Origin of the sequence: Microcoleus sp. CAWBG640 (genome assembly GCF_020883015.1) — a bacterium.
GTDB classification, from domain to species: Bacteria; Cyanobacteriota; Cyanobacteriia; order Cyanobacteriales; family Microcoleaceae; genus Microcoleus; species Microcoleus anatoxicus.
Map to the genome: position 1 here is coordinate 115343 of NZ_JAHRFC010000007.1, position 40933 is coordinate 156275.

Below are 40933 nucleotides of genomic sequence, written 5' to 3' on the forward strand. Positions count from 1 at the left end.
CTGGCTGGTAACGCCGAACCAGAGGGTAGGCCTCCAATGTCAAAGAAAAAAGCCCCAAGGGCTAACACCATCCTCAAAAACGATATAAACCTTCATCGGTTATCATCTAAAATTTGCGTATATTAACTTAAGTATTGCATTATTTTGTGTAGAGTATATGGCACTAATTGTTCAAAAATATGGCGGAAGTTCCGTAGGAACAGTCTCACGGATTCTGGAAGTAGCCAGACGAGTTGTCAAAACCGCACAGCTAGGCAATTCCCTAGTTGTCGTCGTTTCCGCCATGGGTAAAACCACCGACGGCTTGGTAAAACTGGCTAAGGAAATTTCCGCAACGCCCAACAAGCGGGAAATGGATATGTTGCTCTCCACCGGGGAACAAGTGTCGATCGCACTTCTGAGTATGGCATTACAGGAACTCGGACAACCCGCCATCTCCCTGACAGGAGCCCAAGTCGGCATCGTCACCGAAGCCGCCCACACCCGTGCCCGGATTTTGCGCATCGATCCAACTCGCATCGAAAGCCAGCTCAACAGCGGAAAGGTGGTTGTAGTTGCAGGTTTCCAAGGCATCGCCGATGCCGAAGAACTAGAAATTACGACCCTGGGGCGAGGCGGTTCCGACACTTCCGCAGTGGCGATCGCGGCTGCATTGCGGGCCGACAGGTGCGAAATTTATACTGACGTACCCGGAATTTTGACAACAGATCCGCGCCTAGTAGCCAACGCCCAGTTGATGGATGAGATTACCTGCGACGAAATGCTGGAATTGGCGAGTTTGGGTGCAAAAGTGCTGCACCCGCGGGCGGTAGAAATTGCCAAGAATTACGGAATGCCCTTGGTAGTGCTGTCTAGTTGGAGTGATGCCCCCGGTACGCGGGTAGTGTCGCCTCCCCCCCAACCACGGCCTTTAGAGGGCTTGGAGCTCGCCAAAGCCGTGGATGCGGTGGAATTTGACCTGGATCAGGCGGGGGTGTCGTTGCTGCGTTTGCCCGATCGCCCCGGAGTAGCAGCGCGGTTATTTGGTGCGATCGCCAAGCAAAATCTCGATGTAGACTTAATTATCCAATCAATTCATGAAGGAAATACTAACGATATTGCCTTTACCGTCACGCGAAATTCTCTACAACAAGCCACCGCCGTTGCAGATGCAATTATCCCCGCCCTCGGCAAAAATTCTCGCCCAGAATTGGGAGAACCGGAAGTCAAAGCCGAAGAGCGACCCATAGCTAAAGTTAGCATTGCAGGGGCGGGAATGATCGGGCGTCCGAGGGTTGCAGCCGAAATGTTTAAGACTTTAGCGGATGCGGGAATTAACATTCAAATGATTTCCACTTCCGAGGTAAAAGTTAGTTGTACGATCGATGCTGTGGATTGCGATCGGGCAGTTGCCGAACTCTGCAAAACTTTTGATGTCTCCAACTCCCCCCTCGCCCTCAATTCCACATCTCCAAAACCGGCCGCCGTCAGGGCTGTAGCCCTAGATTCCAACCAAGCACGTCTAGCAATTCGTCATTTGCCCGATCGCCCCGGAGTAGCAGCAAAACTCTTTGGATTGTTAGCCGAGGAAAACATCAGCGTAGACACCATCATTCAGTCCCAGCGCTGCCACAATATCGACGGCATATTAACTCGCGACATTGCATTTACCGTAGCACAAATCGATGCAGAATCTGCTAAAATAGTCCTCGAAAAAGCCGCCCCAGAATTGGGATGGGGCGAAGTTTCCGTCGATACACAAATTGCCAAAGTTAGCGTAGTCGGTTCCGGGATGATCGCCCATCCAGGAGTAGCAGCAAAAATGTTTGAAGCGCTTTCCCGGCACCAAATCAACATTCAAATGATTGCGACTTCCGAGATTAAAATTAGCTGCGTGGTGGATGAAGAACAAGGCGTAACAGCTTTGCGCGCAATTCACACAGCCTTTGAACTTGCCGGCACCGAAAAAATCCAAGTTCCAGCGTAATTAATATCCTTGACCGTTCCATGGTCATGATTTAACCTTACTAGAACACTCTTGACACAGAGTCCGAAAATATATATCTGAATACAGGACGATTTTTATTTGATTAATTTAAAAAAAATCGCCCTTTTTTTTTAGGGTTAAACACTTGACTTCGAGGATTTAATTAAGTATAATCTAATAATGGGAGTGTTGACGGAATTTTTATTTTTGTCACCACTTCCATTATCTAAAATATACCACAAGAAATCAACCAAAGTCAATACATAATCCTTCTTTTTTATGGCCGAGGAGTTATATCAATTCTGGTTGTATCGGAATGATTTAACCACGAAGGCGCGAAGGACGCGAAGGAAGAGAAGAGAGAGTTTAATGATTCCCGATGTCAACGGATTTGGTATGAAACCACCGTAGCAGAGAACAAGGCTTCAATCACCGAGTACAAGTTTAGTTATCTATCATCTACTAGGTAGTGAAGAAAACATCAGCAGTCACATAGCTAGCATCAATGTCAAAGACGATCGCCAAATAATCCGAATTAACCTTAATCGCCACAGAAGCCGCTGGCATCCCACCATCAATCTGTAATAACACAGGCTCAAAAGATAATTCAGCATAGGCAATGTCTCCACTCAAACCAATTGCATCACCCTGAGAAAAATCCATAATTACATCAGCCCGCTCGATGGATGCGATCGCCTGATTTTTGGCAAACATAAACGCATCATTGCCAATACCACCAATGAGTATATCTTGACCAAAATCCCCAATTAATACGTCATCATCAGCACCGCCATTGAGAATATCATCTCCCTTGCCACCCTGCAAAACATCATTACCATCTCCTCCCATTAAGGTGTCATTATCATTGTTACCACTGACAAAATCTTTGCCAAAACCGCCATCGAGAAAATCAGAACCTTTCCCGCCCAGCAAAATATCATTGCCGCCAACTCCGGCTAGGGTATCTGCTCCTTGATTACCATTAATCAAATCGTCATTTTCTGTAGCTGTGAGCAAGTCATTACCCGATAAAGCGCTAATTCCTGTCTTAGCTGCTACTTCTGGAATCACAGTATCAGATCCGTCTGTTAGGAGGCAAAACCCTTCTCCCCGTAAATTTTCAGGGATTCCTGTTGCTTCACCACTATCGGTGGTATTGGGGAGAGAGGTTTGGATGGAAACTATGGGTGCTGGTATGGGAGTCGTTACAGGTTTTGGGGTTGGTACGGGTGTTGGTGTGGGTGTTGGTGCGATCGCAGGAATCGGAGTCGCTACGGGCGTTGGCGTTGGTACGGGTGTTGGTGTGGGTGTTGGTGCGATCGCAGGAATCGGAGTCGCTACGGGCGTTGGCGTTGGTACGGGTGTTGGTGTGGGTGTTGGTGCTAGTGCTGGTGTTGGCGTGGATGTGTTAATTATCTTCTCGATCTGACTCCGATCAACGAAATTTAATGGCAGAGTAATTTCAGTGGGCGTGGTTGAGAGGGTAAGGGGTAGTGTAGGAATTGATACCGGAGTTGTCGCCGGAGTGGGAGTTGTTACCGGAGTCGGAGTTGTCGCCGGAGTGGGAGTTGTTACCGGAGTCGGAGTTGTCGCCGGAGTTGGCGTTGTCGCCGGAGTCGGAGTTGTTACCGGAGTTGGCGTTGTCGCCGGAGTCGGAGTTGTTACCGGAGTTGGCGTTGTTACCGGAGTGGGAGTTGTCGCCGGAGTTGGCGTTGTTACCGGAGTGGGAGTTGTTACCGGAGTTGGCGTTGTTACCGGAGTTGGCGTTGTTACCGGAGTGGGAGTTGTTACTGGAGTGGGAGTTGTTACTGGAGTTGGCGTTGTTACCGGAGTGGGAGTTGTTACCGGAGTGGGAGTTGTTACCGGAGTGGGAGTTGTCGCCGGAGTGGGAGTTGTTACTGGAGTGGGAGTTGTTACTGGAGTTGGCGTTGTTACCGGAGTGGGAGTTGTTACCGGAGTGGGAGTTGTCGCCGGAGTGGGAGTTGTTACCGGAGTTGGCGTTGTTACCGGAGTGGGAGTTGGCGTCGGAGTTGGAGTACCCTCATTGATGAGCACTGTCAAGCTTTTGCTCAATTCATTCGCCACAACCAGATCGAGTTTACCATCACCATTGAAGTCAGCAGCCGCAAGTGAGGAGGGACGAGATCCTACTGGAATTTCTGGCTGTTTGGTAAACTTACCAGCATCAGAGTTTAGCAGCACTGAGATGTTATTGCTACCTTGGTTGGCGATCGCCAAATCAGCCAAACCATCGTTATTAAAGTCACCACTGGCGATCGAACTTGGAGAATTACCAACAGTAATATCTGGCTGTTTGGTGAAACTGCTACCCTGAGAATTCAACAAAACTGAAATGCTGTTGCTGGCTGTATTTGCGATCGCCAGATCGGGAAAACCATCGTTATTAAAGTCACCAGTGGCGATCGCCCTTGGTGAATTCCCAACAACTATATCTGGCAATTTTGTCAAATTACCACCACCAGCATTCAGCAACAAAGTCACATTATTGCTATCTTCGTTGGCGATCGCCAAATCGATTTTACCATCAACATTAAAGTCAATCGCCGTCATCGCCACAGGATTAGTACCAACAGGAATGGCTGGCTGCAAAATAAAGCTAAAACCACGGTTTAGCATCAAAGCGGCCACATTCTGCTTCCCATTGACGACAGCAAAATCTAGTTTACTATCCCCATCAAAATCCGCCGCGATCGCCGCGTCAGGAAAAGGCAGATTACCAAAGCTAAAGGTCGGAAAATTAATGAATCCTAATTTGCTATTTAATAGTAATGATATGCTACTATCTCCGCTATTTGCTACCAAGAGTTCTGCTCTATTATCTCCATTAATAAAATCGGCTGCTAAAACTATAGTGGGTGCGATTCCCACATTTTTGTCCAGTTTGAAATCAAAGTTTCCAGAGCCAGCATTAGCAAACAATGAGATGCTATTGCTGCCTAAATTCGGTACAACTAAGTCGGGTTTGCCATCTCGATCGAAGTCTGTCACCGTCAGTGAGAGTGGGTTCGTATTTACCGATACATCTTTACGGGAGAAGTTCAAAGTGCTACCCCTCTAATTTTTATTAGTGTATAAAATTTTATGACTATTTTACAGGAGTTTTGCGGTAAGTCAATCGATTTGGGATGTTCCCCGTCAGTCAGGCTGGGAGAGGCTGTGTTAGGATCAAATTAGCGATCGGCTAAAAGGAATTTAATCTTATGACTATAGCGAAGGAACAGATTACTGATAGCAGTAACACTAAGGGATTATCAAATTTCCGCATCACCGTTGAACGTCTTATCGAACTTTTAGACTTAGAAGAAGAGGATGAGTACGGGGTTTTGAGACCAACTGAGTATGCTTTCAGGACAGCGATGAAATTAGTTGTTGAGGCTTATGATACCATGGGAAACAGTTTTCCTAAATGCTCTACTGGTACTGATGACCAAGGTAGTATTACCCTAGACTGGACAAGCTTAGAACCAGAGCGTACAGTCCGTCTATTTTGTCCATTCAGTGCGGAGCAACCTGTTGATATCTATCACCATGCAAAAAATGAAAATGCAGTTGAAGATATCGTTTCATCATCAACATTAGTTTACTGGTTGCAGTGGTTTAACAAAATATGATAGAACAATCTTCAGGGAGTGCGTCAGAGTTTGAAGAATTACTAGATAATATAGTTGTTTACCGAGCTCTCAGAAAAGGATGGATAAATGGGGATAGATTGATAGTCAAATCGGATGCCTACTATTTGCGCCAACGTATAAAGGAACAGGGTATTTCTGTCAATTTTTCTATTGAGCAATCTTTGAGTGCATTGAAAAACTGTGAAGGAGTTGCTAGCCTTAATGTAGGTGACATTCGAGAACTAGGTCTCAATGTAGTACGTGATTCCTTATCTCATGGTAGTATTATAGGCTTGCCCTATCGTGAGGATAACCGTCCACAAGCTGATGAGCTTGCAATTTTGTTGGCCAGAAAGTCTCAAATTGTATGGCAATCTTGATCGAGATAGTGAAACAATTTGTCAGATTAAGTAATAATGCTAGCTATAGTCATGACTTCTCCAAGAAGTCGCGAGTCTGAGTGTATTTGTGGATCATCATACAATAAATTTTGACTTAATATTTCTTTGGCGATCGCCTCCACCACCGGCACGCAAACCGAATTCCCAATTTGCTTGTAACTTTCCCCCGCACTGGGATAACTCTTAAAATCTTCAGGAAAACCCATCAGACGGTAACATTCCTTCAAAGTCAACTTTCTCACCATATCTTGCTCAGGAAAATAGATAAAAAACCTGCCCGATGTTTCTTGCGAAGGAATTGTCGGATGCACGCCATCTACCGAATAAATACGATTAGGCTGTCGGTGAACCCTCGATAAATGTTCTGTATTTGGCCTCACGCCAGTTTTCCAAGTACCTTTATTTCTGTAACCTACAAATAAAAGTCCTGAATCTTGCTTTCTGGGATATTCAATTAAAGTATACTCCGATTTATCCAATATTTCAAAATCTCCTGTCTCATCTAGAAATTCCCTGAGTTTGGGAGGAAACTTGGTTTTAATTCGAGAAAAATTGAATTCTTTACCCTTAGTCGCCATAATGAATATTCTTTCGCGATGCTGAGCAATGCCAAAGTCTTTAGCATTCAGAATTTGATAATTTACGCTGTACCCCAACTCTCTCAGACTCGCAATAATTACTTTTAGGGTATTTCCCTTGTCGTGATGGATTAAATGCTTGACATTTTCCAGAACAACTACTTGAGGTTGTTTTACTTTGATAATTTTACAAATCTCGAAAAATAACGTACCTCTAGTATCTTCAAAACCCAGCTTTTTGCCACAGATACTAAAAGGTTGACAGGGAAACCCCGCGACTAAAACATCAAAGTCTGCTAAATCGGTAGGATTGATGTTACTGATATCCGCAAAAGGTACTTCCCCAAAATTTTCTGCGTACACTTGCCGACATTTGCTGTTGATTTCGCAGGAAAAAACACATTCAAACCCAGCTTTTTCAAAACCTTGTCGAAAACCTCCTATCCCCGAAAATAAATCTATAAATTTCATCTATAATTTAATACAAAATCTTAATCAATCCCATAATAACACATTTTGTTTTTCTCTCTTCTTCCACTCTGCGTTCTCTGCGCTCTCTGTGGTTCATAATACTAATTAGAACAAAAACCCAGCGCCGGACAGGGCAAACCGTAAGTCCCTACAGATATCGCGTAGAATGCCGATCGCCCAAAAACTCCCAAACTTGTCCCGCAGCCGACTAAACTAGAAATAGCAGGAAAAATTACAGCCATTATCTACTGCCTTTCCCCAACCATGAGTCAAACATTGGAAAACCTCACCGCCATCGATGACAAGCTATCCAAACGCCACATCGACCTCGATCCAGGCGGCTACTTCATCATCTACCTCGATCGCACAACCAGCCTAATTTGTGCAAAACATTTCACCAACATCATCGACGACAGAGGCCTCGCCGTCGATCCCGAAACCGGTAAACCCATCCCCGCCCGCGGCAAAGTAGAACGCACTCTGTCTACACTTTTTACCGGCAGAACCGCCAAAGAACTTTGCGTCAAAATCCTGGAAGAAACCCGCCCCAATCCAGTGACAATGTTAGATCACGCGGCTTATTTGGGACGGGAATTTGTACGGGCAGAAATGGCCCTATTGAGCGATCGAGAATACGTTCAAGATTAGTGCGACAGTGCCATAATTTATTCACAAAATGGCAACCGATCAGATTTAGCAGTATCCGATCATGAAAAACCTTGATACCAGAAATAAGTCACCATCGGAATCACTGTCGCCAACACCAACAACACCACCACAATAACTGTGGCATTACCTTGGTCTGTTTCTTCAGCTTTCTTAAAGGTGCCTTCGACTTGAATGTTGTCCACAACTTCAGGCGCCCCCGGATCGGGTTCACCGGACAAAACAGTAGCAATGCGCGAACTGGCATCAGTCAATGCCTCATTGTATTTGTTACCCTCCCGCAGAGGCACTTGCACGGTTTCCCCAGCCACACTCTGGGCAATTTCATCGGTTAGCAGGGATTTCACCCCTTCCCCCGTGCGAATTGCCGCAGTGTTGGTAACAGTGTCGAGAACGAGTAAAATTTGATTAGTCTGGTCATCTGTGGCGGGAAACCACTGTTCAAATAGTTGTTTGGTGAAAGTGGCCGTAGTTTCGCCGTAGTCTAAGCGGTGGATGGTGACAAACCGGACTTGTTTCCCTGTTTGTTGTTCCAAGTTGTCGAGCACGTTGCTAATCGTGGTTTCGCTGTTGCGGCTGAGTACATCGCCTTTGTCGAATACCCAAGTACGATCGCCAGCCGACAACATCGGCATTTCGTAGACACCAGTCGCCAATGCCGGCAAGACAGCCATCTGGGATAGGATCAGGGCGATCGCGATCGCCCCAGCCAAAGGTGGGAAATGTTTTTTCCAACTCAAGAATTTCTTGAAAATTCCGATCATGAGGTTCAGGGTAAAAGTGCCTTTTTTCCAAAAATACTATACAAACCCCCTGAAAAGTCATTTTATCAATGGCAATATTGAGAATTAGCTCAGCAATTGAACCCCCCACCCGATTGTTTTAGGATCGTCACTATGGAACCAGCAGACACTTATAAAGGTTGGATTATTCAGTCTCAGAAAGTATTCTACGTCGAGGTTTGGGATAGCCGCGGCAACCGCCACGTCGCTGTCCAAAATGCCAAAACTGAGGAGGAAGCTTTGGAATTAGCCAAAAAGTGGATTGACAAATATGAGTCAAAACCCGGCAGGATGGTGATGGATGAACCCTATCCCTTCGGAGAGGCGATCGATATGCCATTTTAACTCATAACAATTAATCACTGACAAAAGCCAGCATTTTACTACTGAATTCCGCGCAATTTCTGGGTATTTTCTACTAAGCTGCGAGCAAATTGGTCGAACCTTTCATCCAACTTTTCATCCAACAATTTACCCTCTGGACTAAAAGCCTTCCAAGCTTGTCCTGATCGCAATTTGTTCAGGAATCACCCAAGCGTGAACCCATCTCAAAATCACCCGCAAATCATTCAGCGCATTGCTGTTAACTTGCCCTCCCAAAACGGCGATCGAACCTACCACTTTTCCATCTAAATGCTCAAAACTCATTAAATCCAGGGCATTCTTCAATACACCGCTGAGGCTGCCGTGGTACTCCGGTGTTGCCAAAATTAAACCGTCGGCCGCCTTAACCGAATTCTGTATTTTTGCCACATCGGGGTATTGATGATAATCATTCTCTCCAGTACAAAAAGGCAGATTGAGCGATCGCAAATCCCACACTTCCACCTCTGCACCCAGAGCCTGCGCCCGCTGTGCTGCTATATCCAGCGCCATCTGGCTGTAAGAACCAGCCCGCAAGCTTCCGCCAATTCCAACTATTTTTACCATAATTAGGTTAAGAGCTAAATAAAGCGTACTCATTATGAGTATGATTAATTTAACAAGCTGGATGCTTGATTGTCAACAGAAGGTGGCACAACCAGTGATGGGGACCCCGCCCTCTTGTTAAAATAGATAAACGCAGCAAACGAAGAGCAGTCAATCTTGGCAGTCTTCAACCTTGGTAGTCTTCAACTTTGGGCAAAGCAATATGAAAAATTCTTGGAAACACGCATGGCTGGGGCATCTAGCCGCCAAACAAGACAAGTCGAGGCAGAGTCCTAAAACATCAATTCCTGGACGGCATCTTTGGCGCATCCTGGGCAGTTTGGTGCTTTCTCAAGGAATATTGCTCTCGACACCGGTGTTTGCCGATACCACGCCAAACACCATGAGTTACAGCAAACTGATCGATAGCATAGACAAAGGACAAGTCAGCAAAATCGAAATAGATGAAATCCAAAGAACGGCCAAAGTTAAGCTAAAAGACCAAAAACCAACAGATACAGCCCAAGTTGTTACCCTGTTCGACTACAACAACCGGGAACTTTACTCGCAAATCCGCGCCAAAAAAATCGACTTTGAAGTCAAACAAACCGCAGATAACACTGCCGCCGTCAGTTTAGTCATAAACTTGCTAGTAATTTTCGCAGTGCTGGCAGTGCTGATGGCAATCCTGCGTAGATCGACCCAATCCCAAGGAAATGCCATGAACTTCGGCAAATCCAGAGCCCGTTTCCAAATGGAAGCCAAAACCGGCGTGATGTTCGACGACGTAGCAGGCATCGAAGAAGCCAAGGAAGAACTTCAAGAAGTCGTCACATTCCTCAAAAAACCCGAACGATTCAACGCCATCGGTGCCAAAATTCCCAGAGGAGTTTTGTTAATCGGGCCTCCCGGAACAGGTAAAACCATGTTGGCAAAAGCCATCGCCGGGGAAGCAGGGGTGCCCTTCTTTTCGATTTCCGGTTCCGAATTTGTCGAAATGTTCGTGGGTGTCGGCGCCTCCCGCGTCCGCGACTTGTTCCGCAAAGCTAAAGAAAATTCCCCTTGCATCGTCTTCATCGACGAAATAGATGCCGTAGGCAGGCAACGGGGGGCGGGCATAGGTGGCGGCAACGACGAACGGGAACAAACTCTCAATCAGTTGCTGACAGAAATGGACGGCTTTGAGGGTAACAGTGGCGTGATTATCATTGCCGCTACCAACCGCCCGGATGTCCTGGATACTGCCTTGTTGCGGCCTGGTAGGTTCGATCGCCAAGTAACGGTAGATTTACCAAGCTACAAAGGGCGCTTGGGGATTTTGCAAGTTCACGCCCGCAACAAAAAACTTGACGCAGAAGTGACGCTAGAAACGATCGCCCGTCGTACTCCCGGCTTTTCCGGCGCCGACTTAGCCAATTTGCTCAACGAAGCGGCAATTCTCACAGCCAGACGGCGCAAAGATACGATCGCTAATTTAGAAATTAACGACGCGATCGACCGGATCACGATCGGACTCACCCTCAATCCTCTTCTTGATAGCAAGAAAAAGTGGATGACAGCATACCACGAAGTCGGACACGCCCTAGTAGCAACAATGCTCAAAAATGCTGACCCGGTAGAAAAGGTGACAATCATTCCTCGTTCCGGCGGCATCGAAGGGTTTACTAGCTTTTCGCTAGACGACGAAATGATTGACAGCGAAGGTTTGAGGAGTCGATCGCTGATGTTAAACCGGATTACAGTAGCTTTGGGGGGACGGGCGGCGGAGGCAGAAATCTACGGCGATGACGAAATCGACACCGGTGCCGGTAGTGATATCCAAAAAGTTAGCAGTCTGGCTAGAGAGATGGTAACGCTTTATGGAATGTCCGATTTGGGGCCTGTGGCTTTGGAAAGTCCTAGCAATCAGGTGTTTATGGGCGGGGAATGGGGTTCGCGATCGCAATATTCCGAAGAAATTGCCGACAAAATCGATCAACAAATTCGGAAGATTGCCTTTGACTGCTACGCAGAAGCCCGCCGGATTATCAGCGAAAATCGTCCTTTGGTCGATCGACTTGTCGAAGCACTTTTGGATTTAGAAACCATCGATGGTGATGAATTCCGCCAAATTGTCGATCGATACACCAAATCGGCGAAAAAACAATTGGCACCGAGATAAAGCCAAAATGAGGAGACGGCAATGCCGTGTCCCTACAATTACTCGTTACCAGGCCAAGAGCCTGGTAACGCAGATCTAGAGGCTCTGCCTCCATTTTCCTGATAGATAAGGACGAGGCAGAGCCTCTAGACATTGGTTCCCAGGCTCTGGCCTGGGAACCAGTTAAACCGAGATAAGCAATACGGAGACGGCAATGCCGTGTCCCTACAATATTTTTTGGGTAGGGACACGGCACTGCCGTCTCCTCTATCTCATTCCTAATTTAAGACTGTTGCGCGTACATTTCCCGGAGCACCAAAGCCGGATCTACCCAACGCCCGCTGTACTTCAGTCCCCAGTGTAGATGAGGGCCAGAAGTGCGGCCCGTCATCCCGACTCTCGCAATTCGTGCACCAGCCGGCACTGTTTGACCTTGCCAAATTTGTAAGCCTTCGCGATCGGTATAATAACGTCCGCCGTTAGCAGTTTCTACTCTGCCTCTGAGGTGACAATAGATATGTTCCCAATTGCCCGATCGCACCACAATACCAGTACCACACCTACCGTCTTCCCAAACTTCCGCAATTTGACCACCCCACCAATTGCGAATATAACTGCCTTCAGGGGCTGCCATGTCCAAACCGTAATGAAAATCGCCGCCGCGGGGACCGAAGGGAGAAGTGTAGTCTTGAAATTTCTCCACAGGAAAAGAAGCTTCTTGCCACAAATTACCTGTGGCTACTTTGCTCGGTAAAGCTGACTGAGCTTTGACCAACTGCTGCTGTAAATAAGGGCTAATCAAAACAATGCCGATCGAAAGTACCAGCAGCAGCATCTGTCTGAGACGAAAAAAGCGTTGTACTGTCAGCGGGCCTCTAGAGTCTTGCAGGATTTTTTTCACGGCTCAAAGTAAGAATTTATGGGCGAGTGTATGTTGTCTATGTTGTCAATTCGCTGCCAGATAGCGTGTGAGCTCTACCCGCTGGGCGAATCAGTTTATCAACGTGTATCTTACTTCATGCAGAACCAGTGTCAAGGCTTCCGGCTAAATGTCGGGGGTGGCGCAACCATAATTTTGCTGCATAATTCCTGCTACCGTTGAATTCGATCGACTCTTTGTTTGACACTATACTTGTCCGGGGATTTTGGATGAACTCTAAAATCTCATATTTACAGTTGACACCCAGCAATGCTTACTGAAATTTTTCCCTTTAGTTTTGCCATAGACGCAACTGCGATCGCCGGTGCGTCTTTATGGTCTTTGGCCCTGTATTGGGGTCTATCACCCCTGACAGCATGGGTGATTCTGCAACTCAACCGCTGGATGAATTTTGCCGAAAGATCCCTTTATACCTCGGAAGTGGAGTTTGAGAAGACTCGCCAAAGTAGAGAAGCTCAAAATGCCTTTTACGCTTCGCTGTTGAGTATTGTGCCTTTTTTAATTGTCGGGGGACTTTGCAATTGGGGCGTAGAATTGTCTCTCGGTACAGGTTGGGCCGTATCTATGGGTACGATCGCCTGTATTGGAGGCGCAGTTTACGAACTCGGACGCCGAGATGGTGAGGATTCTTAGGGAATTTTAGATTTTAGATTTTGGATTTTGGACAAGACTTACGCGCGGGTGGTCAGAAACCGGGTTTTTGCGACAATATTTCGTTGTCACCCGCAGATTCACTAAAAAACCCGGTTTCTTTTGTCGAAGCGCGTAAGTCCTGTACGATCTCTTAAAAATATCGCATGATCCGTTGCAAATAAAGTGCATGAAACTTAATCCAGAATTAACATTATTAAATCAAGCCCGCGCCACTTTCCAAAAAATTTGGGGATATGCAGATTTTCGACCACCCCAAGCAGAAATTGTCACCAGTTTATTAACCGGAAAAGATACACTAATAATTATGCCCACAGGTGGTGGAAAATCTATCTGTTTTCAACTGCCAGCTTTGTTACAAACAGGCTTAACTCTCGTAGTGTCGCCGCTGGTAGCGCTGATGGAAAATCAAGTGCAAGAATTGCGCGATCGCCATCTCCCCGCCGCCCTCATCCACAGTCAATTGCCAAGACATCAGCAGAGGCAAACTATGCAATCTCTGCAACAAAATAAATTGAGATTGCTGTACCTATCTCCCGAAACCTTGCTCAGCAAATCAGTCTGGGAAATCATCAGTCAGCCACAAATACAAATCAATGGTTTAATATTAGATGAAGCTCACTGTTTAGTCCAGTGGGGCGAGACATTTCGACCAGCTTATCGGCGTTTGGGTGCAGTGCGATCGGCTTTGTTGAAAACTAAGCCGGAAGGAAGTAAAATTGCGATCGCTGCTTTCACCGCTACAGCCAACCCCGAAGCACAAAAAATCATCAAAAATGTCTTGCAATTGCAAAAACCACAATCATTTCTACTAAGTCCCTATCGTTCTAACTTACACCTGCAAGTCCAAACAGTTTGGACTCCGAGGGGACGCAAACAGCAGTTATTAAATTTTATTAAATCTCGACCAAAAGAAGCAGGTTTAGTGTATGTTCGGACTAGAAAAGATAGCGAAAAATTGGCAGATTTGCTGGAAGAATCAGGCTATCAAACAGCAGCATATCACGCAGGCTTAAGTCCAGAAGAACGGCGACAAATTGAAACAGCTTGGCTGAACAATCAGCTTAAATTCGTGGTTTGTACCTCAGCATTTGGGATGGGAATTAACAAGCCAGATGTGCGGTGGGTTGTACATTTTCAAGCACCTTTGCTATTATCAGAATACATTCAAGAAATTGGTAGAGGCGGACGGGACGGCAAATCGGCGATCGCCCTGACGTTAATTAGCGAACCGACGGGCTGGTTATACCCCGAAGATAAACAAAGAAAGGAGTTTTTTGAGGATAAATTGCGATCGCAATATCGAGAAGCGCAGCAATTAGCTAAAAACCTGCCCGTTCAAGGTAATGTAGATGCAGTTTCGCGCGAATTTCCCGAAAGTGCGATCGCCCTTTCAATTCTCCACAGCAACGGACAATTAAAATGGGAAAATCCCTTTAATTATGTCATCAATAAATCGGCACAGCAAAAAGGCGACAAATCAAATTTTACCGCGGCTGAGGAAATGGCAAACTACCTGAAACATCGACAGTGTAGATGGCAATTCTTGTTGCAAGCTTTTGGTTTTGCAAATGAGGCGAAATCTATGCGTTGCGGGCACTGTGATAATTGTAAGTAGATGAGTGGAAAAATACATAAGTATGTGTCATTCTTAGTCCGCGGAGGCGGACTTTGTTTTTGTAGAAGCGATTTCAATCGCCGAATTATCTTGCTATGTCCGAATTAATTTACGAAGAAGAACGACGATTTTGGGGTAGGGAAACGGCACTGCCGTGTCCTCCGTGGCCTACGCCATCCCACGAAAGAAACCGGGTTTTTTCGCGAATCTGCGTGTCGCAACGAATATTTTCATAAAAACCCGGTTTCTGGGGACTCGTCACAGCCAAAGAAACCGGGTTTTTCGGAGTTTCTGCGCTGTCACGAAGTATTTTCGTAAAAACCCGGTTTCTGGCTACCCGTGCGTAAGTCCTGATTAATTATTCAACTGGTTAGTTCTTGAATTAATTGATTTGGAGTTACAATTCGAGGAGTAGTAACCGGAAAGTCTCGCGGGTTGCGGGTGACAATGGCATCAATTTGATTGATTACAGCAGTGCTGTACTGAATCGCATCTTCAAAATCCTTGAAGTTGGAAGCCAATGCCATTGAAATAACAGAGTTATCTACTGTTGCTACTTGACAAAATGTTGCTAACTGCCGCAAAAACTCAAGGGTTGAATCTCGACCTTTAGCTTTACGGATAATGTAGTAAAGGTCACTAAAAGTAGAACCTGAAATATAGCCTTCTACTTCTCCTTGTTCAACTAACGACAAAACCTGTTCACTTTCTCCAAAAAATGGCTGTCTTTCAAGGGCGATATCTAAGATGATGTTGGTATCTAGCAGGATTTTTACAGATTGTATTTCTCCTTTAAAGCTTCCCATCTAGCTTCCTCTGCATCGAAGTCAGGTAATACAGGTTGAGTATTTTCAAACCAGGCTTGCAAAGCCTTGATTTTAGTTGTAACTTTTCTTTTAGGCTTAGCTTCCTGAGACTGGATTAGCGGATCTGGAGAATTGACCACCGGATCGGCTAGGTGCAAGACAATGATTTCCACATCTCCCGGCGGCATATTCACGGGTTCGACAACTACCAAGTTGCCAGTTGCATCGATTTTACCTCTAAGTTTGTATGCTTGCATGGTAATCTCCGATAAATATGTTTCTATTATAGGACATAATAACCCCCTTCATTACCACTCCGCTTCAACATCTGGACTCTTGAAATATCTAGCTAAAACCTTCTCAATCACAATATATTAAGTTATAATTATACAATAACTTACCAATCATAACCAAAGAAACTAAATGATAGAAATAGATACCAAACAAATATACATAGTTGAAAATACAGGGGAATTTAATCCAAATAATGTTAATCCGCGATTAGATATTTGGCTGGCAAACCAGATTCCAGATTTATCCCGATCGCGCATCCAAAGCCTCATATCACAAGGGAACGTCAAAGTCAATGACGAAACTTGCACATCGAAAAAAATATCAGTAAAAACAGGCGATCGCATTCACCTCACTTTACCGGATACCCAGCCCACATCCTTACAAGCCGAATCAATTCCCCTCGATATTCTCTACGAAGACGACAGCTTAATTATCATCAACAAACCAGCCGGATTAGTCGTCCATCCCGCCGCCGGACATCCAGATGGCACCTTAGTAAATGCCCTACTAGCCCACTGTCCCCTAGCAGCAATCGGTGGAGTTCAAAGGCCTGGAATTGTGCACAGATTGGACAAAGATACCACAGGGGCGATCGCGATCGCCAAAACTGACATCGCCCACCAACACCTGCAAGCCCAACTCAAAACCAAAACCGCCCGCCGCGAATATCTAGGCATAGTTTATGGCATTCCTAACGCCGAAACAGGTACGATCGACTTACCAATCGGTCGGCATCCCACAGACCGCAAAAAAATGGGTGTAGTACCCGTAGAAAAAGGTGGTCGCCCCGCAATTACTCACTGGCAAATCAAAGAAAGAATTGGTAACTATAGTCTAATTCACTATCAATTAGAAACAGGTCGCACCCATCAAATTCGCGTCCATACAGCCGAGATCAAACATCCGATTATCGGCGATCCGATGTACAGTTCTAACCGTTCTATAGGGGTGAATTTAACCGGACAAGCCCTCCACGCATGGCGGCTGCAATTGCAGCATCCCATCTCAGGAGAATTAATTGAGGCGATCGCACCTTTACCGGACCAATTCAATACTCTACTCAGAATACTGCGACTGCGAGCTCCGACTTGATATATAGCAATCCTAAAATCATTGGTGAATTTCTTACTCCCGGACCTTAGTAAAGTGCGGGTTGGGGTGGGGTAAAATTATTTACGACTCCTGCAAGGATTGATATATAGCAATCCTAAATCATTGGTGAATTTCTTACTCCCGGACCTTACTAAGGGGAGGGTTGGGGTGGGGTAAAAATATTTACGACTCCTGCAAGGATTGAGATAGCAGATGTTAATCTTATCAAATCCCCTCTATTACCAAGGGTTGCCAATCAGAGTAAAAGCAGCCCAAAAATAAGGATGAGAAAGCAGTCGATCGCCCCGCATAGCAATGTCGGGCGGCAAAGCGATCGCTTCATTATGGGCGATCGCCCGCAACATCCCATCTTGAATCCGCACCCGCCCCCGCAACATCTCCAATTGCGCCCGTCGCAAAGCATCAGCTTTCGTAATCAAATTACCCCCACTTCTGGGTAGCCGCAACTGTCGATAAAACTCCGTCATCAGCCCCAAAGTCCCATCATCGCTGACTTCCCACAAACTCGCCAACGCCGATTTAGCACCACTAGCCACCGCCAAACCCGCAAACCCCAACTCCGCCTCTTCATCGCCCAAAGCCGTACTACAGGCGCTCAAAACTAACAAATTTACCGCCGGTTCATTCCACCGCAACTGTCGCATTTGATTGATGCGCAACTTAGCATCCCATAACTGAATATAAGAATTTTTTGGTTCCCCCGGCAAAAATTCGCTGTGAGTTGCTAAGTGAATTATCCCAAAAGGTCGATTTTGTCGCTGAGATTGCAAATTACGTAGAGTAAAATCTTGATTCAAAAAAGATTGTCCTCGATCGGGTGGCACGATGGACTCCAACTCCACAGGCACCGCAGGTAATGGGGCTTTATCTTCAAACACCGAAGCCCCCATGGCCAAAATTTCATCATCAGCAATATTATCATAACCAATATCAGTCAAACTCAAACTCGGTATCACGCTCAGGCTGTATTGTTCAACTAAGAATTGTTTACCATCGTGCAAGGCTGCAAAGGGAACACTTCGCAACCCAGCAGCGGGAATTATCATCAAATTATCAATCTTTAAACCTGTGATTTCTGAGGCTAAGGGCGCGATTAACCAGTTATAAAGTTTTTGAGCAGTATCCAAATAACTAACACTATTTCTGCGTCGAGGATTAGTAATTTCCGTTTGAAATGCGTCCGCCAATTGCAATACCTGCCACCTAGTCGCTTTGGGGATTAAAAACCGCTGGGGTTGAGCATTAGCTGTTACTAACACTAACTCCAAAATCTCTCCTTTAGGAAGATCGGCAACTGCTTTGGTTTTTGGGTTCAACCTCTCCCCCAACTGTTCTCCTAAAAAGCGATCGGAGTCACCATCGGTTTCATCTGTTTTTGGTGTCCGCTTTTCTGTGACAGGTAATAAATTAGATAAATCCTGACTAGCTACTAAAACACCACCATTTTCTTTGGTAGCTTTGGCGTCATCACTACTGACCCAATTCATATAAATAATTGCCGATTTCACCCCTGTAATCGCCTCATTTTTACGAAGAATTTCGTAAATCACCGACATATTAGTAATCGGCTTTCTCGGAGATAAATCCAAATATTTTTCATATTCCCGCGTAAATGTTCGCTCAAAGGCTAAAACTCCAGCCCCGGCAGAATTTGAGCGGTTAGAAGAAGTGGAATAGGTGGAACTCACGGGAGAATTTTTAACCGTGGACGGCCGCAATTCTACTTGTAAAGATGGAGGAATAGATGGATTAGTAATCGGATTTATAGGGGCTGGATTTACGACAGTCACAGGTTGGGTAATTATTTCGGGAATTGGTTCAACTGGAACGGGGATTGGTTGGGGAATGGGTATAGGAGTCGGTGACGCACCGTTGGTGATGAGGGAAATCTGATTTAAAAAACTTCCCTGAGTGTAAGTTTCCAAAAAAGAAAGAGTAGGCAAAATTGCATTTTCCGCCCCAGCATTAATGCTTCCCCGCGTACCATTTTCCCCATCGCTACCAATCACAAAAGGTCGATCGCTACCACCGGAATGTCGAATCACGATCGCCCCGCGATTCCCACCTCCGGCAGTAGAAATACTGGAAATATTGCCTGAAATATCATTAAACACATTGTTCGATCGAAACAAACCCTTGGTAGTGATATCAACATTGCCACCACTCCCTACGTTACCGCTTTGAGCGTTGACAAAACCCAATTGAATATTACCGATCGCATTTAGAGACACATTGCCGCCACTTCCCACACTGCCGGCGGCGCTGACATCAAAAGCAGAAATAGCCGCTGTCGAGGTGAGAGAAATATTGCCGCCGATCGCCCCTGAAGCATTCAAAGCACCCGCCGTTAAAGCACCCGCATTGCTTTTAAGGACGATCGCCCCACCAGTGCCCCCAGACACCCCTGAATCGATCGCACCCACCGTCAAACTATTTCCCTTAACCCGAATATTCCCGCCGTTAGACAGAATATTAGCAGTCCGAACCTCACGAGTTGCTTGCAAGTTCACCGCACCACCATCCGTCCTCAAATTACCCTCTAGGAGGACATTTTCCGCATTGATATCAGCTCCAGAAGTAGCTGTCGTACTCCCCCGCAGGGTAGCAGAATTGCGCGCGTTGACCTGGAAATTGCCCGTGGTAATTGTCCCATTCCCCGTCACCGCAGCAGCATCAGCCCTGAGAAGGCCCAAGCTTTGAGTTTGCCCGATCACGCTGCCAAAAGTAACGTTGCCACCAGCTAGCAAGGCCAAATTAGGGGCTGTATCCATCGCACTGTCGAGACTATTGGCAAAAGTGATATTACCAGCAGTGGTGGTAATGGTGGCGTTGCGACTGAGGGTGACGGGACTGTTGAAAGTGATGTCACCGCTGGATGTAGCGATGTTAGCGCCGATCGCCGTTTGAGCCGCCTCGAAAGTCACAGAAGCGCCACCGGTGGCTGTCAAGGGGTTTTGAATATCGATGGATATTCCTTGAAGGGTGAGGGGGCTGGGGATGGTGGTGGGCCCGACGATGGCGATCGAACTGGTGTTTTCCCGCCCGATGGCGATCGAGCGAAAATCCCCCGCCAAAGCACCGATATCCCCTGCCGTCAAGTCCAAAATGCCCAAAATATCACCCGTACCGCCGATCCGAATTGCTCGATCGTCATCGGGTTGCAAGCGAATTGTCCCCCCCGCACTGCTGACGGAACCGCGATCGCCTCTCAAATCAATGCCGCTAGCGGTGAGAGCGATATTGCCGCCCTTAGCATTGAGTCCACCCACAGAGATGCTGCTAGCAAAAATATTGATGTTACCGCCTTGAGTCTCGATCGAATCCTTGGGGTCATTGACAAAAAACACTCCACCTGCATTAAATGTCACGCTGTCTCCCGTTCTTGCTTGGAGTCCCAGTCTGTTGTCCGCCAAGTCTTGGAGGATGATATTGTTGGTTGCCTCTAGAACCACATTGCTGCCGGCACTCATCTGTTCTAGCTGCACTTCGGAGATGGTGGTTGAACTCGATTCTGTGGCGGTGTCGAGTTCCCCGCCCATCGATGGCGCGCTGGTTTCGCCCTTACCGTTGACGATGGTAATATTTGCCGGATCGAGCCTAATGGTGCCGATCGCACCGTTAGGCGCGCGGGTATCGACCTGTCCTTGGAAAATCAAAGAACTTTTGCCGGAAACTTCCACTTCTCCACCGTTACCGCCGACACTACCGCCACGGGCAGTAATATTGCCAAAGAAGCGAGTGATGTTGTCGGCCCAAATTACCGCTAGGCCACCATTGCCACGGTCGATCGCGTTTAGTGCGAGGCTAGAGTCGGGACTAACGTAAGTTACCAAGGCATTGGGTATGGGTGCTTGCCCCAGGACGCCACCTCCCACACGCACCACACCTCCACCCTCGATGCCGGAAGCATTGATAGTCGCACCGAACAAGCCTACTTTTTCCCCTAAAATATTGACACTGCCGCCTCTGGTGCCTGCAGGCGCAAACACATTGACTGAACCGGAGACGATCGTACTTGCGCCATTTACCCCCACTGTTGTGCCACCTGTGAGCACCAATTGACCTTCTGCATTAGTCGTTAAACCTGTGGCTGACATAACACCTGGCCCTGTCAGCAACTGTGGCAAAGCTACCGGGGCGATCGGGTTGTTTTCTGACTGCAAAGCCGGAGTAATTTCTAAACTTAATAAATTGCCCGCTTGACTAATCTGAACAGCATTGCTTCCCGGCACAGCCGCCACAGTAATTTGACCACCAGGAGCCGATAATTGTCCTGTATTAATCACCGTGCCTCCGAGCAAAGTTAAACTTTGTCCGTTGCCAACTACCAGGTTTCCAGCATTGACAATGGCACCAATTTGTGAATTATTAAAATTAAATTGAGTCGGATTTCCCACCAAGGATTGGTAATCATTGATGCCCGTGCTATTAAACCAACTCTCGCCAAAACCAATCCCTGTAGCCGTGGTTGCCAAAAAAGACCCCGGCACGTTTAATCTAGCATTTTGACCGAAGATAATACCTGCGGGATTCATCAGGAATAAATTTGAATTGCCACCGCTCACGGAGATGAGACCATTAATCAAAGAAACATCGCCACCAGTGATTCTACCTAAAATATTTTGAATCTTGGGATTGGTGAGAAAATTGGCAATTTGACCTTCGCTTAAATTAAATTGGCTGAAACTGTGAAACAGATTTGTGCCGTTTCCTGATAGTTTGCCACCGCTAATATTCCAGCGATTTTGCTCGGCATTCACCACCGTATTAGTGCCGTCAGGTGCTGGCACCACAGGTTGCGATTTCACTGCTAGGGGTAGCAGTGAAATCGCTAAACTCAGAATTATAGCAGAGCGAATATAAGTCATTCGATTTGAAATTTTAAATTGGGAATTTTAGATGTGAAATTGAACAGTTCGGTCAGCCTAGGGTGCATCTCATTTTTGCAAATATATTCCTAGGGGCGAAGCATGACCGCAGTAAATCTCTGGCGATTGCTAATAAATTGTCTGCGGTCATGCTTCGCCCTTACCAAATTTATATCCACCCTCCGCATAAAACTCAAATTCCAATTTAACTATTCCCCTATTCCCCATTCCCCATTCTATAAAGTTAGTGTCTTGACAAAATGCCCCCTAAGTCATAGAATTATAAAAAACTTTGAGCGATTCCCCAAAACCACCTAATAATCTGGATTTTGTGATGAATTTAAAAACCGACTATTTATTATTTGAGAGACCAACCATGTCAACCACACAAACTCAAGATTCCCCATTTTTAACAGAAGAAATAGTCGCTCAAATATTTGCGGATGGGGAACTGACTCGTGCTCACAGACAGCAGATTAAGTCCATGCTTTTAGATGAATCCATCGACGAACATCAATTAATTCTCATCGAAAGAGTGATGGCCGGCGTAGTCCAAGGACTGCTTGATGTACTTTATTAATTAATATATATTCATCAAGATACCATTTGTCTGTTGAGTAAACTACAGATTTCCGGTAGGGACTTAGATAAAGCCTAAGTCCCTACTCCTGTGTACTTGATTTCCACCTACAGAAAACTACTATTACTTGAACTTTCAGAAATCATCTGAGTCGTCAGTGGTGCTCTCATCGCGACGCACAAGCTCCGAAGGAGGCCGGTCGTTACTCCAAGCCCACCACACACCATCGCACTGACAGCGATAAAATTCCTGCCACTTGCGACGGTTGAATTCGGTGTATACTGGCGATCGACGATTAATCCATACCTCCTGCGCCTCCGTGCAGCTAGCACCGCATTTAGGACAGCAGAATTGATGAGCGTGAACTGCTGCCGCAGTCCATTCGGGAGGAATTGGAGCAAAAGCTTCCATGTGTTCGAGTTTAGATTAAACTGCTGGTAATTAAGGCAAATCAAGGGTTGCGAAAGCTCCGCAGAACTCGTACAGTTAATTTTTTTGACATTTGCCCTCAAATGAAGAGTATAACTGATTTGATATAAGGCATCAGCCGATATTCTCAGATATTTCAAGGACTAGGGTCATGTCTATTTACAACTTTATCTCGTTTCTGGGCATTTTTGGCTTATGCGCGATCGCCTGGATTTTTTCCGAAAACCGCAAACCTCAGTATATACCGTGGCGGGTAATCATCTGGGGTATTGGGCTGCAATTACTCTTGGGGTTTTTAGTGTTCCTATTTCCCCCAACTCGTATCGCCCTAGAGTGGTTTACTAGCTTACTTGATGGCGTATTTACCGCTGCTGATGCGGGGGCGAGATTTGTATTCGGCAAAAACATTGTACCCATACCAGGCCAAGAACCTCCAGTTAATTTAGGATATATTTTTGCCTTTCGAGCTTTGCCAACAGTGGTATTTTTTTCAGGTCTGATGGCTTTGCTTTATAACATCGGTGTTATTCAAATTATAACCGAAGTTTTCGCCAAAATTTTTTATATGACAATGCGTTTGAGTGGCGCAGAAGCACTCAGCGGTGCTGCCAATATTTTCGTAGGCATTGAAGCAGCAATTGTGGTCAAGCCTTACTTGCCGAAAATGACTCGATCGGAACTTTGTGCCATCCTATCTTGCTGTTTTGGGACTGCTGCTTCGTCAACATTAGCAATTTACGTCAGTTTCCTCAAGCCAGTTTTTCCAAATATTTTAGGGCATTTAGTTTCAGCTTCAATTATTGCCATTCCAGCTTGTTTTGTCCTCTCCAAAATATTAGTCCCGGAAACCGAAGTACCCCTGACAATGGGTGGTATTCCCCAGGAAAACTCAAAACCTAAAGGTCGAGAATTTGTGGGAGAAGAAATTGATGACTTAGACGGCGCAATTCCCCAACAAGAAACCGTTGGCGGAGAACCAATCGAACGAGTTAGCCCTTTGGATGCGGCCATCATCGGTGCCTTGGATGGGGTAAAGATGGCAGTGGCGATCGCCGCTGTTTTAATATTAATCTTAGGTTTAGTTTCCTTAGTCAATCAATTCTTTGGCTGGCTGGCTATCTTGCCAAACCCGATTGGTGGCTTTTTTAAAATAGTAACCTTGGCCAACATCATGGGATTCTTATTTTATCCCCTGACGCTGTTAACCGGAGTTCCCCTTGAGGATTCTTGGCAAGCATCTATAATTATCGGCCGCCGACTTTTGGAAACAGCAATTCCACCTTATCAAACTTTAGCAGAAGTGGCTGGGAAAGGACTGGTGAGCGATCGCACAGTATTGATTGTCAGTTACGCCCTTTCCGGCTTCGCCCACCTCGCCTCTGTCGGCATATTTGTCGGTGGCACAATCGCCCTAATTCCCTCCAGGCGCAAAGACATTTCCGAACTTGGTTGGAAAGCATTATTTGTCGGAACTTTAGCCACCATGATGATTGCTTGTATCGCTGGCTTATTTGACACAGGAGATGCCAGCATTTTAGGTACTAAAACACCTACTGCTGCACCATTAACAGCCCCTGCTTCTGACAAACCAGCGGCAACTTCCAAGCCCTCAGTTGCCCCAAAAATTGCCAACCCAAAGCCTTCGCCCAAGAGTGAAAAAGCAACTCCCAAAGCTCAAAAATCTCCCTCTCCCGACTCCAAGAAAAACCCTTAATATAGTAACCGTTGCATCGGAATGATTTAACCACAGAGAACACAGAGAACACAGAGAGAAATTAATAATTCCGATGAACAGAGGAATTGATATCAAGCCCCTCTCCCCCATCTCTTTCTTCCTGATTCCTGACTTTCCCCCCTAGGGGGGGTGACTTCTTCCTTCTTCCTTCTTCCTTCTTCCTTCTTCCTTCTATTATGAATCCCGAACCAGAAATTCGCCGCCTGTTAGATGTGATGCCAGCCTCCGGCCGCATGATGTGTAAAATCATTAATAAGCCACAGCAATCAAAGGTAATAGACTGTCAATTTCCTTTACCTTGGAATCGCAATCGACCAATTTATATTAATTTTGATCTGTGGAAGTTGCTGTCTAAGCCGCAGCGAGATTTACTAATATTACGCAATGTCAGTTTTCTGGGAAATGTTCAGTGGTTTAAAGTCGATATTTATCAAGGGGCAGCTCTGGCGGGAGTTGTCGGAACAGTGGTAGAATTATTGCAGGGAGATGCGATCGGCACTGCGATCGCCGGCGGTTTGACGGGACTTGCTGTAACTCGAATTTGGCGGGACAACCGGAGTTCCCAAGTAGAGTTAGAGGCTGACGAAGCGGCGATTAAAGTAGCTCTCCGGCGCGGTTACAGCGAAGAAGAGGCCGCCAGACATTTACTATCGGCGATCGAGGCTGTAGCTCAAATAGAAGGTTCTGGGTTGGATTTTAATGCTTTGATTCGGTGTCAGAATTTAAGGGCGATCGCCGGGATTTCTGCGGTAGGTGTGCCTGATAGTATAGCTGAAGGAAAAAGGTTTTAGGAATGAAAATTTGGGTTCAAAGGGCGATCGACCTCACTCAAGGTTCACCAAACTCAGATTACTTCATATCTCTTGACATAATCAGGGCATTAATTCATATTTTCTCCATTTTCTTCGTCTAATCTGAAACTGTCGGCGATCGAGTTGACCATCTGACACTCAAAGTGAGGAAACCTATGATCAATATGCTCTGTTCAAATCAAGTTATCCAGAACAATCACTCGGAAACTATCAATCCAACTACCAAACGCATTTTAGTTGTAGATGATGACGAGTCTATCCGGGAAGTTGTGGCATTCTGCTTGCAAAAATTCGGAGGTTGGGAAGTTTTAACTGCCTCATCAGGGGAGGATGCTTTGCATCAAGCCAGTACGGAACTTCCCGATGCGATCGTTTTAGATATGATAATGCCTCAAATGGATGGTTTGACTTTTTTAGAATACCTGCGATCCAATCCAATAACCGTATTCATTCCTGTGGTGCTATTAACCGCAAAAACCCACTTACCAGAAAGCTATCTATTTCCTAAGCTTGGTGTAATAAAGACTATTTATAAACCATTTTTTCCTTTAGAATTAGTTCAAGAAATTGACCTGGCTCTTGAATGGTAAAACTATACTTAACTAATTAAGCTATTTTTAACCGCACGAGCGATTAAAGGTGCTTTCTTTTCTAACCCTTCTAGATTCAGTTCTCCATCTAGATACATCCGATACCACTCCTGACGTTGTTCTATTACCCATTCACTATTCTGAAGTTGTAACTTTTTGAGTGTAAATTCAGCTAGTTGGCGCTTGTGGGAAGGCACCAAATCAGTCAAAACTAACTGACAAGAAGGGAGAATAATTTCAAACCAATTATCTTCAACTTCAAAAGGGTCGAGAATTTGTTGATCGTAAGTTCCTTTGCAGCTATTTACCCGTTGCAAAGCATAGCGATAGTTTTGCCATTCATAAATCAAATGGCGGTTTTCTGCTTTACTTTTACTCAAATAATGATCGACAGTTCCCATCCGACTCGGTATGTACATAACTGAATAGCCACAAAGATTTTGGAACCCTTTAGCTAATGCGGGTTTTAAGGTAGACCAAAAATCTTTTGGTTCTTTCCCAGGATTGTTAACTAACCAATTATTGCCTGCTTTTCGCACCTGTTGCTCAAAATCTGCTGGTTCCGGTGGCGGAGTAAATTGCATCATCTTTACTCTACCTCGGTGCTGATAATCCATCGCGGCCAGAAGCGATCGTGTTCTGGTAAAACTCGCAGGAGTTCCTGATGAATTTGCTCTTTAGTTCTTAGGTATTCAGGAAAAGTGTCCAGGCTTTCTCCTCGCATGAAGGTATACGCAGCATCAATCGCTATTTCTGCTTCGCGGGAACGAGCCTGTTTCAACCCAAAAATATCGGAAGTTAGCCAACCAACAGCATCCCCATGTTTTGTCCAAGGAATTTGATTAAGAGTTACATCTTTACCCTGTAACTCAAACAAAAATAACTTATCTTGTTGCTCATCAAATTGAGGCTCAATAGAGGCAAGTACCAGAGGAGAATGAGTAGTCGCTATTACTTGAATTTTTATCTTTTTTTTGATATTTATAGCGACTTCTAAGATGGCGGGCAGAATAGATCGTTGCCACTGAGGATGTAAGTGAGCTTCAACCTCATCCATCAGCAAAATCATCTGATCCACAGGTTCTTGCTGTCGCAGCTTAGATGCTAGCGTGTGTTCGTACCAAGCCCACACCAGCAAGTAAGCTAATCCTAAAATACGTTTTATTCCTGCTGATGCGTAGATGACAGGGACATTACCGTAAGGTAAATTAAGTGTAGGAATATTACGAACATCCTCAACAGAAACTCGCATTGGCTCTCCCGGTTCCATCCATTCATCTGCATGGGGAGCAAGTTGCTGAATTACGTGGGATAAAAGTTCAAATTGGGATCTATCGGGTTGAAGTTGCCAATTCACCCAATCGTGAATTAAACCATTACATAGGACTTTATCACCTACTCTTAATCCATTCCAGAGGCTATCGCTAGTAAAATGATAAGAACTTGAGGGCTGGCGAGTAGAATCGAAAACTGAAAATCCATCAACACGGATATAAATAATCAAGCTTTTCAAACTGGGAGACCTTCGCAGATTGAGCCATTTCTGATCGGAATAACTAAATAGACTTCTGTACTCCTCACAGTCTTTTTGATTGCTCAAAAGAGATATAATTTCTGGTGTCTCTCCTTCTACTTGTTGGGGAAAAGCAGGATGTTCAGACCAATTTCCGGTTAGTACCCACCACGCAACATCCAACAAAAAGGTTTTTCCCAAACCGTTATCTCCGGTAAATAAATTAATTCGTTCACCAAACTCCACATCGAATTGTGGGGCTGAGCCAACCCATTTGATGTGAAGTTCTTTCAGCATTTTGTGCTGCATAGACACATCAAATTCTAAGTAGTAGTCATAATCCGATAATTTATACAGACGGATATAGTCTCTACCGTACTTCTGCAATGTCTCGCTAGTAACGGGTTCAAATTGTTTCAGAGCACCACTTTGTTCTAACTTACCTTTTATCCAGCGGCCGAGAATTTTTAAGTCATTCTTGGATCTAAAGTTTTTATAATTTGCTCCTTGAGTTTGACAGTCAAATGTTAAACCATCATCTGTGTGAGCGATAAAATCACCTTTTGGGTAGATAGGATCGCTTATTGTTTTTGAATCCACAATAAGTTCAACTTCGTACCAATCTCTTGGGATAAATTTACCAGTAGATTTATTCTCCCGCCCTTTGCCAAAAAAAATATTGAGATTTGATTGCTGCTGTTTATCAACTCTTGATAATGATATGTCCACATAGGGAGTTTCTGGAGTTATGCTAGGTATCGACATTCAATTACCTCACTTGACTAAACATTAACCGTCAATTGTAATTGCTGTTCAGAAGCCTCTGCTTCTGCGTGTTCTAATCGTTCTTTAATTGACATTAATTGCAATTTTTTATTTAAATTGTATAAATCTATTTTCTGATAATCCTCTTGAAATAAGGGAATCAGTGATTCAACAACTTCAACTATTCCATCGGGCGGAACTGCATTGCCAATTTGTCTTCTTACTTCTGTAATAGAACCTTCAAAAACAAAATTATCGGGAAAACTTTGTAACCTTGCTCTTTCCCTATTTGTCAATGAACGGGGTTCGGGATAATGATATCCCCAAGTACCGCCACCACCACCAGCAATAATTGTAGCACAGGGTTTATCTGGATGAATTCGCCGATAAACGTGACTGATCATGCCTTTTACATAGTAGGGACTATCTTTGGGAATATCAGTAAAATTCCCTCCCGGTTTGATGCGACTCAAAATTTCAATGGTTCGTGGTTGAATTTTCTGATGTTCTTGATTATATTTGACTTTTTCGACATTTTTGAGTGCTTGGCCGGCAGTTCGATAAGGATAATTGCGATTTTCACCGTATTTTGGCTGAGGATGTACAAAGTTAAATCCTGTATCCATCCGAATGCCAACTAATAATACTCTTTGGCGAAATTGGGGGACTCCGTAATCGGCAAAGTTGTAGAGTTTGGGTTTGACTAAGTAGCCGGGAGCGATACTTTCAAAGTCGGAAATTATTTGTTTGATTGCTTGATAATTATTGGCGCTTAATAAGCCTTTGACATTTTCTGCTACAAAAGCTTTGGGTTTTTTTTTATTGACAAAATCTAGAAAGTATGTGTATAAATTGCCTCTGGTTCCTTCCAGTCCTGGACGTTTCCAAATCATGGAAAAGTCTTGACAAGGAAATCCTCCTATACATATGTCTGCATCTGGAACTTGGGTAATGTCTATATTTTCTATGCTGTCATTGACGATGACATCGGCGATATTTCTGCTGAATGTTTTGCAGGCGTATTTGTTAGAGTCGATCGCCCAAACTACCTCAAATCCGGCTTGGTGGAATGGCAAGTCCATGCCGCCACAACCTGAAAACAATGAAATCAGTTGGGGTTTTTTTTTCCAGGCGATGGGCTTGAGACGTTCGATTAACATATTAGTTCGTAATAGGACAATGGCTGGCTGGATGCCAGCACCACAAGATAGTAATTATACCAAAATATAGTCGAATTCGACTATATTTTGATAATTTCACTCTTCATCATCTAACTCGATCCCGGCTTGACGCAGTTTTTCGGCCAATCTTTCAGCGCGGAGTTTTTCGCGATCGCCCCGTTGACGTTCTTCTTCAGTTCGCTGGCGTTCTTCTTCTACTCTTTCCTCCGACCACAACAATAACTCACCTGCCGGATTCCACCATCTCAGCCAACAGCCTGTTCTCGCTTCGTGGGTTCCTTCCCACATTCCTAAAAATAAGTCTAATCCTGGTATCCAATAACGTCCATTTTCATCGGGTTTTTGCAAGTTGTAACGCTCTGATTCTAAAGCATAAACTTCTAAATGAGCGGTAGTTGCCCGAAAAATCACGTAGGTGGGGACTTTGATTACTTGCTCGTAAAAAAACCACTTTCCCACCCGCGAGGTAAACTCAACAGAGTATTCTTCTCCGTAGGTTTCTGAGAGAAATTCCATCACAATTTGGGGAATTGTCCCTTCTGTGTGTGGGGTGTAACTGCGGCGTACTTGCGAGACATTTTTGGGATTGACGGGTTTCACGTACATCCAATCTGGTGCTTTACAGATAATCCGCTGTTCGCCGCTGGTTGATGCTGGGAAACTTATGCCGGCACAAAGGGCAAAGTTGGAAACTATTAAGGCATCCTGCATTAATTCAGGAAATGCTGTTAGTGGCTGGCGTAAAGCTGCTGCTAACAATGGTTGGCTTTCGTCTTCCACTGGTTCGTCTGGTAGTTGGAAATCTTCTGGTAGTAGCGGCCAGGTGATTGTGAGTTTTTTTTCGCTTTTTTTTGTTGCTAAGGACATAGTTTATCAGAGGTTAAATGTTTTAATGGTTAAATTATATCTCTTGGTTTTTCGGATTAATGTTAATCGCGTTAATCGCGAGGCAGAGCCTCTGGATCTGCGTTACCGGGCAGAGCCTGGTAACGAGGAAACCGACAGTTTCTTTTGTTGGTATCGAAGTCTAGATCCCCCCTAGCCCCCCTTAATAAAGGGGGGACAAGAGTGCCATCAAAGTCCCCCTTATTAAGGGGGATTTAGGGGGATCGAGACTTGGCAACAACCCATCTTTCTAAGGGTTTTGAATCTTCTGCTGTAGTTCGTCTGTCATTGCTAGCAGTTCTGATTGCCCGATCGCACTTTGTTCTCCACTCGCCAACCACTTCAATTGTACCGTCTCGTTTTCCGCTTCCGCATCTCCCAAAACTAAGCACCCAACAGCACCACTGCGATCGGCTCTTTTAAACTGTTTTCCAAAAGCACTACCGCTCAAATCGATTTCGACGCTAAATCCAGCACTCCGCAGTTTTTGAGCTAATAATACCGATTGTTGTTCGGCTTTTTCACCCCTGGATACCAAATAAAAATCTAACTTTGGTTTGGGTAATGGTTGCAATTTTTGCAGCAGGATAATCAACCTTTCCATACCCATTGCCCAACCGACTGCCGCCGTATCTGGTCCGCCCAATTCCTTTACTAAACCATCGTATCTGCCACCTCCACAAACTGTGGCTTGCGCGCCTAAATCGTCGGAAATAATTTCAAAGGCAGTATAGGTATAGTAATCTAAACCACGAACTAATCGGGGATTTAATTGATAGCTAATTCCTAAATTTGTCAGCATTTGCTGCACTTGCTCGAAGTGCGATCGCGATTCATCGCCCAAATAGTCCAAAATACTCGGCGCGCCTTTGACAATTTCCTGGGTCCGCTCATTTTTACTATCCAAAATCCGCAGCGGATTGCGAGTTAAACGGTCTTGGGAATCCGCATCTAATTCGGATTTGTATGGTGTAAAATAATCGATTAAGGCTTGCCGATAATTTTGTCTATCTTCCTTGTTTCCGACAGAGTTAATATCGAGGCGCAAATTTTTTAAACCGAGAGTTTGAAGGATATCGCAGGCGATCGCAATTACCTCCACATCTGCACGGGGATTCGCACTACCCAAGACTTCCACACCAATTTGATTGAACTGTCGCTGTCTGCCATCTTGGGGGTTTTCGTAGCGAAACATTGGCCCAGCATACCACAGGCGCTGGACGTCTCCTTGAGCATACAAACTATTTTGAATAAAAGCTCGAACTACTCCGGCTGTACCTTCTGGCCGCAAAGTAGTCGATCGATCGCTTTTATCTTTAAAAGTGTACATTTCTTTGCCCACAACATCGGTTGCTTCGCCGATACCGCGTTCAAATAAAGATGTTTGTTCAAAAATAGGCGTGCGAATTTCTCGATAAGCCGCTTTTTTCAAAATTGTTCTAGCGATTTCTTCGACATTTTGCCAATATCGAATTTCATCTGGCAAAATATCCCGCGTTCCCCGTAAAGTTTTAATTGCACTCATTTTGTTAGTAAGTTGTCAGTAGTCAGTAGTAAGTTGTCAGTAGTAAGTTGTCAGTAGTCAGTAGTCAGTAGTTAGTTGTTAGTTCCAATTCCCAATTCCCAATTACCAATGCCCAATGCGCCATGCCCCATGCCCAATTCCCAATTACCAATTACTAATAACTAATGATTCCCAAACTCCGTAGCGATCGCCATAATAAGCCAAAATGCGATCGACCCGTTCGCGATCGGCAAAATCGAACCCTTCAGGATACTGAATCCACAAAGCCCCAACTTGGCTGTCGTTGTAATCAAACTGCTGCGACTGCTGTGGAATTAAACCGGTTTCCACCCCTTCAACTTGACGCAAATGAGCCGCCACTTCGCGATACACCGCCAGTGGTAATCCAGGGCATTGAATTTGATACCGTAATTGTTTTTCTTGTGCCGTTTGCATCATTCCTTTGTCTGTTCCCAACATTGAGCCCTACTTAAGATACTTCTTTATCGATCGGTCCTGGTAGAGGGCAGCAGTTAATATTGTCTAAACATACTTTTCCCCACTGCAAAGCCCAGCGCACCAGTGCAACTCGATTATCAGCCCGCGTCTTATTCAAGATATTGCTAATATGGTTGTCAACTGTGCGCTTGCTAATCTCTAACTTTTCCGCTATTTTCTCATTGGTCAATCCTGTCGCGACCAATTCTACCACTTGTAATTCTCTGTCTGATAGGGTGACAGGGATCTGAGAAACGCTCCCACTCATAAATTTTTCCTATGTCTGCATATTTACCTATCTATAATTCTAAAGGATCGAGGATGAACTAAGAATAGAAAAATTAAATCTTTTCATGCTATCGTTCCCGGAGATTAGCAATTGCAGTCTATCGACCATCACGTCCTCCCAGCGGAGTGCCAACACCAGGTGTCAGTGCAGGCACTCGATCCCTGTGTAATAGATTTCTGGCAAAAAGATGGTCAACAACGGGCAAGTGTCCCGCCGTGCCCTTGAAGGCTTCGATGAAGCTGCGCGGGCGAGGCTCCGCTAGCCCAAGCGCTTCGTCGAAGGGATGCCTGTTCCCCAGGAATTATGGGAGATTTTTAATGACCAGTCTGGCCTTGTCTCAAATCTCAAATCCCTATGACTTATCCTCGCGTACTGTGTTTGGGTGAAATCTTATTTGACTGTCTCGCAGATCGATCGGGACTTGCCCTAGAAGAGGTAGAATCTTGGACACCCTATCCCGGTGGTGCCCCGGCGAATGTTGCCTGTGCTTTAGTTAAATTGGGGCATAGCGCAGGATTTATTGGTGCTGTGGGTGGGGATGAACTGGGTAACTCCCTCGTGCAGGTATTGCAAGAAATAGGAGTTGACACCACTGGAGTGCAGCGTCACCAGACAGCACCGACACGACAAGTTTATGTATTGCGAAATGAAATGGGCGATCGATTTTTTGCCGGTTTTGGCGATGCAAACACTGCGGAGTTTGCCGACACTCACCTCATCGCGGCCCAAATACCAGAGGTGCTGTTTGAAAATGCGGATTTTCTAGTATTAGGTACTTTAGAATTAGCTTATCCAGATAGTCGAAAGGCGATAGAAAAAGCGATTGAACTAGCAGAAAAGTATGATGTAAAAATTATACTAGACATCAATTGGCGACCAGTGTTTTGGCAGAATCCAGAGGAAGCAAAATCACTGATTAAAAAACTATTCACAAAAATTGATTTTCTGAAATTATCGGCAGAAGAAGCGGAATGGCTGTTTGAAACTACCGACGCTGGAGCTATTACTTACCGCCTCGATTCCCCAGAAGGAGTTTTAGTAACTGGGGGAGATAAAGGTTGTTCCTATTGTATCTCGGAGAATGAAGGAAAAATCCCCGCTTTCAAAGTAGATGTTGAGGATACAACTGGTGCGGGTGATGGATTTGTGGCTGGTTTTGTCAGCCAGTTGTGCAAGGTGGGAATTCTGAATTTAGCCGATGCAGAAGTCACCAAAAAAGTGGTTACTTATGCCAGTGCAGTAGGTGCCATGACGGCAATGAAACCTGGTGCAATTTCTGCTCAACCAAGCGCTGCTGAAGTTGAAGCTTTCTTGTACTTGTACAAAAATTATTAAATCTCTCAATTTTCATTACCAGGAAGAAGATTCCCCGCTCCCGCAGTCCCTATACTATTTATCAGGAATTGGACAATTACCTCTAGAGACTGTGAAGCATCTATGACAATTGCATCTTGAGGTGCTTCCAGAGTTGCCATTCGACCCTTCGACTACGCTCAGGACACCGCCTGCCTGTTCAAGACTCGCTTTTTGGGAGATGTCTATTATTGTGTAATTGAAAAACTGTTAATCTCCTTCACTGCGTTTTAGTGCTGCTAGAACTGCTTGCTGGCTTACTGCTTGGTAAATTTTGCTAAAATGCTGTTTGAGTGCATCTGAGGCTGGGGATGATTTGCTGGCTGTTCCTTTCCCGTCAGTGGCGAGGGGCATTGGCCCTAAAATATCTAAGACTGTTTCGCTACTCGGTGGTGGTACAATCACGACTAGAGATGATTCTAGTTGTTGGTTGTATTCCCAAAAGCGATCGACTTTAGGTAATTTGGCATTTTCAGTTGGGGAATTTTCCCCTGAATTTAGTTGTGTATTGTCTTTGGCTTCTGTACCTCGTCTTTGGCGGAGTGCTGTCAGGATTTGTTCTTTGGTTCTACCCCGCATTTGAAACAGCACGAAGGGGTCTTCGCTGAAGCGATCGCCCAATAAGTAGTACACTGCACTTATGTGTTTGCAAGGGTTTTTGGGATCGGGACAGCTACAGCGCGATCGAATATCGGACAAACTTAACGGAAATAGGGTTTTCCCAGCCGCTGCGAACACATCTTCAATATTGTGTGGCATTTCTCCAGCTAATAATTTTGCTGAAAAAATAGCTCTTTGTGACATATTTTCAATCACATATTCCCAATCTTCATCTGTTAGTGGATCGAGTCCTAAAGAAACTTGATAGGGTTTGGGATCGGTACCTTGAACGAGGGCAATTACTTCTTGATTAGGAAATTTAATGCTGAGAACTTTACCTTCTCGCGCATATTGCCAGCCGCGTTCTAACCGCTTTTTGAAGCGGTAGGTATTGATTAAATCTAGCCATTGTTGGGTCCACCATTCTCTGTCAATCATAAGCCGAGGGAAGAGGGAAGAAGGAAGAAGGAAGAAGGAAGAAGGAAGAAGTCATATCAATTCCGGTTGTATCGTCAGGTGATTTAACCGCGAAGGCGCGAAGTACGCGAAGGAAGAGAAGAGAGAGTTTAATACAGGACGATGAAGAGAGGATTTTATATCATATCAAATCCGGTAGCATCTGAATTATTCAAATCTCTATTCTCGGACTCTGTGTCCTCTGTGTTCTCTGCGGTTAAATCATTCCAATACAACCGGAAACGATATCACCCCCCCAAGGGGGGAAATTCAGGAAGAGGGAAGAAGGTCTTTCGACTACGCTGACTGAACCGGAATAAGGAAAAAAGCTTTATTCTTCATCACTAGATTCGATGATAGCATTGCGATCGAGAATTAGTAAATTCCGAAGTTGGTCTGTATCTAACTCGGTAATCCAGTTTTCTCCAGCACTGACTACTTGTTCAGCCAAGGCTTTCTTGCTTTCAATCATATCATGAATTTTTTCTTCTAATGTGCCAGTACACACAAATTTATGTACTTGAACATTCCGGGTTTGACCAATGCGAAATACCCGGTCAGTCGCTTGATTTTCTACTGCTGGGTTCCACCATCTGTCATAGTGGAAAACATGAGTTGCTCTGGTCAAATTAAGACCAGTACCGCCAGCTTTTAAGGATAAAATCATAATCGGTGGACCTTGGGGGTCGTGCTGGAAGCGATCGATCATTTCTTCCCGCTGTTGCTGCTTAATTCCGCCATACAAAAACAGAACTTCTCGACCTAAATGCTTTTCTAGATGTGGTTTGAGCAGTTTTCCCCATTCGGCAAATTGAGTGAAAATTAAAGAGCGATCGCCCTCAGCAACAACTTCTTCTAACATTTCCAGCAACCGCTGCAATTTCCCCGACTCCTGACTCTTAATTTCCAAGGCTTTCGGGTTTTGTTTGGCTGTCAAAAGCGCCGGATGATTGCAAAGTTGTTTGAGTTTTACCAACAAAGCCAGAATCATCCCCCGGCGCTGAATGCCTTCGGCAGATTCCAATTCTGATATTGACATTTCGACTATTTGCTGATATAATGTCGCCTGTTCAGTCGCCAGTCCGCAAAACACAGTCATTTCCTGTTTTTCGGGCAAATCTTGGATAATTGACTTGTCAGTTTTCAGGCGGCGGAGGATGAAAGGCCGAACGAGCGATCGCAAAGTCTGCAAAGATTCGCGATCGCCATACTTCTCAATAGGAATCGCAAATCGGCGCTGAAAGAAATTGCGAGGTCCCAAATATCCAGGATTCAGAAACTCTAAAATCGACCACAATTCTTGCAGTCTATTTTCCACCGGAGTTCCTGTCAGCGCAATTTTAAAAGATGCTTCAATTTGTCGTACTATTTTCGACTGCTGAGACTCCGAATTTTTAATATTTTGCGCTTCATCCAAAACCAATCCTTGCCACTTAGTGCTTTGAATTTCCTTCGCATCACGAAACACTAAAGAATAACTGGTAATAATTAAATGTTTGCCCTTAATTGCCGTAGCAAATGCTTTGCCTTTAGCACGTTTTTCTCCGTGATGCAATAACACTTTTAGTGTCGGGCCAAATTTCTTGACTTCCCGTTCCCAATTACCCAATACCGATGTCGGACACACCAGTAATGTCGGCCCTTCCAAGGAATTGTTTTCTTGTAAATGCAGGAGAAAACCAATTAGCTGAACAGTATTGTGGCACAAAATATTGTTGGCAACAAAATTGTGATGTTCGCTCACCTCGAAGTCATAAACCCAGCCACTGTAATCAAAATCCTCAATTTCCTCTATTCGGCAATAAAATACTTCGCGATCGAGAATGAGTTGCAAATTTTCTCGAACAGTATCTAGTTGCGGTACATTGAGATTTGCATAGGCATCTAACGTCTGATTCGTCCATTTAGAAGGCTTGAGCTGACGGTATTCCTGTTCTGCGGAACCATCCAGGACATTTTCCATACCTGCGATTACCTTTCCGAGACTGATGCGAGAAAATTGTTGGGAACCGTTAATATAAACAGGATTGTGCATCCCGAAATGTCGCAGCGTCAGTTTTGTCATTTCTACTGCATCAGCAACCAGATCCGAAACCGGAATTCCTTCGACATTTGTATTGGCAGTAACTTCGCAAATTTTCTCTAATTTTTGCTGTTTATCTGGATAGCCAAATCCGATTTCCTGCAAAAATATCCGCGCTGAGTTACCGCCGAAATTGCCGATATAATAAGTGCGAAAAATTCTGCTACCATTAGTAGCGCGTTTCTGTTTTGTGCAGATTCGCAGCCAAATTCCAAAACGGCGCAGTAGTGTAGAAAGTTGTTGGATAATTAAAGGTGAAGCGGTGCTAATTTCGACCCTCCGCACTTTCGTATCTACAGAACCTTCAGCATCAAAGTAGTTTTTTAGAAAAAGCCGTATGCTATCCAGATTGGCTTGCATGATGAATTTTGGAAAACTTTTCTCGGCTGACAATTTCCCCCACTGATAGCCCTTGGTTTCTAGAAAGCTTTGGTAGGAACGACTGCATACAATCAAGTCTGATGCTGCCTGCTTAGAACGAATACGAACCACAGGATTATTGATTTTTATCCCATACTTTGTACTGATTCGGTGGAGTGTGACACGTAACTCTTCCAGAACTGTCGCATCTTTTTGTGCTATTTTGAGCGCAGCTTGATTCCGCTGCTCGTATCCCTCAGCAATCTGCCAAGCCATAAACTTAACTAAATCGGGATCTTCCGGCTTTCCTTCCCAATACAATTTAGCAGGAACACAAACATAATCTCCAACTTTGAACTCATTTGTCCAGCCATCGCGTCCTAACAATTTATGACGGCGGGTAATGGTGATATTGCTACCGTCTTGCAGTTTGATTGTTCGCAACTTTTCTTGGACTTGCTGGCGATAAAGTCGTCGAACATTTGCTTGTACAATCTTGCCGGTTTCCCGATGGATGGAATTTACAATTAATTGCTCGGTAGGTTCAGACCAAAATCCCTCACCATCGAAGTCTATTTTGTTAGAATAAGCTTCCCAGATTTTTTCAGCTTCTTGTAAAAAACCATTGACAAAAAGCAAGCTCTGCGCTAGCGCGCATTTACCAGCTCCCATATCGTCCGCGAGACAAGCACCTAAACCCCAACGTTCTAAGAAGGCCAACCAGCCAACTCCTAGGGCTTGATACGGCCGCAATTCTCCTCGAAAACTAGCCGGCGCGATCGCACTTACGGCCTCATTATTATTTAAAGTATTCAACAACTCCTGAAGTTGACCAGTTGCTTCAAAATTCACCACCGGCAGTTTCTCAATTGTCTGAGAATCACCATTCGCCAAACGCAAAGCATCTTCCAAAGAAAGAGTCATTTGCTCTTTGCGACTAGCAAAAAAAGTTTGAGCAGCCCTGACATCCGGCGCGCGCAATTCCACCCACTCGCCGTTAATTTCCACCAAAGGGGAATTCAATCCTACCAATCTGTCAAATTCAGCCTTAGAAATGCGCTGTCCCCCAATCGTCAATTCCCACTTAAAACTTAACAGACTTTGCAATCCTAACCCCCCCTTGCCCCCCCTTACTAAGGGGGGGTTAGTTTCTCCAGCGCCCCCCCTTGCTAAGGGGGGGTTGGGGGGGGTTGTTTCCGCTTGAATACTCAAACCTAAACGACTCGCCCAACCATCTGTCTTTGTCAAACTGGGTGGCAAAACTACGCCTAATCCGCTATCAGTAAACCGCCAAGCTACAGACTTGATAAAATTGTAAGCATCTAATGGTTTTAACGGACAAAATTGAGGTCGCTGTGCTTGCAAAGTCGGTTCAATTAAGGGATAAAGTTTTGAGGCTAAACCCAAGCCGCTGAGCAAAGTTTCTTGAGGCAATTCTATAGTCCTACCTGCATAATTCAAACTCTCGACTGAATTGTTCCAAATAGTTCTAGCATCTACCAAAAATTCATTTTCATCTGCTGCTTGCAAACAATAATTTAAACTCCATTCAACTTTACCGGGCGCTGGCGGCATGAGTTGAAAACAAGTGTGAAATTGATGTTGTTGAGATAGTGCATTTTGCAGTGGCGCAGTCCAAGCACTCAGCTTTGTGATCATGTTTTCCAAGGCTGATGATTCTGCTTGCACAATCCCAGATTCTTGTTGCAAAGATTGCAGCCATTCGCGGGTTGGAGAAACTGTTTTGATTTCTAAGGTTGAGCCGCAAGCCGATCGCACTTGACTGTCTACAACACTGCTCAAAAATCCCAAAATCAACTCCTGGGCATCCATCGGCAAATCCACGGCTAAAGCCAATTGACTTCTTTCTTTCCCCTCTTGGGGGAGGTTAGACTTCCCCTCTCTTTCTTTCCCCCCTTGGGGGAGGTTAGACTTCCCGTCTCTTTCTTTCCCCCCTTGGGGAGAGTTAGGGAGGGTAGACTTCCCGTCTCTTTCTTTCCCCTCTTGGGGAGAGTTAGGGAGGGTAGACTTCCCGTCTCTTTCTTTCCCCCCTTGGGGAGAGTTAGGGAGGGTAGACTTCCCGTCTCTTTCTTTCCCCCCTTGGGGGGGGTAGGGGGGGGTTAACTTCCCGTCTCTTTCTTTCCCCCCTTGGGGGGGGTAGGGGGGGGTAGACTTCCCTTGATATGTTCGACAAGCCGTCGGCATTTGCTTGCTAAAAGTAGCCAGACGAAGTTGATCTGTAGAACTATCTAACAGAGGTTGCCATTTAGCAATAGCCGAACCGTCAGACTGTATTTCTAAGGCAGGTAAAAACTTGCATCTCGCCAATAAATCTAAATTCCATCTAGCAATATAAGACCAAAAACGCAAATCTGAACCCACAAAAGAGTCAATTGCTGTGCTATTAAGCGGTATTGCTTGCAATAAAATAAAAGCTGCTTGAGGATTGAGACAAAACCCCTCTATCTCCCAGGGAAAAAGGTAAAGATTGTCATTGTCTTCTGCTGTCAATGTTGCTGCCGAGTGCTGTGGCAACACCAGATTGATGTTAGATGTGGAGATTTGGGTAGGAAGTGCGATCGCCCGAATTTCCCGGCGAATCGATAAGTTTTCGGCTGTCACTTCTGGGTTGTGATTTTTTGTCGATCGCCTAATTTTTTTGCCTTTTTCCTGTGGAGTTTCGGCGGTAACTGAGCTTAGTCCAAGTGAGGTTTCCGGTAACAGCCAATTCAGTTTACCGGACTGGTGCAAAGAAGTTAGGAAAGTTTTCAACTCAGCTTCAGTCATGGCCAAGGGAAAGCTAAGATTCGTCCCCGATTCGGTATCGATCGCCCCAATTTTTCGCCAAGTTTCCCCCCAAATAAATAAATAACTTTCTTGCGAATCGACTATCCAACTACCGTGTAAAATTGCCATATTATTTAAGTATTGGTTATTTGTTATTGGTTATTTGTTATTGGTTATTTGTTATTGGTTGTTGGCGTCGCCAGCCAGCGAAGTCGAAGGGTTATTTGTTATTTGCGGTGCTAGCTCGCGCTTAAGAACTCTGCTTCGCCGAAGGGTAGTCTAAGGGTTATTGGTTATTTATGGGTTTCCATTCCTCAGCAACACCTTGGCCCTATCTCCTGTGTCCAATCCCGGACTCCGACTTTGCCCCATGCCCAAACGAAGATCCTACCACCTATTTCAGAGATGCGGCGGGCGATCGCCCCATCGCTCCCAGAAGAGCCCGTATCCTGGGAGAGTATAATTACTCATGATTTCGGCGCAAAACCTCGATCGAACCACAATTATTGCTCTCTTTTCCCCGCTTCCTCTCAAAGCCCTGTGGTTAATGTTACGATCCCGACAGAGAAAGAATGTGGTAGATAAGGAAGCAGTGCTACATGGTAGAGATAGACAAGTCAATATCCTTTGATGGACGGGATATTAGACTGAAGATTGGTTTACTAGCGCCTCAAGCAG

General features: G+C 45.1%; 33 protein-coding genes and 1 pseudogene. 14 read left to right on the forward strand and 20 right to left on the reverse strand.

Going from position 1 to position 40933, the window contains the following annotated elements:
• The first annotated feature begins 157 nt into the window (after positions 1-157).
• A complete protein-coding gene (locus AAFP11_RS05960; protein WP_341736190.1) occupies positions 158-1966 on the forward strand; it encodes an aspartate kinase in 1809 nt (602 codons plus the stop codon).
• Between the two features lie 462 nt (positions 1967-2428).
• On the opposite strand, the gene AAFP11_RS05965 is transcribed toward AAFP11_RS05960, so the two are convergent.
• Positions 2429-5029, reverse strand: coding sequence for an FG-GAP-like repeat-containing protein (locus AAFP11_RS05965; RefSeq protein ID WP_341736191.1), 2601 nt, complete (start codon positions 5027-5029; stop codon positions 2429-2431).
• A gap of 158 nt (positions 5030-5187) precedes the next feature.
• Here AAFP11_RS05965 and AAFP11_RS05970 point away from each other — a divergent pair, with 158 nt between their 5' ends.
• Both AAFP11_RS05970 and AAFP11_RS05975 read left to right on the forward strand, forming a co-directional pair.
• Positions 5188-5598 (forward strand): hypothetical protein, encoded by a 411-nt coding sequence (locus tag AAFP11_RS05970; protein WP_341736192.1) that lies wholly within the window; start codon positions 5188-5190, stop codon positions 5596-5598.
• A complete protein-coding gene (locus AAFP11_RS05975) occupies positions 5595-5978 on the forward strand; it encodes a hypothetical protein (protein WP_341736193.1) in 384 nt (127 codons plus the stop codon). The genes AAFP11_RS05970 and AAFP11_RS05975 overlap by 4 nt, the downstream gene beginning before the upstream one ends.
• Positions 5979-6004: 26 nt before the next feature.
• Here AAFP11_RS05975 and dcm read toward each other — a convergent pair whose 3' ends face one another.
• On the reverse strand, positions 6005-7048 hold the full coding sequence (dcm, locus tag AAFP11_RS05980; protein WP_341736194.1) for a DNA (cytosine-5-)-methyltransferase: 1044 nt from the start codon (positions 7046-7048) through the stop codon (positions 6005-6007).
• Between the two features lie 101 nt (positions 7049-7149).
• Positions 7150-7290 (reverse strand): hypothetical protein, encoded by a 141-nt coding sequence (locus tag AAFP11_RS05985; protein WP_341736195.1) that lies wholly within the window; start codon positions 7288-7290, stop codon positions 7150-7152.
• A 22-nt stretch (positions 7291-7312) separates the two neighbouring features.
• On the opposite strand from AAFP11_RS05985, the gene AAFP11_RS05990 reads away from it, so the two are divergent.
• A complete protein-coding gene (locus tag AAFP11_RS05990; protein ID WP_341736196.1) occupies positions 7313-7696 on the forward strand; it encodes a DUF4346 domain-containing protein in 384 nt (127 codons plus the stop codon).
• A gap of 59 nt (positions 7697-7755) precedes the next feature.
• On the opposite strand, the gene AAFP11_RS05995 is transcribed toward AAFP11_RS05990, so the two are convergent.
• Positions 7756-8478, reverse strand: coding sequence for a TPM domain-containing protein (locus AAFP11_RS05995; RefSeq protein WP_341736197.1), 723 nt, complete (start codon positions 8476-8478; stop codon positions 7756-7758).
• Positions 8479-8610: 132 nt separating this feature from the next.
• Here AAFP11_RS05995 and AAFP11_RS06000 point away from each other — a divergent pair, with 132 nt between their 5' ends.
• Positions 8611-8841, forward strand: coding sequence for a hypothetical protein (locus AAFP11_RS06000; protein WP_340525171.1), 231 nt, complete (start codon positions 8611-8613; stop codon positions 8839-8841).
• A 38-nt stretch (positions 8842-8879) separates the two neighbouring features.
• On the opposite strand, the pseudogene AAFP11_RS06005 reads toward AAFP11_RS06000, so the two are convergent.
• A pseudogene (locus tag AAFP11_RS06005) lies at positions 8880-9426 on the reverse strand (NADPH-dependent FMN reductase).
• Between the two features lie 202 nt (positions 9427-9628).
• On the opposite strand from AAFP11_RS06005, the gene ftsH reads away from it, so the two are divergent.
• Positions 9629-11566 (forward strand): ATP-dependent zinc metalloprotease FtsH, encoded by a 1938-nt coding sequence (gene ftsH, locus AAFP11_RS06010; protein ID WP_341736198.1) that lies wholly within the window; start codon positions 9629-9631, stop codon positions 11564-11566.
• A gap of 262 nt (positions 11567-11828) precedes the next feature.
• Here ftsH and AAFP11_RS06015 read toward each other — a convergent pair whose 3' ends face one another.
• Positions 11829-12380, reverse strand: coding sequence for a M23 family metallopeptidase (locus tag AAFP11_RS06015; protein WP_341736220.1), 552 nt, complete (start codon positions 12378-12380; stop codon positions 11829-11831).
• 354 nt (positions 12381-12734) lie between these two features.
• On the opposite strand from AAFP11_RS06015, the gene AAFP11_RS06020 reads away from it, so the two are divergent.
• Both AAFP11_RS06020 and AAFP11_RS06025 read left to right on the forward strand, forming a co-directional pair.
• Positions 12735-13118 (forward strand): hypothetical protein, encoded by a 384-nt coding sequence (locus AAFP11_RS06020; protein ID WP_341736199.1) that lies wholly within the window; start codon positions 12735-12737, stop codon positions 13116-13118.
• Positions 13119-13305: 187 nt separating this feature from the next.
• Positions 13306-14754, forward strand: a complete 1449-nt coding sequence (locus AAFP11_RS06025) for a RecQ family ATP-dependent DNA helicase (protein ID WP_341736200.1) — start codon at positions 13306-13308, stop codon at positions 14752-14754.
• A gap of 362 nt (positions 14755-15116) precedes the next feature.
• Here the strand turns inward: AAFP11_RS06025 and AAFP11_RS06030 are convergent, their stop codons facing one another.
• Positions 15117-15560: a PIN domain-containing protein gene (locus tag AAFP11_RS06030; protein WP_341736201.1), complete on the reverse strand. Its 444-nt coding sequence runs from the start codon at positions 15558-15560 to the stop codon at positions 15117-15119.
• Entirely contained in the window at positions 15527-15817 is a 291-nt protein-coding gene (locus AAFP11_RS06035; protein WP_341736202.1) for a hypothetical protein, read from the reverse strand. The genes AAFP11_RS06030 and AAFP11_RS06035 overlap by 34 nt, the downstream gene beginning before the upstream one ends.
• A 166-nt stretch (positions 15818-15983) precedes the next feature.
• Here AAFP11_RS06035 and AAFP11_RS06040 point away from each other — a divergent pair, with 166 nt between their 5' ends.
• A complete protein-coding gene (locus AAFP11_RS06040) occupies positions 15984-16946 on the forward strand; it encodes an RluA family pseudouridine synthase (RefSeq protein WP_341736203.1) in 963 nt (320 codons plus the stop codon).
• Positions 16947-17185: 239 nt separating this feature from the next.
• Here AAFP11_RS06040 and AAFP11_RS06045 read toward each other — a convergent pair whose 3' ends face one another.
• Positions 17186-21835, reverse strand: a complete 4650-nt coding sequence (locus AAFP11_RS06045) for a CHAT domain-containing protein (protein WP_341736204.1) — start codon at positions 21833-21835, stop codon at positions 17186-17188.
• Between the two features lie 376 nt (positions 21836-22211).
• On the opposite strand from AAFP11_RS06045, the gene AAFP11_RS06050 reads away from it, so the two are divergent.
• Complete coding sequence (locus tag AAFP11_RS06050) at positions 22212-22415, forward strand: hypothetical protein (protein WP_341736205.1); 204 nt, start codon at positions 22212-22214, stop codon at positions 22413-22415.
• A 135-nt stretch (positions 22416-22550) separates the two neighbouring features.
• Here AAFP11_RS06050 and AAFP11_RS06055 read toward each other — a convergent pair whose 3' ends face one another.
• On the reverse strand, positions 22551-22826 hold the full coding sequence (locus AAFP11_RS06055) for a hypothetical protein (protein ID WP_341733260.1): 276 nt from the start codon (positions 22824-22826) through the stop codon (positions 22551-22553).
• 169 nt (positions 22827-22995) lie between these two features.
• Here AAFP11_RS06055 and AAFP11_RS06060 point away from each other — a divergent pair, with 169 nt between their 5' ends.
• The 3 genes from AAFP11_RS06060 to AAFP11_RS06070 all read left to right on the forward strand — a co-directional run bounded on the left by AAFP11_RS06060 (position 22996) and on the right by AAFP11_RS06070 (position 25981).
• On the forward strand, positions 22996-24558 hold the full coding sequence (locus AAFP11_RS06060; RefSeq protein WP_341736206.1) for a nucleoside transporter C-terminal domain-containing protein: 1563 nt from the start codon (positions 22996-22998) through the stop codon (positions 24556-24558).
• A gap of 197 nt (positions 24559-24755) precedes the next feature.
• On the forward strand, positions 24756-25370 hold the full coding sequence (locus AAFP11_RS06065; protein WP_341736207.1) for a DUF3318 domain-containing protein: 615 nt from the start codon (positions 24756-24758) through the stop codon (positions 25368-25370).
• A gap of 176 nt (positions 25371-25546) precedes the next feature.
• Positions 25547-25981 (forward strand): response regulator, encoded by a 435-nt coding sequence (locus AAFP11_RS06070; protein ID WP_341736208.1) that lies wholly within the window; start codon positions 25547-25549, stop codon positions 25979-25981.
• An 8-nt stretch (positions 25982-25989) separates the two neighbouring features.
• On the opposite strand, the gene AAFP11_RS06075 is transcribed toward AAFP11_RS06070, so the two are convergent.
• The 7 genes from AAFP11_RS06075 to AAFP11_RS06105 form a co-directional block, all read right to left on the reverse strand.
• A complete protein-coding gene (locus tag AAFP11_RS06075) occupies positions 25990-26568 on the reverse strand; it encodes a hypothetical protein (protein WP_341736209.1) in 579 nt (192 codons plus the stop codon).
• Positions 26569-26570: 2 nt separating this feature from the next.
• A complete protein-coding gene (locus tag AAFP11_RS06080) occupies positions 26571-28259 on the reverse strand; it encodes an AAA family ATPase (protein WP_341736210.1) in 1689 nt (562 codons plus the stop codon).
• Between the two features lie 17 nt (positions 28260-28276).
• Positions 28277-29419: a DNA cytosine methyltransferase gene (locus AAFP11_RS06085; protein ID WP_341736211.1), complete on the reverse strand. Its 1143-nt coding sequence runs from the start codon at positions 29417-29419 to the stop codon at positions 28277-28279.
• A 96-nt stretch (positions 29420-29515) separates the two neighbouring features.
• Positions 29516-30307 (reverse strand): Uma2 family endonuclease, encoded by a 792-nt coding sequence (locus tag AAFP11_RS06090; RefSeq protein WP_341736212.1) that lies wholly within the window; start codon positions 30305-30307, stop codon positions 29516-29518.
• Positions 30308-30575: 268 nt separating this feature from the next.
• Positions 30576-31850, reverse strand: a complete 1275-nt coding sequence (hisS, locus tag AAFP11_RS06095; protein ID WP_341736213.1) for a histidine--tRNA ligase — start codon at positions 31848-31850, stop codon at positions 30576-30578.
• 144 nt (positions 31851-31994) lie between these two features.
• A complete protein-coding gene (locus AAFP11_RS06100) occupies positions 31995-32285 on the reverse strand; it encodes a hypothetical protein (RefSeq protein WP_340523744.1) in 291 nt (96 codons plus the stop codon).
• Between the two features lie 34 nt (positions 32286-32319).
• Positions 32320-32595 carry a LuxR C-terminal-related transcriptional regulator gene (locus AAFP11_RS06105; RefSeq protein ID WP_341736214.1) on the reverse strand — a complete coding sequence of 92 codons (276 nt, stop codon included), beginning with the start codon at positions 32593-32595 and terminating at the stop codon, positions 32320-32322.
• 375 nt (positions 32596-32970) lie between these two features.
• Here AAFP11_RS06105 and AAFP11_RS06110 point away from each other — a divergent pair, with 375 nt between their 5' ends.
• The gene (locus tag AAFP11_RS06110) at positions 32971-33951 is read left to right on the forward strand and encodes a carbohydrate kinase (RefSeq protein WP_341736215.1); all 981 of its coding nucleotides are present in this window, start codon (positions 32971-32973) and stop codon (positions 33949-33951) included.
• A 5-nt stretch (positions 33952-33956) separates the two neighbouring features.
• Here the strand turns inward: AAFP11_RS06110 and AAFP11_RS06115 are convergent, their stop codons facing one another.
• The 3 genes from AAFP11_RS06115 to AAFP11_RS06125 form a co-directional block, all read right to left on the reverse strand.
• Positions 33957-34091, reverse strand: a complete 135-nt coding sequence (locus tag AAFP11_RS06115) for a hypothetical protein (RefSeq protein ID WP_341736216.1) — start codon at positions 34089-34091, stop codon at positions 33957-33959.
• Positions 34092-34179: 88 nt separating this feature from the next.
• Complete coding sequence (locus AAFP11_RS06120; RefSeq protein ID WP_341736217.1) at positions 34180-35007, reverse strand: SWIM zinc finger family protein; 828 nt, start codon at positions 35005-35007, stop codon at positions 34180-34182.
• Positions 35008-35356: 349 nt separating this feature from the next.
• On the reverse strand, positions 35357-40384 hold the full coding sequence (locus AAFP11_RS06125) for an SNF2-related protein (protein ID WP_341736218.1): 5028 nt from the start codon (positions 40382-40384) through the stop codon (positions 35357-35359).
• Positions 40385-40933 lie beyond the last annotated feature (549 nt).

What these genes read in the sequence shown, in the direction of transcription:
- AAFP11_RS06125 (WP_341736218.1), bottom strand. Translation starts at nt 40,384, where the DNA reads ATGGCAATTTTACACGGTAGTTGGATAGTCGATTCGCAAGAAAGTTAT.
- AAFP11_RS05985 (WP_341736195.1), bottom strand. Translation starts at nt 7,290, where the DNA reads ATGGCTGTAATTTTTCCTGCTATTTCTAGTTTAGTCGGCTGCGGGACA.
- AAFP11_RS06045 (WP_341736204.1), bottom strand. Translation starts at nt 21,835, where the DNA reads ATGACTTATATTCGCTCTGCTATAATTCTGAGTTTAGCGATTTCACTG.
- AAFP11_RS06115 (WP_341736216.1), bottom strand. Translation starts at nt 34,091, where the DNA reads ATGGCAACTCTGGAAGCACCTCAAGATGCAATTGTCATAGATGCTTCA.
- AAFP11_RS06105 (WP_341736214.1), bottom strand. Translation starts at nt 32,595, where the DNA reads ATGAGTGGGAGCGTTTCTCAGATCCCTGTCACCCTATCAGACAGAGAA.
- AAFP11_RS05970 (WP_341736192.1), top strand. Translation starts at nt 5,188, where the DNA reads ATGACTATAGCGAAGGAACAGATTACTGATAGCAGTAACACTAAGGGA.
- AAFP11_RS05975 (WP_341736193.1), top strand. Translation starts at nt 5,595, where the DNA reads ATGATAGAACAATCTTCAGGGAGTGCGTCAGAGTTTGAAGAATTACTA.
- hisS (WP_341736213.1), bottom strand. Translation starts at nt 31,850, where the DNA reads ATGAGTGCAATTAAAACTTTACGGGGAACGCGGGATATTTTGCCAGAT.
- AAFP11_RS06075 (WP_341736209.1), bottom strand. Translation starts at nt 26,568, where the DNA reads ATGATGCAATTTACTCCGCCACCGGAACCAGCAGATTTTGAGCAACAG.
- AAFP11_RS06070 (WP_341736208.1), top strand. Translation starts at nt 25,547, where the DNA reads ATGATCAATATGCTCTGTTCAAATCAAGTTATCCAGAACAATCACTCG.
- AAFP11_RS06060 (WP_341736206.1), top strand. Translation starts at nt 22,996, where the DNA reads ATGTCTATTTACAACTTTATCTCGTTTCTGGGCATTTTTGGCTTATGC.
- AAFP11_RS05960 (WP_341736190.1), top strand. Translation starts at nt 158, where the DNA reads ATGGCACTAATTGTTCAAAAATATGGCGGAAGTTCCGTAGGAACAGTC.
- AAFP11_RS06065 (WP_341736207.1), top strand. Translation starts at nt 24,756, where the DNA reads ATGAATCCCGAACCAGAAATTCGCCGCCTGTTAGATGTGATGCCAGCC.
- AAFP11_RS06025 (WP_341736200.1), top strand. Translation starts at nt 13,306, where the DNA reads ATGAAACTTAATCCAGAATTAACATTATTAAATCAAGCCCGCGCCACT.
- AAFP11_RS06020 (WP_341736199.1), top strand. Translation starts at nt 12,735, where the DNA reads ATGCTTACTGAAATTTTTCCCTTTAGTTTTGCCATAGACGCAACTGCG.
- AAFP11_RS06015 (WP_341736220.1), bottom strand. Translation starts at nt 12,380, where the DNA reads ATGCTGCTGCTGGTACTTTCGATCGGCATTGTTTTGATTAGCCCTTAT.
- AAFP11_RS05990 (WP_341736196.1), top strand. Translation starts at nt 7,313, where the DNA reads ATGAGTCAAACATTGGAAAACCTCACCGCCATCGATGACAAGCTATCC.
- AAFP11_RS06090 (WP_341736212.1), bottom strand. Translation starts at nt 30,307, where the DNA reads ATGTCCTTAGCAACAAAAAAAAGCGAAAAAAAACTCACAATCACCTGG.
- AAFP11_RS06055 (WP_341733260.1), bottom strand. Translation starts at nt 22,826, where the DNA reads ATGGAAGCTTTTGCTCCAATTCCTCCCGAATGGACTGCGGCAGCAGTT.
- AAFP11_RS06030 (WP_341736201.1), bottom strand. Translation starts at nt 15,560, where the DNA reads ATGGGAAGCTTTAAAGGAGAAATACAATCTGTAAAAATCCTGCTAGAT.
- AAFP11_RS06120 (WP_341736217.1), bottom strand. Translation starts at nt 35,007, where the DNA reads ATGATTGACAGAGAATGGTGGACCCAACAATGGCTAGATTTAATCAAT.
- AAFP11_RS06085 (WP_341736211.1), bottom strand. Translation starts at nt 29,419, where the DNA reads ATGTTAATCGAACGTCTCAAGCCCATCGCCTGGAAAAAAAAACCCCAA.
- AAFP11_RS06080 (WP_341736210.1), bottom strand. Translation starts at nt 28,259, where the DNA reads ATGTCGATACCTAGCATAACTCCAGAAACTCCCTATGTGGACATATCA.
- AAFP11_RS06000 (WP_340525171.1), top strand. Translation starts at nt 8,611, where the DNA reads ATGGAACCAGCAGACACTTATAAAGGTTGGATTATTCAGTCTCAGAAA.
- AAFP11_RS06035 (WP_341736202.1), bottom strand. Translation starts at nt 15,817, where the DNA reads ATGCAAGCATACAAACTTAGAGGTAAAATCGATGCAACTGGCAACTTG.
- AAFP11_RS06100 (WP_340523744.1), bottom strand. Translation starts at nt 32,285, where the DNA reads ATGCAAACGGCACAAGAAAAACAATTACGGTATCAAATTCAATGCCCT.
- ftsH (WP_341736198.1), top strand. Translation starts at nt 9,629, where the DNA reads ATGAAAAATTCTTGGAAACACGCATGGCTGGGGCATCTAGCCGCCAAA.
- AAFP11_RS06110 (WP_341736215.1), top strand. Translation starts at nt 32,971, where the DNA reads ATGACTTATCCTCGCGTACTGTGTTTGGGTGAAATCTTATTTGACTGT.
- AAFP11_RS06050 (WP_341736205.1), top strand. Translation starts at nt 22,212, where the DNA reads ATGTCAACCACACAAACTCAAGATTCCCCATTTTTAACAGAAGAAATA.
- AAFP11_RS05995 (WP_341736197.1), bottom strand. Translation starts at nt 8,478, where the DNA reads ATGATCGGAATTTTCAAGAAATTCTTGAGTTGGAAAAAACATTTCCCA.
- dcm (WP_341736194.1), bottom strand. Translation starts at nt 7,048, where the DNA reads ATGAAATTTATAGATTTATTTTCGGGGATAGGAGGTTTTCGACAAGGT.
- AAFP11_RS06040 (WP_341736203.1), top strand. Translation starts at nt 15,984, where the DNA reads ATGATAGAAATAGATACCAAACAAATATACATAGTTGAAAATACAGGG.